The organism is uncultured Psychrosphaera sp., from assembly GCF_947500655.1.
Taxonomy (GTDB): Bacteria; Pseudomonadota; Gammaproteobacteria; order Enterobacterales; family Alteromonadaceae; genus Psychrosphaera.
The window spans coordinates 1-57671 of the sequence record NZ_CANMSK010000010.1; the positions used below are offsets into that span (position 1 = coordinate 1).

52 protein-coding genes, 11 tRNA genes and 1 riboswitch (1 of these 64 running past the window's edge) are annotated in these 57671 nt (G+C 36.6%); of the genes, 24 read left to right on the forward strand and 39 right to left on the reverse strand.

Annotation, left to right across the window (positions count from 1 at the left end; all coding sequences use genetic code 11):
• Window positions 1-253: 253 nt before the first annotated feature.
• Entirely contained in the window at window positions 254-1282 is a 1029-nt protein-coding gene (locus tag Q0940_RS09760; RefSeq protein ID WP_299267672.1) for a 2-hydroxyacid dehydrogenase, read from the forward strand.
• A 554-nt stretch (window positions 1283-1836) separates the two neighbouring features.
• Here Q0940_RS09760 and Q0940_RS09765 read toward each other — a convergent pair.
• The 19 genes from Q0940_RS09765 to megL form a co-directional block, all read right to left on the reverse strand.
• On the reverse strand, window positions 1837-3012 hold the full coding sequence (locus tag Q0940_RS09765) for a succinylglutamate desuccinylase/aspartoacylase family protein (RefSeq protein ID WP_299267675.1): 1176 nt from the start codon (window positions 3010-3012) through the stop codon (window positions 1837-1839).
• Window positions 3013-3066: 54 nt separating this feature from the next.
• Window positions 3067-4443 (reverse strand): lysine-sensitive aspartokinase 3, encoded by a 1377-nt coding sequence (lysC, locus tag Q0940_RS09770; RefSeq protein WP_299267678.1) that lies wholly within the window; start codon window positions 4441-4443, stop codon window positions 3067-3069.
• 105 nt (window positions 4444-4548) lie between these two features.
• Window positions 4549-4756: riboswitch (Lysine riboswitch) on the reverse strand.
• A gap of 197 nt (window positions 4757-4953) precedes the next feature.
• Window positions 4954-5205 carry a hypothetical protein gene (locus tag Q0940_RS09775; protein WP_299267681.1) on the reverse strand — a complete coding sequence of 84 codons (252 nt, stop codon included), beginning with the start codon at window positions 5203-5205 and terminating at the stop codon, window positions 4954-4956.
• A 99-nt stretch (window positions 5206-5304) separates the two neighbouring features.
• Window positions 5305-6027 (reverse strand): YebC/PmpR family DNA-binding transcriptional regulator, encoded by a 723-nt coding sequence (locus Q0940_RS09780; RefSeq protein ID WP_299267684.1) that lies wholly within the window; start codon window positions 6025-6027, stop codon window positions 5305-5307.
• A gap of 166 nt (window positions 6028-6193) precedes the next feature.
• Window positions 6194-6421, reverse strand: coding sequence for an RNA-binding S4 domain-containing protein (locus Q0940_RS09785; protein WP_299267687.1), 228 nt, complete (start codon window positions 6419-6421; stop codon window positions 6194-6196).
• Between the two features lie 223 nt (window positions 6422-6644).
• Window positions 6645-6720: transfer RNA gene (locus Q0940_RS09790), tRNA-Gly, on the reverse strand.
• 55 nt (window positions 6721-6775) lie between these two features.
• Window positions 6776-6862: transfer RNA gene (locus Q0940_RS09795), tRNA-Leu, on the reverse strand.
• Window positions 6863-6916: 54 nt separating this feature from the next.
• Window positions 6917-6992, reverse strand: a tRNA-Gly gene (locus Q0940_RS09800).
• A gap of 50 nt (window positions 6993-7042) precedes the next feature.
• A tRNA-Gly gene (locus Q0940_RS09805) sits at window positions 7043-7118 on the reverse strand.
• A gap of 4 nt (window positions 7119-7122) precedes the next feature.
• Window positions 7123-7209: transfer RNA gene (locus tag Q0940_RS09810), tRNA-Leu, on the reverse strand.
• A gap of 26 nt (window positions 7210-7235) precedes the next feature.
• Window positions 7236-7309, reverse strand: a tRNA-Cys gene (locus Q0940_RS09815).
• A 50-nt stretch (window positions 7310-7359) separates the two neighbouring features.
• Window positions 7360-7435: transfer RNA gene (locus Q0940_RS09820), tRNA-Gly, on the reverse strand.
• Window positions 7436-7570: 135 nt separating this feature from the next.
• Window positions 7571-8164, reverse strand: coding sequence for a CDP-diacylglycerol--glycerol-3-phosphate 3-phosphatidyltransferase (pgsA, locus tag Q0940_RS09825; protein WP_299267690.1), 594 nt, complete (start codon window positions 8162-8164; stop codon window positions 7571-7573).
• 56 nt (window positions 8165-8220) lie between these two features.
• A complete protein-coding gene (gene uvrC, locus Q0940_RS09830; protein WP_299267693.1) occupies window positions 8221-10053 on the reverse strand; it encodes an excinuclease ABC subunit UvrC in 1833 nt (610 codons plus the stop codon).
• A gap of 18 nt (window positions 10054-10071) precedes the next feature.
• Window positions 10072-10719: a UvrY/SirA/GacA family response regulator transcription factor gene (gene uvrY / locus Q0940_RS09835; RefSeq protein ID WP_299267695.1), complete on the reverse strand. Its 648-nt coding sequence runs from the start codon at window positions 10717-10719 to the stop codon at window positions 10072-10074.
• An 87-nt stretch (window positions 10720-10806) separates the two neighbouring features.
• The gene (maiA, locus tag Q0940_RS09840) at window positions 10807-11448 is read right to left on the reverse strand and encodes a maleylacetoacetate isomerase (protein WP_299267697.1); all 642 of its coding nucleotides are present in this window, start codon (window positions 11446-11448) and stop codon (window positions 10807-10809) included.
• Between the two features lie 3 nt (window positions 11449-11451).
• Window positions 11452-13017, reverse strand: coding sequence for a transcriptional regulator TyrR (gene tyrR / locus Q0940_RS09845; RefSeq protein WP_299267699.1), 1566 nt, complete (start codon window positions 13015-13017; stop codon window positions 11452-11454).
• Between the two features lie 158 nt (window positions 13018-13175).
• Window positions 13176-13970 carry a phenylalanine 4-monooxygenase gene (phhA, locus tag Q0940_RS09850; RefSeq protein WP_299267701.1) on the reverse strand — a complete coding sequence of 265 codons (795 nt, stop codon included), beginning with the start codon at window positions 13968-13970 and terminating at the stop codon, window positions 13176-13178.
• A 3-nt stretch (window positions 13971-13973) separates the two neighbouring features.
• Window positions 13974-15185, reverse strand: coding sequence for a methionine gamma-lyase (megL, locus tag Q0940_RS09855; protein ID WP_299268009.1), 1212 nt, complete (start codon window positions 15183-15185; stop codon window positions 13974-13976).
• 559 nt (window positions 15186-15744) lie between these two features.
• Between megL and Q0940_RS09860 the strand changes: the two genes are divergently transcribed.
• Window positions 15745-18300, forward strand: a complete 2556-nt coding sequence (locus tag Q0940_RS09860) for a zinc-dependent metalloprotease (RefSeq protein ID WP_299267702.1) — start codon at window positions 15745-15747, stop codon at window positions 18298-18300.
• A 396-nt stretch (window positions 18301-18696) separates the two neighbouring features.
• Window positions 18697-19968: an SPOR domain-containing protein gene (locus Q0940_RS09865; RefSeq protein ID WP_299267704.1), complete on the forward strand. Its 1272-nt coding sequence runs from the start codon at window positions 18697-18699 to the stop codon at window positions 19966-19968.
• A 584-nt stretch (window positions 19969-20552) separates the two neighbouring features.
• Here Q0940_RS09865 and Q0940_RS09870 read toward each other — a convergent pair.
• The 5 genes from Q0940_RS09870 to pspA all read right to left on the reverse strand — a co-directional run bounded on the left by Q0940_RS09870 (window position 20553) and on the right by pspA (window position 23342).
• Complete coding sequence (locus Q0940_RS09870; RefSeq protein ID WP_299267707.1) at window positions 20553-20825, reverse strand: hypothetical protein; 273 nt, start codon at window positions 20823-20825, stop codon at window positions 20553-20555.
• Between the two features lie 119 nt (window positions 20826-20944).
• A complete protein-coding gene (locus tag Q0940_RS09875) occupies window positions 20945-21499 on the reverse strand; it encodes a hypothetical protein (protein WP_299267710.1) in 555 nt (184 codons plus the stop codon).
• Window positions 21500-21947: 448 nt separating this feature from the next.
• Window positions 21948-22388 carry an envelope stress response membrane protein PspC gene (gene pspC, locus Q0940_RS09880; protein WP_299267713.1) on the reverse strand — a complete coding sequence of 147 codons (441 nt, stop codon included), beginning with the start codon at window positions 22386-22388 and terminating at the stop codon, window positions 21948-21950.
• Window positions 22389-22397: 9 nt separating this feature from the next.
• A complete protein-coding gene (pspB, locus tag Q0940_RS09885; protein WP_299267716.1) occupies window positions 22398-22634 on the reverse strand; it encodes an envelope stress response membrane protein PspB in 237 nt (78 codons plus the stop codon).
• Window positions 22635-22661: 27 nt separating this feature from the next.
• Window positions 22662-23342 carry a phage shock protein PspA gene (gene pspA, locus Q0940_RS09890; protein WP_299267718.1) on the reverse strand — a complete coding sequence of 227 codons (681 nt, stop codon included), beginning with the start codon at window positions 23340-23342 and terminating at the stop codon, window positions 22662-22664.
• Between the two features lie 199 nt (window positions 23343-23541).
• Here pspA and pspF point away from each other — a divergent pair, with 199 nt between their 5' ends.
• From pspF to Q0940_RS09920, 6 genes are read left to right on the forward strand one after another with little or no spacing between them, the layout of a single operon-like run.
• Window positions 23542-24639 (forward strand): phage shock protein operon transcriptional activator, encoded by a 1098-nt coding sequence (gene pspF / locus Q0940_RS09895; protein ID WP_299267720.1) that lies wholly within the window; start codon window positions 23542-23544, stop codon window positions 24637-24639.
• On the forward strand, window positions 24626-26272 hold the full coding sequence (locus Q0940_RS09900; protein WP_299267723.1) for an ABC transporter substrate-binding protein: 1647 nt from the start codon (window positions 24626-24628) through the stop codon (window positions 26270-26272). Before pspF ends, Q0940_RS09900 begins: the two co-directional genes overlap by 14 nt.
• Entirely contained in the window at window positions 26272-27303 is a 1032-nt protein-coding gene (locus Q0940_RS09905) for an ABC transporter permease (protein ID WP_299267726.1), read from the forward strand. The genes Q0940_RS09900 and Q0940_RS09905 overlap by 1 nt, the downstream gene beginning before the upstream one ends.
• Window positions 27290-28183, forward strand: a complete 894-nt coding sequence (locus Q0940_RS09910; RefSeq protein WP_299267728.1) for an ABC transporter permease subunit — start codon at window positions 27290-27292, stop codon at window positions 28181-28183. The genes Q0940_RS09905 and Q0940_RS09910 overlap by 14 nt, the downstream gene beginning before the upstream one ends.
• A gap of 7 nt (window positions 28184-28190) precedes the next feature.
• On the forward strand, window positions 28191-29207 hold the full coding sequence (locus tag Q0940_RS09915; protein WP_299267731.1) for an oligopeptide/dipeptide ABC transporter ATP-binding protein: 1017 nt from the start codon (window positions 28191-28193) through the stop codon (window positions 29205-29207).
• A complete protein-coding gene (locus Q0940_RS09920; protein ID WP_299267734.1) occupies window positions 29204-29974 on the forward strand; it encodes an ATP-binding cassette domain-containing protein in 771 nt (256 codons plus the stop codon). The genes Q0940_RS09915 and Q0940_RS09920 overlap by 4 nt, the downstream gene beginning before the upstream one ends.
• 166 nt (window positions 29975-30140) lie before the next feature.
• Here Q0940_RS09920 and Q0940_RS09925 read toward each other — a convergent pair whose 3' ends face one another.
• Window positions 30141-31364 (reverse strand): DcaP family trimeric outer membrane transporter, encoded by a 1224-nt coding sequence (locus tag Q0940_RS09925; RefSeq protein WP_299267738.1) that lies wholly within the window; start codon window positions 31362-31364, stop codon window positions 30141-30143.
• A 109-nt stretch (window positions 31365-31473) separates the two neighbouring features.
• A complete protein-coding gene (locus tag Q0940_RS09930) occupies window positions 31474-33132 on the reverse strand; it encodes a methyl-accepting chemotaxis protein (RefSeq protein WP_299267741.1) in 1659 nt (552 codons plus the stop codon).
• A gap of 356 nt (window positions 33133-33488) precedes the next feature.
• Here Q0940_RS09930 and Q0940_RS09935 point away from each other — a divergent pair, with 356 nt between their 5' ends.
• The 5 genes from Q0940_RS09935 (at window position 33489) to Q0940_RS09955 (ending at window position 35290) form a co-directional block, all read left to right on the forward strand.
• Window positions 33489-34715, forward strand: coding sequence for an HDOD domain-containing protein (locus tag Q0940_RS09935; RefSeq protein ID WP_299267744.1), 1227 nt, complete (start codon window positions 33489-33491; stop codon window positions 34713-34715).
• 177 nt (window positions 34716-34892) lie between these two features.
• Window positions 34893-34969: transfer RNA gene (locus tag Q0940_RS09940), tRNA-Met, on the forward strand.
• Between the two features lie 39 nt (window positions 34970-35008).
• Window positions 35009-35093, forward strand: a tRNA-Leu gene (locus tag Q0940_RS09945).
• Window positions 35094-35131: 38 nt separating this feature from the next.
• Window positions 35132-35206 (forward strand) — tRNA-Gln (locus tag Q0940_RS09950).
• A gap of 9 nt (window positions 35207-35215) precedes the next feature.
• Window positions 35216-35290: transfer RNA gene (locus Q0940_RS09955), tRNA-Gln, on the forward strand.
• 153 nt (window positions 35291-35443) lie between these two features.
• Here Q0940_RS09955 and Q0940_RS09960 read toward each other — a convergent pair.
• On the reverse strand, window positions 35444-36664 hold the full coding sequence (locus tag Q0940_RS09960; RefSeq protein ID WP_299267747.1) for an FAD-dependent oxidoreductase: 1221 nt from the start codon (window positions 36662-36664) through the stop codon (window positions 35444-35446).
• Window positions 36665-36904: 240 nt separating this feature from the next.
• Between Q0940_RS09960 and miaB the strand changes: the two genes are divergently transcribed.
• The 6 genes from miaB (at window position 36905) to Q0940_RS09990 (ending at window position 43811) form a co-directional block, all read left to right on the forward strand.
• Window positions 36905-38335: a tRNA (N6-isopentenyl adenosine(37)-C2)-methylthiotransferase MiaB gene (gene miaB / locus Q0940_RS09965; RefSeq protein WP_299267751.1), complete on the forward strand. Its 1431-nt coding sequence runs from the start codon at window positions 36905-36907 to the stop codon at window positions 38333-38335.
• A gap of 30 nt (window positions 38336-38365) precedes the next feature.
• Complete coding sequence (locus Q0940_RS09970) at window positions 38366-39475, forward strand: PhoH family protein (protein WP_299267754.1); 1110 nt, start codon at window positions 38366-38368, stop codon at window positions 39473-39475.
• Entirely contained in the window at window positions 39468-39932 is a 465-nt protein-coding gene (gene ybeY, locus Q0940_RS09975; RefSeq protein ID WP_299267757.1) for an rRNA maturation RNase YbeY, read from the forward strand. The genes Q0940_RS09970 and ybeY overlap by 8 nt, the downstream gene beginning before the upstream one ends.
• Window positions 39933-40002: 70 nt before the next feature.
• The gene (locus Q0940_RS09980) at window positions 40003-40878 is read left to right on the forward strand and encodes a transporter associated domain-containing protein (protein WP_299267760.1); all 876 of its coding nucleotides are present in this window, start codon (window positions 40003-40005) and stop codon (window positions 40876-40878) included.
• A gap of 47 nt (window positions 40879-40925) precedes the next feature.
• The gene (gene lnt / locus Q0940_RS09985) at window positions 40926-42533 is read left to right on the forward strand and encodes an apolipoprotein N-acyltransferase (protein WP_299267762.1); all 1608 of its coding nucleotides are present in this window, start codon (window positions 40926-40928) and stop codon (window positions 42531-42533) included.
• 225 nt (window positions 42534-42758) lie between these two features.
• A complete protein-coding gene (locus Q0940_RS09990; RefSeq protein WP_299267764.1) occupies window positions 42759-43811 on the forward strand; it encodes an aldo/keto reductase in 1053 nt (350 codons plus the stop codon).
• A gap of 119 nt (window positions 43812-43930) precedes the next feature.
• Here the strand turns inward: Q0940_RS09990 and Q0940_RS09995 are convergent, their stop codons facing one another.
• From Q0940_RS09995 to Q0940_RS10020, 6 genes are all read right to left on the reverse strand, one after another.
• On the reverse strand, window positions 43931-44311 hold the full coding sequence (locus Q0940_RS09995; protein WP_299267766.1) for a hypothetical protein: 381 nt from the start codon (window positions 44309-44311) through the stop codon (window positions 43931-43933).
• Between the two features lie 74 nt (window positions 44312-44385).
• Window positions 44386-44625 (reverse strand): PspC domain-containing protein, encoded by a 240-nt coding sequence (locus Q0940_RS10000; RefSeq protein WP_299267769.1) that lies wholly within the window; start codon window positions 44623-44625, stop codon window positions 44386-44388.
• A gap of 212 nt (window positions 44626-44837) precedes the next feature.
• Window positions 44838-45185, reverse strand: a complete 348-nt coding sequence (locus tag Q0940_RS10005) for a HopJ type III effector protein (RefSeq protein ID WP_299267771.1) — start codon at window positions 45183-45185, stop codon at window positions 44838-44840.
• Window positions 45186-45193: 8 nt separating this feature from the next.
• Window positions 45194-45859: a DsbA family oxidoreductase gene (locus Q0940_RS10010; protein WP_299267774.1), complete on the reverse strand. Its 666-nt coding sequence runs from the start codon at window positions 45857-45859 to the stop codon at window positions 45194-45196.
• Window position 45860: 1 nt separating this feature from the next.
• A complete protein-coding gene (locus tag Q0940_RS10015; RefSeq protein WP_299267778.1) occupies window positions 45861-46793 on the reverse strand; it encodes a M14 family metallocarboxypeptidase in 933 nt (310 codons plus the stop codon).
• A gap of 135 nt (window positions 46794-46928) precedes the next feature.
• The gene (locus Q0940_RS10020) at window positions 46929-47141 is read right to left on the reverse strand and encodes a cold-shock protein (protein WP_105052973.1); all 213 of its coding nucleotides are present in this window, start codon (window positions 47139-47141) and stop codon (window positions 46929-46931) included.
• Between the two features lie 321 nt (window positions 47142-47462).
• On the opposite strand from Q0940_RS10020, the gene Q0940_RS10025 reads away from it, so the two are divergent.
• A complete protein-coding gene (locus Q0940_RS10025) occupies window positions 47463-47657 on the forward strand; it encodes a YwbE family protein (protein WP_299267787.1) in 195 nt (64 codons plus the stop codon).
• A gap of 4 nt (window positions 47658-47661) precedes the next feature.
• On the opposite strand, the gene Q0940_RS10030 is transcribed toward Q0940_RS10025, so the two are convergent.
• Window positions 47662-48399: a dienelactone hydrolase family protein gene (locus Q0940_RS10030; protein ID WP_299267789.1), complete on the reverse strand. Its 738-nt coding sequence runs from the start codon at window positions 48397-48399 to the stop codon at window positions 47662-47664.
• A 147-nt stretch (window positions 48400-48546) separates the two neighbouring features.
• On the opposite strand from Q0940_RS10030, the gene Q0940_RS10035 reads away from it, so the two are divergent.
• Window positions 48547-49323, forward strand: a complete 777-nt coding sequence (locus Q0940_RS10035; protein ID WP_299267792.1) for a S1/P1 nuclease — start codon at window positions 48547-48549, stop codon at window positions 49321-49323.
• A 113-nt stretch (window positions 49324-49436) separates the two neighbouring features.
• Here the strand turns inward: Q0940_RS10035 and Q0940_RS10040 are convergent, their stop codons facing one another.
• Together Q0940_RS10040 and Q0940_RS10045 are read right to left on the reverse strand one after the other, a co-directional pair.
• A complete protein-coding gene (locus Q0940_RS10040; RefSeq protein ID WP_299268012.1) occupies window positions 49437-49802 on the reverse strand; it encodes a diacylglycerol kinase in 366 nt (121 codons plus the stop codon).
• 41 nt (window positions 49803-49843) lie between these two features.
• Window positions 49844-51106 carry a DEAD/DEAH box helicase gene (locus Q0940_RS10045; protein ID WP_299267795.1) on the reverse strand — a complete coding sequence of 421 codons (1263 nt, stop codon included), beginning with the start codon at window positions 51104-51106 and terminating at the stop codon, window positions 49844-49846.
• Window positions 51107-51357: 251 nt separating this feature from the next.
• On the opposite strand from Q0940_RS10045, the gene raiA reads away from it, so the two are divergent.
• A complete protein-coding gene (gene raiA / locus Q0940_RS10050) occupies window positions 51358-51720 on the forward strand; it encodes a ribosome-associated translation inhibitor RaiA (protein WP_299267797.1) in 363 nt (120 codons plus the stop codon).
• 131 nt (window positions 51721-51851) lie between these two features.
• Entirely contained in the window at window positions 51852-54143 is a 2292-nt protein-coding gene (locus Q0940_RS10055; protein WP_299267800.1) for a GGDEF domain-containing phosphodiesterase, read from the forward strand.
• 79 nt (window positions 54144-54222) lie between these two features.
• Here Q0940_RS10055 and Q0940_RS10060 read toward each other — a convergent pair whose 3' ends face one another.
• From Q0940_RS10060 to yeiP, 3 genes are all read right to left on the reverse strand, one after another.
• Complete coding sequence (locus Q0940_RS10060; protein ID WP_299267802.1) at window positions 54223-55503, reverse strand: DEAD/DEAH box helicase; 1281 nt, start codon at window positions 55501-55503, stop codon at window positions 54223-54225.
• 159 nt (window positions 55504-55662) lie between these two features.
• The gene (locus Q0940_RS10065) at window positions 55663-57270 is read right to left on the reverse strand and encodes a GMC family oxidoreductase N-terminal domain-containing protein (protein WP_299267805.1); all 1608 of its coding nucleotides are present in this window, start codon (window positions 57268-57270) and stop codon (window positions 55663-55665) included.
• A gap of 184 nt (window positions 57271-57454) precedes the next feature.
• Window positions 57455-57671 carry the 3' portion of an elongation factor P-like protein YeiP gene (gene yeiP / locus Q0940_RS10070; RefSeq protein WP_299267807.1) on the reverse strand. The gene runs 359 nt beyond the window's last position, so 217 of the gene's 576 nt are visible here — the last part of the coding sequence; its start codon lies off the right edge, out of view; the stop codon is at window positions 57455-57457.

The following is a 57671-nucleotide window of genomic DNA, read 5'->3' on the forward strand; positions in this document are numbered from 1 at the left end:
CTTTTGCTTTTGCTTTTGCTTTTGCTTTTGCTTTTGCTTTTGCTTTTGCTTTTGCTTTTGCTTTTGCTTTTGCTTTTGCTTTTATTTCCGATTCAAAAATCTGTATTAATTTTTTATAAAACAATCTTTTTCTCATCTAGTTAGTAACTAAAACAATTAACTCCCATACCATTGATTTAAATCTAATCACTGGCAACAAAATAAAATACACTAACTATATAAAGTTAAAAACAAAACGGATGATGTGTTAATTATGAAAGCAGCAACTATAAAAACAAAAATTATAAACCCCATCACCTTAGCGGTATTTAGTACCAAGAGTTACGACAAAAGCAGTTTATCTTCGTCAGTGACAGATAACATAGCCATTACGTTTTTTGAAAGCCGTTTGACCTTAGATACGGCAAAACTTGCAGCGGGTTTTGATGCTATTTGTGTGTTTGTTAATGATGAGCTTAACCGTGACGTATTAACGGAATTAAAATCAATTGGCGTTAAGTACATAATGTTGCGCTGCGCTGGGTTTAATAACTTAGATTTAGCCGCTTGTAAGGAGTTGGGATTACGTTGTGCTCGTGTGCCCTCTTACAGTCCTGAAGCCGTTGCTGAACATACGGTTGCACTTATGATGACGCTTAATCGACGAGTGCATAAAGCGTATAACAGAACCAAAGAAGGTAATTTTAGTTTATCTGGCCTAATGGGTTTTAACATTTATGGTAAAACCGTAGGCATTATTGGCACCGGAAATATTGGTCTTGCCACCGCAAGAATAATGAAAGGCTTTGGCGCTCACGTTATTTCATACGACCCGTTTGAAAATAACCAAATGGCAGAATCTATTGGCTTTGAATACACTGAACTTAATACCCTATTAACTACATCCGACATCGTTAGTTTGCATTGTCCATTAACTAAAGAATCTCATCACCTTCTAAATGATGACTCTATCTCTACAATGAAAACTGGCGTGATGATCATTAATACTAGCCGAGGCGGACTTGTTGATACTCAGAGCCTGATCACAAATTTAAAATCAGGACAAATTGGTAACTTAGCGCTAGATGTATATGAGCAAGAGAGTGAGTTGTTTTTTGAAGATCATTCCAGTTCAATAATCCAAGATGATGTTTTACAACGTTTACTGAGCTTTCCAAACGTTATAATCACAGGACACCAAGGCTTTTTCACCGCTGAAGCGTTAGAGCAAATAGCAGTAACCACCATTAATAACCTTAACCTTTTTGCTGAAGGTAAGCTCAATAACAATGAGTTAAAATAAAAGAGTTTGAGCTAGGTTCAGCGGTGTTATTGACGCTTTAAAGACTAACTCGCGAGCTATGATTTACATAGTTCTTAAACTAGCCTTTATAATTTAAACTTTTGAATTTAACTTTTCAAGTGAATTACGAGGCCACCCACTTTAATTATAAGCTAAACTAAATTCGATTAGAGCAAGCTAATCGTTTTTTGGTTTTCTTTTGCTCTGGCTTTGCTTTTTCTTCCGCTTCAAAATATCTGTATTTAATATAACTTTTCTCAAATCAAGCGGGCATGGATGCCCATTGAGGAAAGGTTATCAGGGACGATTTTCTTTCCGTATTTGACGAGTAAAGTTATATTTAATACAAAGTGTATATTTTAGTACGGACGGCCTTTTTCGGTTACATTTTTGGGCTGTTGCAAAAAGGTAACTTGCCGAGGGGCGAAATAAGATCTATTGGATAAAACAGAGTTAGAGTTAAGAAAATATAATTATCTACAACTTAGCCTTTAGAGCTCTTGATCTAAAAAATAAAAACAAGCATGCGCCTTTTTGCTAAAAATAAGGCTAATCTAATTAACTGCAATTTTAAATAATTGAGTACCCACTTGTACGGCTGCGGAAGGATAATGCAGAATAATGGTGCCAGAACTTGGCGCTTTTACATCAACAATTGCATGCTTGGTGTCAAACTCTAACGAGTTTAATACTCTTGCGATCACTTGTCCTTTATTCACTTTATCGCCTGGTTTGGCTAAGTATTCAACCATTCCTGCATGTCTAGAAAATAGCGTTTTATAGTTTTTTAATAAAGTGGTTGTTATCTCAACAGGGGCAACACCAGTAAAGCCATCAATTAAGTTATTTTTTTGTAAATAATTTAATATTCCGGCGCTGTCTTCTTGAGCTTGAGTTAAGCAAATATTTTCTTGCGAGCCTAACTCCACAGTAAAAGCGCTAACTTCGTAGTTAATTGTCACGCCTTGTTTTGCCATTAATTCAGACAAATAGACCCAAGGCATAAAACTAGCTTCATCTAATGCGCCAGCAAATTGAGCTGGAATGGATAGAATATTTTCTATATTAAAGTCTTGCGCAGATGTTGCTAAGAACTCAGGACTGTATATATGCCGAGTAGAAGATGGTCCAGTATGTAAGTCCAATACTAAATCCGCATCAACAGCGAACTCTTGTAGCGTGGTATTTAAAAACTGAGCCGTGTTTACCCCCCAATCTTTATCTAATTTACTGGTTAAGCTTTGTTTTAAAAATGATTTAAAATCTGTAATTAGCTCAGATTCATCGTCATTTTTAAGTTTTTGTATTTGTTCAGCGGTAAGTAAAGCAACAAACTGCTCTATATCTTGAGGGTTGTAGTGATAAAAGCGATTCCAATTGTTGCCTGTGGTGGCGTCATACCGGCCTTGTAGATATTCCCCAGCACGTTGAGTACGACCAAACGGATTACAGTTTGGCACTAGGATAAACTCGGCGTTTAATGTTAAGTGTTTTAATTGTTCAATTAAACGAAAGATCACCGCACTACCCTGCATTTCAGCAGCGTGTACGGCACTTTGAATATAGACTTTTTTTAGATGTGTCTGGGAAGATGACTTAGTCGCATTCTTTGTTTCAATAGCCTGTTTTTCAACGACCTTTTTATCAAAAATGCGATAAACGGGAATGCCAATCTCTTGACCGGCAATATCCTGATTTAATGTGACTAAATCTTTTTCAACAACAAGCATAATGTTTCCTTACTTACAGTCACTATATAACTAGAAATTAAATGAATTTAAAGTTTAAACTGCAAACAAGTCGTCGTGGATTTGACGAACTATGTCCTTGGCGTTGTCTTGTTTCACTAGGAAGCAAACATTATGCTCACTTGCGCCATGACAAATCAAACGTAGTTGGTCATCTTCAAGCGAGGCAAAAATTCGTCCAGCTCCGCCTTGCTTACCATCGTTATGCTCAACATGATTACCAACAACTGCAATTAATGCTAAATCAGACTCAACATGAACGTCACAGAATGAATTTAAATCTTTTACACAAGCAGCCACTAAACCGGCAATTGGCGTATTAGCTGGGTTATCTATTGTCAAAGCAACGGATATTTCTGACGTGGTGATTAAATCAACCGACAATTTATGTTTTGCTAAAATAGCAAATACACGGGCTAAGAACCCCGTTGCATGCAGCATTTCAGGACTTTTCACGGTTAATAAGGTTTGTTCGTTTCTAAGTGCAACTGCTCTATAAGCTGGGCGAAAATCTACTTCTTTTGAAATCCAAGTGCCGCCAGCCTCAGGTTCTAAACTAGAGCCTACAAACACTTTAACGCCACTTCTTATTGCAGGAATTAGTGTTGCTGGGTGTAAGATTTTAGCGCCAAAAGTCGCCATTTCAGCAGCTTCATCAAAACTAATCTCTTTAATTGGGCGAGCCTTATCTGTAATACGAGGATCAGTTGTATAAATGCCCGTTACGTCTGTCCAAATTTGTAATGCAAATGCATCAACTGCTTCAGCAAATAGTGCAGCACTGTAATCTGAACCACCACGACCTAATGTTGTGGTATTACCAAAGTTATCTTGGCCAATAAAGCCTTGTGTAATAACGACTTTAGTTTTTAAAAGAGGTTTCAATAATGAACTAGCTTGTTTTCTTGTAGGCTCTAATTGAGGTTCAGCCTTAGAAAAAGAAGAATCAGTTTTTAATACCTGACGGCCATCAAATGCAACTGCACTCGCTTGACCTGAAACTTTATTGATCACTTCAGCAAACAACACACTGGACATCCGCTCACCAAATGAAAGCAACTCGTCTTTTAACTTAGTAGAGGTGATTAACAGTGGATGTAATGCAATTTCAGCTAACTGTTCTATTAACTGGCTAATAACATCTTGTGCTTTTACTGGACGACCAAGGTCATTTAAAATTGAATTTTGAATATTGCGAATTTGTTGTAATACGCTTTCTTTTTCGTTTGAACTTAAAACTTCATTACCTAATTTAACTAACAAATTAGTAACACCAGCAGAAGCCGAAACAACAACTAAGCGAATATCAGGATTATTTAGGATGATTTGGGCACAACGGCTCATTGCTTCAAAGTTAGCAACGCTGGTACCACCAAATTTGGCAACGATTGTAGAATTATTTATTGAAGACATTTAAGTCATTCCTTAATATTTTTTGAGTAACTATTAAGGGGAACACGGCATACATAGGACTGACTTATACTCTATCTAATTAGATAAATGAAAAAGAAAACTTTACATGCCAGAAGCTCTCCACCTTAGTAACATACATTTAAAAATGCGGGTTATTAAATCTTAGGTGACAACTGTAGGGATTCAGCCCAAACAGTCGGAAAGTTTAATTCTCAAATTTAAACCTTCCTCGGCGTTAGCTCCCATCATTGACCGTCTTAGAAATTTGAGTTTCTCGGATCAACTACCTGACTAACGCTCCTCTTCCGGTGCAGTTCAATTTATGAACTGCGGCTATATTATTAATATATAAAACAATGTTTATAAAATATAGCTTTGTAATAACTTACGTTAATTATTACGGACGCTATTAAACTAGAAATTAGAGTAATAAGTCAATAAATCATTTTATATAAAGCAAAAAAATTAACTTATATCTTATAACCAGTAAAAACACACATACTGTACGCTCTATTTGACCAATACTTTACCGCCGACAATCTTAATTGCTGGCACGCCACGTATCATGGTTTCGCGACCAAACTGGCTTTCACAATTAGGACAAACACCTAACGTTTCAGTGTAGTTTTTAGTGATCCGTTCAATAAAGCATTTTATCAAAGAGCCATTCCCGCCCTTTTTATATTGCAGTAACTTGTGTCTACATTTATTACAAAATACAGTCACTGATTTTGTTGGTGCTTTAGATCTTGGCTTAGCCATGATATCTGCCCATTATCATCATAAAAAAGACATAAAAAAACCGATGCTGTGGCATCGGTTTTTCATTCTATTAATCAAAATTACCTTGGTAATTAAGTATTAATCTTCAAATTCAGCGTTATGATAAACTTCTTGTACGTCTTCACAGTCGTTAAGCATGTCCATGAATTTTTCAAATACCACAACATCATCACCGGTAAGTGTTGTCATTGTTGTTGGAAGCCAAGAAATATCTTCTACGTCAAACTCAATACCTTCATATTCAGCTTGAAGTGCTGTTTTAACATTGTAGAACTCAGTATGAGGTGCATAAACAGAAACCTTACCATCTTCTACTTCAACGTCTGTAACATCAACGTCAGCCATCATTAGCGCTTCTAACACGGCTTCATCGTCGTCACCGTCAAATACAAACACAGCTAAATGATCAAACATGTGAGCCGCAGAGCCTTGGGCACCAATTTTAGAATTTGTTTTTGTAAAACAATTACGAACTTCCATAATTGTACGATTGTTGTTGTCTGTTAAACAATCAACAATAACCATACAGCTGCCAGGTCCAAAACCTTCATAACGCGCTGGTGAATAATCTTCACCGCCGCCGCCTGCTGCTTTATCTAATGCATTTTTGATAACATGAGCAGGTACTTGATCTTTTTTTGCACGGTCCATCAAGCTACGTAATGCTAGGTTACCGTCTGGATCACTACCACCGTTTTTAGCAACAACGTAAATTTCTTTACCATATTTAGAATATACTTTTGTTTTTGCATTAGCCGTTTTGGCCATTGAATCTTTACGGTTTTGGTATGCTCTGCCCATCTTAATCTCTTCTTTAATGTATTAACTTAAAAACATCAGTGATAAACACATAGGTCACTGATACTTTCTATAAAATAATAGGCCGTTAAATTAATCTATTTTGACAAAAATTTAAATCGAAAAATGTCATTATTTTAATATATGGCTTATTTAACAAGGGGGTGTCTTATTCTTGTGCAACTACAATCTTATATTGTTCGCCCGCAAGAGTAACTATATCGCCGTCTCTTACTTTTTTGCGCGTTTGTACTACTACTTTGCCATTTAAACGAACTTGTCCGTCTGCAATAACAAGTTTGGCATGACCGCCACTTTCAACTAAATTTTCAAATTTAAGAAATTTGTTTAGTTCTATATATTCAGTTGTGATCTCAACTAAGTTAATTTGGCTCATTAGGATTCCGTGAAACGTAATTTAGGTAATCGGCTTTGATTATACCAAGTGTATGTCCAAAGCTATCTAGGCAGACATTATACAGATATAACAATTTTGTTTTTGATTTATTCTGAGAATTTATTAGGCTATTTGAAAATAAAGCAGTAATTTAAGCTAAAACTGATATTGATATTGATATTGATATTTTATAGATGATATTAGAAAAGATTATATGAAATTTTGGAGCGAGTAACGAGGCTCGAACTCGTGACCTATACCTTGGCAAGGTATCGCTCTACCAGCTGAGCTATACTCGCATCACATATTAATAACTACTGGCGTGTTGTTATTAAATTTTATTCTCCTGAAAAATGGTGCCCGGAGACGGACTTGAACCGTCACGCCCTGTTGAGCGAGGGATTTTAAATCCCTTGTGTCTACCGATTCCACCACCCGGGCTAGCAGGAAGTTTTTTATAGTTGGTATCGTTGAACCAACTTTCCAATTAAAAATTGGAGCGAGTAACGAGGCTCGAACTCGTGACCTATACCTTGGCAAGGTATCGCTCTACCAGCTGAGCTATACTCGCAATTATGCATGTTACTGTGTTCTCAAGTTTGACCAATTCCAAATAAAATTTGGAGCGAGTAACGAGGCTCGAACTCGTGACCTATACCTTGGCAAGGTATCGCTCTACCAGCTGAGCTATACTCGCAAATTGGTGCCCGGAGACGGACTTGAACCGTCACGCCCTGTTGAGCGAGGGATTTTAAATCCCTTGTGTCTACCGATTCCACCACCCGGGCAAACACATTTGTACTACCAGAAATCTTGGAGGCGGGTCCCGGAGTCGAACCGAGGTCCACGGATTTGCAATCCGCTGCATAGCCACTCTGCCAACCCGCCTTACTTGATGCTCTACAAAGTAGCCATACCTTATAAAACAATCAAAAATTTGGAGCGAGTAACGAGGCTCGAACTCGTGACCTATACCTTGGCAAGGTATCGCTCTACCAGCTGAGCTATACTCGCAAATCTTGATTTCTGTTTGTCCTCTCAGACAACGAGGGGCATTCTACCTTTCTACCTTTGGGAGTCAACATGAAATTTAAATAAAAATGACATTTTCATACTGTTTGATGATTTTTTAGCTCTTAAGCTCAAAAATCAGTCTTTTTTCCCAGAGATATATGGCCAAGCTGCTTTAAAATAAATTAATAATGACCAAATTGTCAATGCAGTGGCTAAATATAAGAACACATAAGTTGCAACATCCAACATTGGACCTAGTAACCAGCCTTCAAATACCCAATATTCATTTGGACGCCATAATAATCCCATTAACGCTAACATTTGAACTGCAGTTTTATATTTGCCAACAGTACTAACCGCAACACCCGCCCTATTTCCCATTTCTGCCATCCATTCACGCAATGCAGAAACAGCTAATTCTCTACCAACAATAATAATGGCAGGAATAGTAACCCAAGGATTTGAATAATCATCGACAACAACAATAAATGCCACCGCTACCATAACTTTATCAGCCACAGGGTCAAAGAAAGCGCCAAAAGGAGTTGATTGGTCTAACTTGCGAGCTAAATAACCATCTAACGCGTCCGTTATTGATGCAACCCAAAATACAGCAAAAGTAACAAAATACTTCCAAGGATATATTTCTACTGGTAAATAATAGAAATAAACCATAACTGGTATTAAAAAGATCCGAAATGAAGTGAGTATGTTGGGAATATTCCACATAGGTTAAAAACTACTTATTTTATTATTTTGAATGTACATAAAAGGATGATGCCTATTTAATCTTTATCATGCAAGAAAGCATGTATTTCTATTGCTAATTGTTTACTAATTCCTGAAACTTTAGCAATCTGCTCAGATTTTGCGGCTTTAAGTCCTTGCAAGCCTCCAAAGTTTTTTAATAACATTTGACGACGTTTAGCACCAATTCCCGGAATATCTTGTAATACTGATGTAGTTTTTGCTTTTCCGCGCTTAGCTCTGTGTCCTGTAATTGCAAATCTGTGTGATTCATCACGAATAAATTGGATTAGATGTAATGCCGGAGAAGACTTTGGCATGTGAACTTCAATTTCACCGCCATTCATAAATAAAGTTTCCAAGCCGGGTTTTCTGCCCTCGCCTTTAGCAATACCTACAATGACTGGTGCTTTTTCTAATGGCCAATCAGCAAAAAAAGCTTCTGCTTTATTAAGTTGCCCTTTACCACCGTCAATAAACAAGATATCTGGTACTTTATTTACGTCTGTCACTTTTGCATAACGTTTATCTAATGCAAATGCCATTGCACCGTAATCATCGCCACCTTTGACTCCCTTAACGTTATAACGTCGGTATTCTGATTTAACAGGCCCTTCTGGACCAAATACCACACAAGATGCGATTGGATACTCGCCAAAGGTATGACTGATATCAAAACATTCCATGCGTTCAATTTTAGGCAGCTTTAAAAACTCTGACAGCTCTTTGTATTTTGAGCTCATAGCTCTGCCATCGGCTAACTTTGTAGCTAAATCTATATCTGCATTTTTTTGTGCTAATTGGTAATACTTATGTTTTTCACCACGCTGCGCGGTTACTAACTCCACTTTACTACCACGTACTAATTCTATCGCTTGGGCTAATTCTGGCAGGTTCTCTGTTAATTCCGGCACCACTATCGTTTTAGGAATATTTTGTCCGCCAATGGCATTTAAATAAAACTGCATAATGAACGAGGATATTATTTCACTAGGTTCAGAATTTGTTGGCACTTTAGGTGAATAGTTTTTACTGCCCAATACTTTTTGATCGCGTATATACAAGACATGAACAGAAGCCAAACCTTTATTACTGGAAAATGCTAGAACGTCTATTTCTTCTATATTACCGCTTACATTTTGCTGCTCGGTCACTTTTTGCAGTGTAGAGATTTGATCTCGATATAAGGCTGCATTTTCAAAATTTAATTGTTCGCTTGCCCGTTCCATATTGCCTATTAGATGATTGATCACATCTTGGCTTTTCCCAGACAAAAATTGTTTTACCAGATTAACTTGCTCATTGTAGTCTTCATCCGACACGTAACCTTCAATACACGGTGCTGAGCACCTTTTTAACTGATGTTGTAAGCAAGGCCTTGACCGAGCTTTATAAAAGGTATCTTCACATTGTCTAACTGGAAATACCTTTTGCATAATACGAAGACTTTCCCAAACTGCTCCGGCACTTGGAAACGGGCCAAAGTACTCACCTTTGTGACGTTTAGCGCCTCGGTGCATTGCAATTCTTGGGTGCCGGTGATCAGTCACTAAAATATATGGGTAGGACTTATCATCTCTTAATAAAATATTATATTTAGGTTGGAATTCTTTTATTAAGTTATTTTCAAGTATTAGCGCTTCCGTTTCTGAGCCTGTCACGGTTATTTCAATTGTGACTATTTGGGCGACTAATGCTTTGGTTTTAGTACTGTTAACTTCTTTTCTAAAATAGCTGGATAATCTGTTTTTTAGATTTTTAGCTTTGCCCACGTAAATAACTGTATTTGAGTCATCATACATACGATATACGCCGGGCTTAGACGTTACAGATTTTAAAAAGGATTGGTGATCAAAAGATGGAGTATTCATTTTATATTAATGGACAAGTTATAGCTTATCCATATCTAACATTCCGTACCGAATTGCCATATGAGTCAATTCAACATCATTACTAATGTTTAGTTTTTCAAACATGCGATATCGATAACTATTTATGGTTTTTGAGCTTAAACTTAATTGTTCAGCTATGCTTTGCACTTTTTCGCCTTTAGTGATCATTAGCATAATTTGTAGTTCACGCTCTGATAAAGACTCAAAAGGTTTGTCGTCTTTAACTCCATTAAATTGATTTAACGCAATTTGCTGAGCGATATCTGGTGCTATATATCGTTGACCTACATTAACGGCTTTAATTGCTGAGATCATCTCATCAGGACCGGTCATTTTAGTTAAAAAACCATGAGCGCCTATTTGCATAACTTTAGATGGAAAAGGGTCTTCGGCATGAACAGTCAAAATAATAATTTTGATATCTGGGCAGTAACGTAATATTTTCTTAGTGGCTTCTAATCCACCAATCCCCGGCATGTTCATGTCCATCAAAACGACGTCTGGTTCATTGGCTCGGCAAAATTGGAATGCAGCTTCACCAGTCGACTCTTCGCCAACGACTTTTAAACCACGAACATCATCGACTATGCGTTTAATGCCTGTTCTGACTAATTCGTGATCGTCTACTAATAAAACGTTGATCAATTAAGAAACTCCAAACCTATTTATCAAACGAAAGTAACATAATAATGTTACGCCGGAAATCTGTTTTTATGACTATAACTTTTTGCGTTAACTGACTGCATCATATTGATTTTCTGGTGCAGCATCAATAAATGCTGGTAATGAACGACAATGTTTTACAATTTTGACAATTTGCGGGTAAGACGTCATGTCTAATTTAAAGCGTTCTGCATTATAAACTTGTGGCACTAAACATATATCAGCCCATGTTGGGCTATCTCCAAAACAGAAAGGCCCAGAGGTTTTATCTAAGCTTTTTTCTAAGCTAGCAAAACCTATCCTCATCCAATGTAACATCCAATCAACTTTACCCTGTTCATCTCGCTGTAATTCAGCGGCCAGATGCTGCAAAACTCGTAAATTATTGAGCGGATGAATATCACATGCGATATCAAGTGCCATAGCACGACATAACATTTGTTGCTCTAAAGGCTTTGGTAATAATGCAACTTCTGGGTATTTTTGTTCCAAATACTCAAGTATTGCCATAGATTGGCTTAACGTAAAATCACCATCCACTAAGGTTGGCACTAATTCATTTGGGTTTAATGCTTGATAGTCTGGGCTGTGCTGCTCTCCGCCATTTTTAACTAAATGTACAGACTCATGTTCACAACTTAATTGCTTTAAATTAAGTGCAATTCTTACTCTGTAAGCGGCAGATGAGCGCCAATAGCCAAATAACGTCATACGTTAGACTTTTATGCTTTTTTTATTGATGTCGTATTCACGCAACTTGTTCGCGATTGCCGTATGGCTTAAACCTAATTTTTTAGCTAACAATCTTGAACTTGGATACGCTGGATATAATTTACGTAATAAGCCTGCTTCAAAGCGTTTAACAGCTTGATCTAATGAGCCTTCAAACTCTTTTTCTAAATAACCAAATTCATTAGTATAAGTTGGCAGTTCTAGTGTTTCTTTTTCAATAATGTCAGTATCTAATAAACTTATCGCTCGATAAATAGCGTTCTCAATTTGTCGAGTATTACCCGGCCACGGATAGTTTTGAATATAATCACTGCAGTTTTTAGATATCGTCGGTGCAGGTTTGCCTAATTCATTAGAAAAACGCTGCACAAAATGTTGTGCCAGTGGCAATATATCTTGTTTACGGTCTCGCAAAGGTGGAATTTGAATACTTAATACGTTAAGTCTGTAATATAAATCTTCTCTAAACAGTCCTTCATGTACCATATTTGCTAAGTCTTTTTGCGTGGCACAAATAACTCTAACATCAACGTGTACTTCATTTTCATCTGCGACCCGGCGGAATGTACCATTTTGTAAAAAGCGAATAAGTTTAGTTTGTAATTCGGTAGACATCTCACCGACTTCATCCAAAAATACCGTACCGCCAGCAGCTAGTTCAAAAATACCTCGTTTGCCCACTTCGTCAGCACCTGGGTAAGCATTAGGGCCGTAACCAAACAACTCACTTTCAGCTACGTTATCAGGTAAAGATGCGCAGCTTAATGCTAGGAATGAATGCTCTGAACGATCGCTTGCGTCATGACAGGCCCGAGCAATCAGTTCTTTGCCTGTGCCAGTTTCACCTTGGATAAGTATTGGCGCATCCAGTTGAGACATTTTTTTTGCTTCGCGGATAACGCGTCGCATACTGGTACTATTAGCTAATATATTTACAAAAGACTCGTTATTATCATCTCTAAAAGCATTAATTTGTTGACCTAAACGGGTATGCGATTTTAAATTAACAACCGCCCCCATTAGCTGAACCATGCCTTCTTCATCGGTAATATTAATCGGTAATACATCAGTAACAAATTCTTCATTATTACCGGTCAGCTTCAGTGTTTGCGCTAAAACTTCTTCACCTTCTAACCATTTAACAAAGTTAAAACCTTTTAACAAGCTTTGTAATGGCTGGCCTATAACTTCATCTTCACTTCTAGCTAAGTCAACTAACGCCGCTTGATTAGCAGTTAATATATTGCCTTTATTATCGATTGAAATAACACCATCTGGCAGAATTCTTAATAAAGTTACCAATTCATTATGTTCACGTTCGTAAGGCAAAAACTTTGTTGTTTTAACATCTGTGACACCATCGATACGTCTTATCGCAACCATAACCCGCTGAAATGATTCAAATTCAATTTGAGGAAAGGCGACATATAAACAACGAGAATTTTTATCAAATTCAATACCTTTTAAATCGATATCATATTCAACCAAATTATTTAATACTTCTTTGGCTAGACCGATACGGTCTTCGCAAGCTATTTGTAAACGCATATTTCGTCAATGCCCTTAATTGAAATTCAAAGTTAAACGCGAAAGATTGTAAACCTAAATGAACGGAATTGGCAGCTATTAAATTTAGAATTACTAAACAAATAATTTCAATAAAACAAATACCTTACTTTGTTGAAATTAGATCAATTAATTTATTGTTAAGCTGCATTTTTGGGTGGAAATCTTGGTGGAAACAGACCTAATTCCATAGCTTCTTTAACGAGCGCCATTAAGTCTGACTTTGACAACTCCATTAAATCGTCAATATTCTCAATCGTATAATACAAAGGTTGCATAATATCGATACGGTAAGGAGTTCTAAAAACATCGAGTAAATCCAGCCTATCTCGGCTCAGAACGTCCGAACCCAAAGCATACTCTGTCTCGCCAGGTGAAGATAAAATACCGCCACCGTAGATTCTAAGTTGGTCGCCCTTTTTCATTAAACCAAATTCTACCGTAAACCAATACAAACGAGCTAAATACACACGTTCTTCTTTGGTTGCAGCTAACCCTAATTGCCCGTACTTGTGAGTGAACTCAGAAAATGCAGGATTGGTTAACATGGCACAATGGCCAAAGATCTCGTGGAATATATCCGGCTCTTGCAAGTAATCGAACTCTTCACGGGTACGAATAAAGGTAGCGACTGGAAATTTCTTTTCAGCCAGCAATTTGAAAAATGATTCAAAGTTAATTAATGCAGGAACTTCAGCACATTGCCAGCCCGTTGTTTCCAATAAAACTTTGCTTACTTCGTGTAACTGCGGAATTCTATCCAGTGGTAAATTAAGCTTGTCTAAGCCAACAAAAAACTCATCGCAAGCTTTGCCTTTAATACACTCAAGCTGACGTTCAACAAGCTCTTGCCAAATACTATTTTCCTCGTCACTCCAATCAATATTGCCATTTTCGTCGGACTGTCTTGAGGTGTAACTTGATGATTTACTCATTACTTAAGCCTTACTTGTTACGTTTTCAATGTGTGCAAACGCTTGAGCTAAGTCAGCAATAATGTCGTCAGTGTGTTCTAGGCCAATAGAGACTCGAATAAGTCCGTCACTGATGCCAGCAGCCAAACGCTCTTCTTGTGTGTATGGCGAGTGTGTCATTGAAGCCGGATGCTGAATTAATGACTCTGCATCGCCAAGACTTACCGCCAATGAGAATAACTGCATTGAATTAATAAACTTACGTCCCGTATCTAAATTCCCTTTTAATTCAAAACCAATCACACCACCTGCGCCACGCATTTGGCTGTTTAGGAATTTATGACCTTGATGGCTTGGTAATCCAGGATAAAACACTTCTTTAACCATAGGGTGTTGGTGCAAATATTCCGCAACGGTTTGTGCACTTTTACAATGTCTTTCCATACGAATAGATAAGGTTTTTAGTCCTCTTAAAATCAACCACGCATCGTGCGGACTAATTGTCCCGCCAATGTCTTTTAGAATGGTAGATTTGATAACAGCTATATTTTCTTTTGACGACACAATAATACCAGCGACTACATCACCGTGACCGTTTAAGAACTTAGTGGCGCTGTGAATAATAATGTCGATACCAAAATCCACTGGCGTCTGCAGTATTGGAGACAAAAATGTATTATCAACAACTGACAAGATATTATGTTGTTGGCAAAAATCACCAATCATTTGTAAGTCCAACACCACTAAATTTGGATTAATTGGGGTTTCTGCAAACAGTAATTTGGTATTGGGTTTTAATGCAGCCGTTAACGCCTCTTTGTTTGCCATATCAACAAAGGTGACATCAATGCCAAACTTTTTAAATTGATGACTAAATAAAGCAAATGAACAGCCGTAAATAGCATGAGAGACAATCACATGGTCGCCAGCTTCAACAAAGCTTAATACCGCGCCAGATACAGCAGCCATACCCGTTGCTGTTGCTGCGGCGTCTTCCATTTTTTCTAACGCCGCCACTTTCAATTCAAGTTCGCGGGTGGTTGGATTACCTAAACGAGTATAAATATAACCTTCTTCTTCACCAGCAAAACGAGCTGCGCCCTGCTCTGCACTGTCAAATACAAAAGTTGACGTTTGATACAAAGGCGTAGTTAACGCACCTTTATGATCGCCCTTGCTTTTTCCAGCATGAATACAAAGTGTTTCTTGATTTAGTGCTTTATTATTATTTTTAATACTCATTCCAATACTCATTTAATACTATATTAGGGTCGTTGTTATTCATTAAATATTTATAAAATGAACAGATAACGTTATGGCTTGTATTATTCAGACCGCACTTTGCATAATTTTCTTTAGAGTTAATAATCTAAAGACACTATTAAGTTATTTTAATTCGTAAATATTTTTATACATCAAGGATGTATTGTTGGTTTTGTTGGTCGGGCTTGAGGTGTGATATTGATGTTTTAGGGAGCAATTTTAAGGGGGTTAGTTTAAGCGACATAAGTAAGCATTAAGTTAAACGACCGTTAGCGTTTAAAATTGTATTTGCTGATCTTGGTTAGAAATTATAATTTCTACACCTAAGTCATTTAGTTCATCAGCAAAGGCGTTAGCAAATATTTTACCTAACAGTGCCAAACATTTTGAATTAGAGGATATTTTTATATGTAATTATGTAACTAATTTGAGACGACTGCATTAAACATTGGGACGACTGAATTAAACATTGATATAGCAATACTATAGAATGTATTTTTGAACTTACAGACCAAGGCTTAAAAATAATTTTATGACGTTATTTAAAAAATCACTGCTGTTATTTAGCATTGCCAACTTAACAACATTTGCAAACGCAACTGTGTTACAAGAAACTCAGTTACTTGTTCAGCCTTCTCAAGTTGCCCTATCGCAAGAGAAACTTGATGCAGCAACAAAAGATAAAAAGTCTGAAAAGAAAGCAAAATCAGCGGATAAAAAAGACGCGAAAGATGACGCTAAGAAAGATAAAAAGAAAAAAGAAAAATTCAAACCTTATAAAGATATTGTCACAGACAAAGCAATAACATCCAAAGGCGTATTTACCACTCATCTTGTAGATAACAAAGTCTATTTTGAAATCCCTGCCGATCAATTTGGCCGTGAATTTGTTTGGCAAGTTAAAACATCTGGTACACAAGCTGGTAAAGGTGTGATTAGCGCAGATATTGGTCGTCAGTACGTTATATTTGAACGCCATGGTGATTATGTTTTATTACGTAACCGTAATTACTCTGTAGTAGCAGAAGATGGTTCAAGGGAATCATTGGTTGTTAAGAAAGCCTCAATTGACGGCGTAATTGCAAAATTCCCTATTACGACGTTTTCAACAGACAAAGCAAAGTCACCAGTAATCGACATCACTAAAGTGTATATGGGTGGCAGTAAAGAATTATTCCCAGATCCAAGAAATCCTAAAGCCGATAAGTTAAAACTTAATGATAAAACGGCATTGATCACCAAAGTTAAAGCGTTTGAAAAAAATATTGAAACAACAATATTGGCGCAATTTAATGGTAAAAAAGGAAATGAGACCAAAGAAATACGCCATTCTATTTTTGCATTACCAGACACACCAATGAAACCGCGTTTTTATGATAAACGTGTTGGTTATTTCTCAGCTAATTATTCAGACTACAGCTCAAATAAAAACAAATTAGATAAATTTAGTTTTATTAAACGCTGGCGCTTAGAAAAGAAAAATCCTGAGTTAGAAGTTAGTGAGCCTAAACAACCTATCGTTTGGTATATCGACAGAGGAACACCGCAAAAATTCGTAGAAGCGGTACGTGAAGGTATTGAATTTTGGCAACCAGCTTTTGAAGCGGCTGGCTTCAAAAATGCCATCATAGCTAAAATGGCACCGAGCGTAGAAGAAAATCCTGATTGGGATGCTGAAGATGCGCGTTACTCTGTTGTTCGTTGGGTTCCGTCAGGTATACCTAATGCAAATGGGCCACATGTAGCCGACCCTCGTTCAGGCGAAATCATCGAAGCGGATGTACGCATGTACCATAATGTTATCAAGTTACTTGAAGGCTGGTACTTTGCACAAGCAGGTGCAACCGACCCTAGAGCTAAAAAACTTCCTTTACCTAATGATGTAATGAGTGACTTAGTGCGCTTTGTAGTTGCCCATGAAGTTGGCCACTCAACAGGTTTACACCATAACTTTATTGGTAATAACTCTTATACTATTGAGCAATTGAGAGATCCTGAGTTTGTAAAAGAATTTGGTGTATCAGCCTCTATTATGGATTACGCTCGCTTTAACTATGTAATGCAGCCAGAAGACGGTGTATCACCAATTGATTATCACCCAGGTCCATACGACAAGTTTGTTATTGAATGGGGCTACAAAGAATTCAAAGGTGACCTTTCACCTAAAGAAGAAGCTCTTTTACTAAATAAAATTGCTGACCGCCAGTTAGATGATAAGCGATTACGTTGGGATGCATACTCAAAAGGAAGCAGATTGGACCCTCGTATTCTTACGGAAGCAATCGGTGATGATCCTGTAGAAGCAACTCGTTTAGGCCAGAAAAACAAACAACGTATTTTAGCGAATTTAATCGAAGCAACCAGCTTTGAACCTTCAAAGGGTTATGATGAATTAGATGAAGCTTACAAAACATTAGTTCAACAACATGCACGCGAACTTGGTCACGTAGCTAAAGCAGTTGGCGGTGTTATGTACAAGAATGAATTAACACAGCATCATCATGATAAAGACATCTTTGTCCCGTATCCAAAAGATAAACAAGAACGTGCAGTCGACTTCTTAATAGATAATGGTGTTGATTTACCAGCTTTTTGGAATGATAAACAGATCTTTAAACGCATCGGTTATGACAAGTTTGAAGAATATGGCAATAACATAATTAGACAAGCAGTTGGCGGCCCACTTGCGGCTCATCGTTTAGATTCACTAATTAAATTGCAAGCTGGTGGTCATGACGTGATGAATCCGGTAAAAACAATAAATAAGTTTGTTGATGCTATTTACGGTGATATTAAAGACCGTAGGCCTAAAGCGGATCAATATAGAGTCATGTTGCAAGATTACTTTGTAACTAAGTTGCTTAAAGATATGGCACCTGTGAAGCCTACACCAAACCGTGGACGCAACCGGGCACCAAAACTTTCAGCTAGTTTTATCGCGATGACTCGCGGTATTGCAAATGACCTAAAAGTTAAACTGCAAGCCGCTGCAAATAAACACGATGGTAACTTAAATGGCTACCGTTATGCAGGCCTTGCTGCGAAGTTAGCTGAAGGTTTAGAGCCAAAATTAACCATGAATAAATAAACCAATTACTTTCCTTAACTCATTGATTAAATGAACTTAAGGTGAGCTAGGTTTGTAGAAATACAGATACGGTTATTAAAAAATGAAAGCGAGTACCATGAAAATGGCACTTGCTTTTTTGTTGGCAATTTATTCAACACTCGTGTAGATCTCTCGAGCAGAGATATCACCGAAACTGGGATGTTTTATCAGATGTTCAGACAACAAAAATTAAAATTTAAGTCTGTTCAATAAAAGAGCTACGGGTACCCCTTACTCCTATAAAAATGACAGATAGTTACTTTTTCTGAAATATTTTATTAATCTTTTGGTTATACTGAAGAAAATACGTTTTTTGTCGATAATATCTACTACGCTATAAATAAATTTATAGATACTTCTAATTTAAGGATCACTATGCCAAGTATAAGGCCTACTTTATTAACACTATTATCTTCAATGTTACTGCTACTAACTGCTTTTCATGCCATTTCATCTGAAGAAAATATAAGTGCCATTGAAAAGCAAAGTACTTCCAACAATACTAAAATTATAAAGCCACTTACAGCTTCTGGGGAGCCGTTGATAAAAAGTAAAGTTAGTTTTGGTCTCACTACACTTTTCTCTGATGACGGTACCGTTGCAGGATCACGAGTTAGTTGGGATTATAAACCTGATACTAATGATGGATTTATCATGAATCTAGAATTAGAGTCCTTATCTAAATCCGGCCATTTAAAAAGCTTGGGGGTTGATGATAGCTTAAAAAACTTACGTTTCTCTTCTGGTTATCAATTTGAATTAAGTGATAACTTTAGTATTACACCAGCTTTAGGTATGACGATAAATACAAATATGAATGACATAAGCTCTGAAACATTCCATAAAGGAGATGCTCAAGCTAGAGCGAGTGTAAAACTAGCTTACCGCATATCCAATTCTTTTAGTGTTGCACTTGAAAGCGAATTTGGCTTTGACTCATCTGTCTTCAATGATACAAGTTCATACGGGATTGGTTTTAAATTCACTCCCCACTACATAATGCCTAAACTTGTTCTCCCTAAAAAAACACCAGCAATTTCATTACCTACACCGGATGTTGCTCCTATAGTTGATGTAGTTCCTACACCTGATGTAACTCCTGCTGCTGATTTAGCTCCTGCAGCCAGTACAGAAATAACAGAGTCTACAAGTACTAATTATAATGAACTGCCATTTACCATTCAAATTGCTGTATTTACAAATATTTCAGAAGCTAACGCTTATCTCAAAAACACCTTAATTATTCCTGAAGACGTTAGCATTCGTCAAACCAACGGTATTGTTAAACTGTATTATAAAGGCTTTGAAAGTGTAGCGTCGGCAAATGAAGCATTATCTGATTTGCAGTCAAAAGGCATAGCTGGCTTTGTAAATAATAGGCTTACGAAAGCGAGCGATGTTCAAGATATTATTGTTGGCCCATTTTATACGGTTCAGCTTGGAAGCTTTCTTAACATTAACTCTGCGACTCCTATAATTTCACAAATAGAAGAGTTAGAAAAAACAACATTTACTGAAAAATATGAAAACTTTATAAGACTTCATACTGGAAAATTTAATACTCAAGCTAAAGCTAAATCGGAAATGACCGCATTAAAAGGCTTTAATATTGATGGTTTTGTAATTAAAAAAAACAAGGCTCAATAAGTCATTAGGGCTTTAGGCTATGATTGGAGTAAATGAGATTTAAATTAAACATCATATTAATTCTGATAAACAAATATTGCTGTCCGTTTATCAGAATTTTTAATGATCAATTTATGCATGTGAAATAAACAAGAACAAGATTAGAGATTAATCCCTGACGAACCTCTCCTCAGAGAAGATCAAGCCAATGACAAATGGCTTCATTTGCCCTAACCCATTTTATTTTAAATAACGGTCAACTTAAGGTGGCTGGCCTTAGTGCCGTTAAAGTTAAACTGCAAGCAGCTGAAAAAAACACGATGGTAACTTAAATGGCTACCGTTATGCAGGTCTTGCTGCTAAGTTAGCAGAAGGTTTAGAGCCAAAGTTAACAGTGAACAAATAACTAGCCATTTAGATTAGCTCTAGTTAACCTATAAATATAGAACTCTGTTAATTTAAAGAATTAAAAAAAGCTCGTCATTCAATGTGAATGACGAGCTTTTTTTAAGTTTTATATATAACGCTCAATAGTGCTCAAAAATTGTTTACATCATCTTAAAATGAAGTGAATAACCCTGTTTGTTTTAGCCCCTGTTATATACCTACAACTTTTTTAATTTATCAGCTTCCATAGATAATTTTATTGACTTGTATACACAAAACAATGCCCATGGAATTGCTATCGCAAGTGACCCATTGACTATGTCAGCGTCTGCTAATAATGGATGTATCGATGCCGGATCATCATGACCAAACTTTGAAAAAAGAGCTAAAGCGATAACAATCATTGCTGGTGCGTCATATAACCCAAGATACATCAACTTCTTTTGAATAACTTTTAATCTATCATCAGCTTCTTGTTTTTCAATATTCATTTAAACTCCTTCCGTCTATAATTCGAAGTAACGCCCGCCTAATGCGCATTGCGCTGGCGGGCTTTTTGCGTTGTTTGCTAAAAGCGTGACTGCATCGCAATGTCGCTTTAAGGCGTTTGTTATGTGTTTTGTTCTGTTTCATACATTTTATTTATTCGTGGCTGAACAAACCAGATGCCCAAAGGGAAAAACCACATTAAGAAAAAAGTACCCGTAGAAGACTTATTAGAACCATTAACTTTATTTTCAAAAGTAACTAAGTTTTTACTTATAAAGTAAATGGAATAAAACATGAAATACATCGCAGCCATGTGGAGAATAAAAATGACTGGCGTAACTAATCCAAAGCTAGTGCCACTTGCTGAAGATATAAAAAATGCTTGGAATAACACCATATATACTGCACTGAACTTAATACCAAATTTGAACCTTGAAGCATTTGGCCTATCGCTTTCTGGAACAAGCTTATTTAACTCTGTACCAAGAGTCCAAAACCATAATATGTACAGAGCCATGAAAGCCAGCATGAGCAATGGCATAACTGTGAACATTACTTGATTATTTACATCGGAAGATGAAATTAAGGCATCCATTAGTAGAGATTGAAATCCAAATGGCAAAAGAACAATCAGTAGAAAGACTTGCCACGACTTCCATGTTAGAAAAAACTTCATTGATACTCCTTAAACACATAACAATTTAATATCGACCCAATGGGTCGTTTTTCTACCGACCATTGGGTAGTTTTTCTGACTATAGTAGAAACACAACTACAACTTCATATAAACACAGTTAATTAAGGAGGGACAAATACTTTTCTCAAATCCAGCAAGCCTTAAAACTCGATTGAGGAAAGTTTTTCACATCATGGATGATGGGATGTCCTAAATACAGGGATGTATTATTGAGGACGCTCATCATGGATGATGGGATGTCCTAAATACAGGGGTGTATCATTGAGGACGCAATTCATGGATGATGGTATATCACGGCAACTGGGAAGTTTTATTATATGATCAGAAGGCAAAAATTTAGACCATTTTAAAAAAACTACAAGTAAAAATAACCTTACGCCCATAAAAAAATGACCATAAAGGTCATTTTTATTAAGGGGATTAAAAGTTAAAGCTTATTAATTTCACGAGTTAAGGTGTATTCATTGGAAGTGACATAACTTTCCATTTCCTGCACTCTATTCTCTATATTATCAAACTGACGAACGATATCTTTTAATGCTTGTCTAGCTGGTTCACCGGCTTGCCAAACTTTAGTTTTTACTTCAACGCTTTGATCTATATCTTTTTCGTTGCTGAAACGTCCCCAGTGACCTTTATTTCTGTTTTTATCATTATAAATATTGTTAGGTGTCTTTTTATCTAAAATAAACCAACCAACTATATATGCTAAAAAAAAGAAACCACCTGATAAAATCAAACCACTGAACCAAATAATACGAACTAACCAAACTTCCACATTAATATATTCTGCAACGCCGGCACATACACCGGCTATTTTTCCCTGTTCAGGTATTCTATTTAATTGTTTTTTTTCTGGTTTTGTCATTTTTATTCCTTAAGCTTTTGTGCGCCATTGTGGCGCCTCAGCATCTAAAATTGACTCTAATGTTTTAACTCTTTCACCTAAAACTTCAGCTTTGTGTGCCAAATTATTTAAACTGTCGATGTCTGAGTTAGTCAGTCCTTGACCAACTTGCCTTTGACTTCGGTAATGCATGATTAACCATACTGGCGCAACAAAGATCAAAAATATAATCATTGGTACAATTAAAATACCTGCAATGCCTTCCATTACATATCCCCTTTTAAATTTATTCTATTATTTTTCAGTATTTTTTGCTTTATTGGCATTTAACTTTGTTTTTAATGCTTCTAATTCGCTATCTACTTTGCTTGACGTTTCAAGCTCAGCAAACTCATCTGCAAGTGATTTGTTGCCTAAATCGTAAGACTCAACTTCAGCTTCTAAATTATCAATTTTACGTTCGTATTGCTCAAAGCGAGTCAATGCATCGTTAATTTTACCGCTGGTTAATTTAGACTTAACATCTAAACGTGAGCTGGCTGTTTTACCGCGCATTAGTATCGATTTTTGACGATTTTTAGCATCTTCAAGTTTGTTTTGAAGTTGACCAATCTCATCTTTCAATCTTGTTATTTGTTCATCTAGCGATGATAGGTCGTGCGCTAATTGCTCAACGTTCTCTTGGCTTTTTTGCTTTTCTGACAATGCTTGACGAGCTAAGTCTTCTCTATCTTTCGATAATGCTAACTCAGCTTTACTTTGCCAGTCGTCTGCTTCGGCTTGGAAACGGTCGATTTTTCTAACAATGTCCTTTTTGTCGGCCAATGTTCTAGCTGATGAAGAACGAACTTCGACTAACGTATCTTCCATTTCTTGAATAATCAAACGAACCATTTTTTCAGGATCTTCTGCTTTATCCAATAAAGAGTTTATATTTGCGTTAACGATGTCTGCAAAACGTGAAAATATACCCATAATTATTACCTCTTATTTTGAAATTTTATAAATTTACTTGCGTTCTAATCATGCTAGGTACATTCAGTTATCTTGCCACAATTTAAACTTTTACTAAGTTATTGTTTTAATACAATAATAAATAAATAAAATCAATCCTTTGCTTTGTTAGCAATATAAAATACACTATAAATTAGTCAATTTAACCAACAGTTGCACTATGAGACAATTTGGAAATAAAGATAATCTAATCGGTCAGGCTAATTCCTTTGTAGAAGTATTGGAAAAAGTGTCCTTATTAGCACCACTAAATAAGCCCGTTCTTATAATAGGTGAACGAGGTACCGGTAAAGAACTTATCGCCGCTCGTTTACATTACTTATCGCAACGTTGGGAACAGAACTACGTTACCTTAAATTGTGCTGCTTTAAATGAAAATTTATTGGAAAGTGAATTATTTGGTCACGAGTCTGGTTCATTTACTGGTGCAGGCAAACGCCATGAAGGCCGATTTGAACGTGCTAATAGTGGTACATTGTTTTTAGATGAGCTTGCTAATACTTCTGGTCTTGTACAAGAAAAACTCTTGCGTGTTATTGAATACGGTGAATTTGAACGTGTTGGTGGGACCAAAACCGTTAAAATAGATACCCGCTTAGTTTGTGCAACAAATGAAGACTTACCTGCACTTGCCGAATCTGGTGAATTTAGAGCGGATTTATTAGACCGTTTAGCATTTGATGTAATTACCCTTCCCCCGCTAAGAGAACGCCAGGAAGATATTTTGGTTCTTGCTGAGCACTTTGCTATTTCTATGGCAAAAGAACTTGAGTGGGAATTGTTTAGCGGCTTTTCCAGAAAAGCAAAAGAGCTCCTATTAGAATACAACTGGCCTGGTAATGTACGTGAGCTTAAAAATGTGGTTGAACGTAGTGTCTACCGTTCCGCTAACCCTCACGTTCCAGTACATGAAATTGTGTTAGATCCGTTTTCAAGTCCGTTCAGGCCAAAAGGCAGAACCAAAACTCAAGACCGCCAAGCAGCGCCTATAAGTGCACCTGTTATTAGTGCGTCAAACGAGTCATCACCTATAATAGAAAGCCAAGCAGCTTCCGCTAATGCTGAACAGCATAACTTTAACTTTCCACTGGACTTTAAACAAAGCAGTCAGGAGTTTGAAGTTAACTTAATCCAAACGGCGTTAGCCCATAGCCAATTTAATCAGAAAAAAACCGCGGATCAGCTTGGGGTAACCTATCATCAATTAAGAGGGTATTTGAAGAAATACAATTTGTTGGATAAAAATGCTGAAGAATAACCCAATTAAAAACATTGAGCATATTGCCCGCTACAGCATAGCTGCATTATTTTGTTTAACGCTTGCAGCATGTGGCAAAAACAACCAATCAGAGTTAGCGCAAAAAACATTACTCTACTGTAGTGAAGGCTCCCCTGAGACATTTAATCCGCAATTGGTGACGTCTGGCACAACCATAGATGCGGTTTCACAACAAGTATATAATAGACTCGTTAAGATAAATCCTAAAACAGGTCTAGTGATATCTGACTTGGCGCGTAAAGTTATTGTGTCAGAAGATGCCATGCGTTATCGATTTTATTTAAGGAAAGATGCCGAGTTTCATACTACGGAGTACTTTAAACCGACACGTTCCTTAACAAGTGAAGATGTTCTATTCTCTTTTTCTCGTATTTTACATTTGGATAATTCATTTAATGCGGTTGGCGGTGGCGATTACCCTTTTTTCAGTGGGATGGGTTTTAATACATTAATAGAGCAGATAATAGTTGTTGATGATTTAACCATTGAATTTAGATTATCCGAGCCACAAGCTTCATTCTTAGCCAATATGGCCACAGACTTTGCTGTTATTTTATCAGCTGAATATGCACAGCAACTGATTAAAGCTGATAAAAAAGAACAAATAGATCAACTTCCTATTGGTACAGGACCATTTAAATTTAGCCAATACAAACGCGATCATTATATACGTTATTATGCCCATAAAGACTACTGGGATGGCCCACCACAACTCGAGCAAGTGATATTTGATATTACTCCGAACAACTCAAATCGTGTGGCTAAGTTATTAACCGAAGAATGTGATGTCTTAGGGTACCCGAGTTCTGCCGATGTTGAGTTTTTAAAACAAAAACCTAATATAAAATTAAATCAAAGTGTTGCTATGAATGTCAGTTACTGGGCATTTAATACCAATGTACCTCCTTTCGATAATGCCAATGTTAGGAAAGCACTCTCTTATGTTGTTGATCGTCAAGCTATTATTGACGCCGTATATTTTAAACATGCAGAGCCTGCATCTACTTTATTACCACCTTCTAGCTGGGCTTATACAGAAGCAAATACCGAGGTTGAGCTGTCGTTAGAAAAAGCAAAAGCCTTGTTAAAACAAGAAGGTTTTGAAGATGGCTTTGAAATGGATATTTGGGCGATGCCAGTCCAACGTGTTTATAATCCTAACGCTTCTAAAATGGCAGAAATTCTACAACAAAACTTAGCCAAGATTGGAGTTACCGCGAATATTGTTACTTATAACTGGGGCACATTTAGAAAAAAATTAGCCCAGGGTGAGCATGACTCTGTACTCATTGGTTGGTCTGCTGATAATTCTGATCCTGATAATTTTTATCGCCCACTGTTAAGCTGTGCGGCCACCTTCTCAGGTTCAAATAGAACGGCTTGGTGTGATGAGGAGTATGACGAAAGTATTTATAATGCCCTAAGCTCAGCAGATCCTGTAGTAAGAAAGCAGTATTATGACCAAGCGGAACGACTTATTTTTGAAAACTCACCTTTGATCCCTATTGCACATGCCCTTAGATATCAAGTTCATCACAATTATATCAGTGATGTTGAGTTTAACCCATATGGTGGAATTGGCTTTTTCCAAACAAAGAAAGGTAAAAACTAATGTTAAATTATTTTTATCGTAAATTATCTTTACTATTTTTCATCACTTTTGGTGTGACTGTTTTTGTTTTTTCTCTAAATTATTTATTTCCCACTGACGTGTTATCAAACATGAGTGGTATTACCAATATAAATGAAATTGATTATGACGTAATAGCTCAAAAATATAACTTAAACGACTCTGTGTTCACCCAATACTTTGGATTTGTTGGCCGACTATTAGATGGCGATTGGGGGGTATCTTTTATCAATGGAACCAGTATTTTCAACCAAGTTTTTAGAGTGTTACCTGCAACAATTGAGCTTGCAATATATGCACTGCTTTACAGTTTTATTATTGCTATTCCATTAGGAATTTTAGCTTCATCTGACAAGCACCCTTGGTTAGATAAAAGTATATTAGCTTTATCTATAATAGGCTTTTCAATGCCAATATTTTGGTTAGCTTTATTATTGATTTTAATATTTTCAATCGGGCTTGGTTGGTTCCCGACATCTGGTCGCTTAAGTTTAATTTATAATATACCTAGCTCTAGTGGTTTTTTGTTCTTAGATATCCTTCGTTCAAACATTGATTATAAAAGTGAAGCTCTTGCTGATGCTTTTAAACATTTAGTTCTACCGACATTTGTATTAGCAGCCTATCCTACGACCGTTTTAATAAGAACAACGCGGCAATCAATGAAAGATGTTATGAATACAAGTTATGTAAAAGCTGCCAAAATAAAGGGATTAACCTCTGGACAACTGCTACGTCGACACGGTTTACGTAATGGTTTATTACCGGTAATTCAAATGTTAGGCATTCACTTTGGCACTGTAATTACCTTAGCTATAGTTACTGAAGTTATTTTTGCTTGGCCTGGAATAGGCTCTTGGTTAGTAGATGCAATACATCAACGAGACTATCCTGCAATTCAAGGTGGATTATTAGTTATTTCAGGTATGGTGTTTGTTGCCACTATCTTATTTGACCTCTTGTATATGATATTTGATCCACTTGCGAGGAGACATGGTCATGGTAAAATTTAGATTCTTTTCTTCGCCAAACAACTCAAGTCCATTTAAACAACTTTGGCGACTTTTCCAAAAAAATCACTTTGCGTTAGTTGCTAGTTGGGTGTTTGCCTTCATGATTTTAATGGCTATTTTAGGTCCCTTGCTAGCGCCTTATTCACCATACATGCAACAAGCTGATATGTTATTGGTTCCACCATCGTGGGATATGAGTGGTCATATACAATCTCCTTTTGGTACCGATGCTTTAGGACGAGATATACTGTCTCGTATTTTAGTGGGAATTAGCTATTCATTTGGTTTAGGCATTCTTGCGGTTATTGTGGCTCTGACTTTCGGTTTATTAATTGGTACGCTTGCCGGTTTTAGTAAAGGCATTAGAGCTAGCTTTTTAAATCATATATTAGACATTGCGCTGACAATGCCATCGTTACTGATTGCTGTGGTTATCGTAGCTATTTTAGGCCCTGGTATTGCCAATGCGTTTTGGGCTGTCGTATTAGCTATGTTGCCTCAATTTATCCACCACATAAGAACTGACGTGGCGGATATGTTAAATAAAGACTTTGTTATCGCTTATCGTCTCGATGGCGCGAACAGTTGGCAAGTTTTTCGCTTTGCTCTGCTACCTAATATGATTGAAAATATTGTTATTTTTTCTACTATGGCTATTTCATCTGCAGTTTTGGATATTGCCGTATTAGGATTTATTGGTATTGGTTCTCAATCTCCAGAGCCAGAACTCGGCACTATGATAGCCGATAGCTTAGGTGTATTTTACTTAAGTCCTTGGGCTGTAATGCTACCGGGTATTACCTTATTTTTATGTATACTATCTACAAATATCGTAGGTGATGGTTTACGTCACGCATTAAAAGAACGACGACTTCAATAGGTTAACTGTGCGATTACTAGATATAAGAAATTTAAACATTGAGTTGATCACCAATGATTCTACAATTAAAGCCGTTGAATCTGCCAACTTCTCTATGAAAATGGCCGAAGTCAGTGGATTAATTGGTGAGTCCGGCTCAGGCAAAAGTTTAGTTGCCAAAGCACTTGTTGGCATGCTGAATAACCGCTGGGAAGTTACTGCTGACCGTTTACATTTTATGGGACAAGATCTTAATAGAATGTCAGAGAGCAAACGTAGAAAAGTCATCAGCGATAATATTTCTATGATTTATCAAGAGCCTCGTCGCTGTCTTGATCCAACTTCAAATATCTTTTCTCAATTAGAAGAGTCTTTACCTGACTATGAGTTTTCCGGCTGGTTTGGAGCAAAAAAAGAGTTAAGACTTAAAAAGTGTATCAGACTGCTGCATAAAGTAGGTATTAAAGAACACGAAAAAGTATTCAATAGTTATCCTCACATGTTGTCTGAGGGTATTTGCCAAAAGATCATGATAGCTATGGCGATTGCGAAAGAACCTAAGCTTTTAATAGCGGATGAACCGACAACATCTTTGGAAGCCGATACTTCGTTAAAAGTAATTAAGCTGTTAAAAAGCCTAAACCAATTAAAAGAAATGGGGGTTATTTTTATTACCCATAACTTGTTTTCTATTACCAGTTGGGCTGATTCAATTAATGTGATGTATTGCGGACAATTAATTGAAAGTGGTTTAACCAAAAACATAATTAATTCACCAAAACACCCTTACACAAAAGCCCTGTTTGATAGTGAGCCCGATTTTAATTCTCGTGATGCAAACAATAAACAAAAATTGTATGCATTAAAGGGAACTATCCCAACATTACAGCATTTACCTATAGGTTGCCGTTTAGGCCCTCGATGCCCTAATGCACAAAGAGCGTGTGTAAAAATGCCAGAACAACAAAAAGTAAAAGGCCAATTTTTCCGTTGTCATTATCCGTTACAGCAAAAGCCATTAAATAATAATTGGAAAAAAGCATGAGTGTAGAATTCATTCGTATCAATGAGTTAACCAAATGTTATAAAGATAAAGCTCATTGGTTTAAAAAAGGTAAAGATGTCACCATTGGACCTGTTACTTTTGGCCTTAAAAAAGGTGAAACCCTAGCTATTGTTGGCGATGCAGGTTCGGGTAAAAGCACCATAGCTCGGTTATTAGCGGCTGCTGAAACGCCAGATTCTGGTTATTTAACTCATAATGGTGAAGTTGTAGATTGGTCTAATACTTCATTTTTCTGCAAAAACATTAGGTTAATATTTCAAGATGCACAAAAGTCGCTAAACCCTACAATTAAAATTGGGGAGCAATTAGAGCAACCATTGATTTTCAATACAAAACTTAATGCTGAAGAACGACAAGTTAAAATTTATTCATCATTACGTATGGTTGGCTTATTACCTGAGCATGCTGAATATTACCCGCATATGTTTTCTGGTGGACAAGCTCAAAGAATAGGTATTGCACGCGCGTTAATTTTAGATCCAGAAGTACTTATTATTGATGAGGCACTATCCCCTCTTGACCCATCATTACGAGCCCAAGTTATAAATTTATTACTTGAGTTGCAACAAAAACATCAATTAACTTATGTACTTATATCGCATCACATTAAATTGATTAAATATCTAAGCGATAGGATATTGATAATGGATAACGGCAAAATTGTTGAGCAAGGAGAACTTTCGTCTGTATTTTCTAATCCTACTCACGATAAAACTAAAAAATTACTTAATTCATTAGAAATGTAATTAACGTTATAAAAACCGTATGCAATTTATGCCTTTAAATAATATATTTATTTAAATATATCTTAACGACTATATATTTAGCCTAGTTATATTACACGCAAAAAAAAACTCCCCTTTTTATAAAAATAAAGAGGAGAGTTTATTACTTAACAAAGTATAACTATTATTAGAATGTCGCTTTGAATTTTCTTTTAAACGAAACCATTAAACGAGTTATATCACCTTCATCACCACTTTTAACTGATCGAGTCGCATAAGTAAAACCAGTACCAAATTCTAAACCTGGGGCTATCGTCCAAATAGCATTACCGTGAAGCGCTGTTAGTGTTTCTGTTACTGAGCCTACAACATAATCTGCCTCAACATCAACAGTGTGTCCGCCATAACCTAAGTTCAAACGAAGTTCTTTAGATGGTTTATATTGCACCATTGCATTTCCTCCCCAAGCAGTTTCGGTTTCTAACACACCATCAACAAATGTCGCACTTCTGAATTGATTGTTATATAGATAACGCCCTATACCATCTCCGCCATGAAGGTTAAATTTAATATTGAATGATGGCGATACAACATATTTGCCAGATAAACCAATCCCCCAACCGGTTGTGCTATCTGATTGTGCAGCATCAATTGCTGTAACATCAGTCGTATTGAGAGCTCCAGTTTCATCAACACCTAAAGAACGAAGTAACAAACTAGCTCGAATATGACTAGCACCCATTTTATTAAAATAAGTTGCTACCATATCTGGAATACCATCACTTTCATTAGCGTTTGAACCAGGAACTGGTGTTCCAGCATTATAATCCGTGTCAGGGTTTTCTAATGAAAATGAAAATGAATCCCCTTCACCTAATTGATACGAATATTTAACTTGAGCTTGGCGAACAAATCCACGACCTAAAGTGCTCGAAAATGTAATACCTTCTGGATAAGCTTTTAAATCTACAAAATTACTCCACGTTTGACCGACAGTCCAATTCCCCCAGGACATATATGCCTGACGTACCCTAAACTCATAAGAGTTAGATACGGTATCATCATCAGTGTCAGCACCACTGTCGATTCTACCTAAAAAATCGCCTTCAAAATACGTTTTGATAGTCCCACCTTCATAAGGTGTTGCAGAGCCAATGGAAAGTTTTGTACCGCGGGCATGAAATTTTGTACCTCCAACTTTATCACTATCACTACTATTTTCTAAAGGCACTGAACGAAAAGATAATAAATCGTAACCCCTTGGGCCTGTAGAGTTATTTGTTGAAGTATCAAAATAACCATCAAATTTAATTTCACCACCAATTGTGATTTTAGTTTCCTCAGCATTGACAATCTGACAAGCTAACGTTATTCCACTTAACAGAATTACTTTAATCGATAAAAATTTCATTTAAATCCCTTATACCATTGTAAAAATTATTTCATAACATGTGATAAAAAAGAAAAAGGCGTTATAAAACGCTCTCTTCCTAATAAAAACACTAACAACAACCTGCTATTTAAACAGTAAATCGTTCAACCAATTTAGCTAATTCAATAGCTCGAGTTTGTAAGCTTTTGCTTGCCTCATCATTAGCTTTTGCATAGCTATTTGATTCAATACTTTTATCCGATATCACAACAATTCGTTTAGAAATATCATTACCGACTTCACTTTGTTCTTTTGTGGCTGTAGCAATAAGAGAATTCATATCCAAAATGGTTTTCACTGAGGTGCTAATAGCTTGTAAGGAAGATTGAGCTTCATTTGCTTCCGTCACTGTTGCATTGCTTTTTTCTTGGCTACTATCCATCACTTTTACCGCTTCATCAGAAGCGGATTTGAGCATTTCAATCATCTCATTTATTTCAGCAGTACTACCTTGAGTACGGCTTGCTAATGTACGAACCTCATCAGCAACAACAGCAAATCCACGACCTTGCTCGCCAGCACGTGCAGCTTCAATTGCAGCATTCAAAGCAAGTAAGTTAGTTTGTTCAGCAATACTCTGAATGACTTCAATAGCTGATGATATATTTTTTACATCGTCTTCTAAACGAGATATTACTTTACTCGCTGTAGCTAGCTCTTTTGAAAGGGTCGTAACTGAGGTAACGGCTGTAGTTACAGTTGCAATAGCTTGCTCTGAACTGCTTTCAACCTCTAACGCAGATCTTACCGCTTCTGCTGCATTATTTGATATTTCGTGAGCAGTTGTGGTCATTTCAGTCATTGCAGTTGCAACTTGATCTGTCTCTTCATTTTGCTCTGCACTTAATCGACTGACAAGAGAAGCTCTCTCCGTCATCTGACGACTTTCAGTGGTGACATTATCAGTAACACTCTTAACATTACTGATCAACACATGGAGATTTTCAACAAATCGATTAAAATCCATACGCAGTTTTTCATAGTCAGGGACACTAAATTTTTCAATTCGCGCTGTTAAATCAGCTTCACCATTGGCAAATTTCTCTATAGAGTCACTGAACATATGAAGAGGTTTTGAAACGCTGCGGCTTATAAAGTAACTAAAAATGGCAACAACTATCATAATTAAAACACACAGAATTAGTGAATTCATCACGCCTTTCATCATAGATTCTTCACTTTGCTGTGTCATTACACTTGCCATATTATCAATGTCATCAATATAGAAACCGATACCGATCATAATATCCCAGTTACTTAAATAAGCAGACGCGCTTAGTTTAGGGAGTGGTATTTTAGTTCCTGGCTTAGGGAAGTGGTATGTAGTGAATTCACCAGATTTTGCATTTTTCAATAATTCTCTGACATGCTGTTTACCCACTGCATCTGTTGAATTCCAGAAGTTTTTGCCAACACCTGCATTGGTTTTAGAAAACAATCTTGTTCCTGTGCTGTCATAGCCAAAAAAGTAACCAAATTTACCAAATTGTAAACTTTGAGCTAAATGTATTGCATCTTCTCTTGTACCACCACTTTGCTCAAGTACTGTAAGTGCATCAACCGCAATTTCCACATAAGATTTAAGCTCTGCTTTTTTCATGTTCATAGCAGTGTCGTAGCTTAATGAAATTTGACTTTTACTTAATTTTTGTGACTCGAAATAGTTAAGTGTAAACGTGGAAAAGAAAATCAATAATATTGGAACAACTGTTAATATTGATAATCTTTGATGTATAGTTAACTTCATTGCACTCAACTCCGAGTTTTATTTGTTTTTACTTATATTTCGTATATAAATAAGCATTTAATTAAAACGACAATTAATTAATTGTAGACTAATAATTAATTAAAATAGCATTTACATAAAATTTCCCTAATTAGTTATCGTCTTATATTCAGGAAGCTTTACCTTTTATTTTAAAAGGTATTAATTGGGATTTTTATTTCATATTTAACCTAGATGCTTATAACCTCCAAATACTATTTTGAGTATTCAATGAGTTCTGAAGAATTGAATATTAAAAAAAGAGCCGTTATGTTAAAAATAGTAGATGATGTACTTTACTTTGTTAATTTATAATTAATATTTAGGAGTAGTTAACATTGAACGCCTATACAGCTCGTCAAGCAATTTATAATAGAAAAGAGAACGTAGTTGCTTACGAACTTTTATTTCGAGATAGTTTAACCAATGTATTTCCTAAAATAGAGTCAAACTCGGCCACATCTAAGTTGTTATTAGATAGCCATTTCAACCAAGGGTTAGAAAAAATAACCTCAGGTAAACCCGCTTTAATAAATTACCCAGAACAAGCTTTGCTTGATTTGATGCCAACTCTATTGCCGCCTAATAAAGCTATGATAGAAATTTTAGAGAGTGTTAGACCAACGGCAGCAGTTTATGAAGCTTGCCGTCAGTTATTTCATAAAGGCTATAGATTAGTCTTAGATGACTTTATCTATAGTGAAGATTGGGTGCCCTTTTTCAAATTGGTAAGACTGATTAAGTTTGATTTACAGCAAAGTACATTTTCAGAGATTGAAATTGTTTTAGAAAAGATCAGACCGTTTAAAAATTTGAAAATTTTAGCTGAGCGTGTTGAGACTCAAGAACAATACGACAAAGCGAAAGAAATGGGATTCGATTTTTTCCAAGGCTATTACTTTTGTACACCACAAATCGTTGAGCAAAAAGATATAAACTCAAATCAGAGTGTGGTTTTCGCTATGTACCAAGAAACGCTAAAGCTTGACGCCGATTACACTAAACTGTCTTCATTTTTTGAACGAGATACAGCATTAGCTTACAAGTTACTTAAATTTATCAACTCAGGCCTTTTCCCAGTAAGAAAACCGATATCATCATTAAAGCAAGCTTTGATTTACTTAGGCGCAGCTCAAGTTAAAAAGTTTGTTACCTTGATACTTACCGCTCACATTGCCGAAAATAAACGAGAAGAGCTGACTGAAATGTCGATAATAAGAGCTCGATTTTGCGAAAACATAGCATCTAATATTACACCACAGCTTTCCGATGAAGCCTTTATCTTAGGTTTATTTTCATTATTAGATGTTATTTTAGATCAACCCATGGCCGATTTAGTAAAAGAGCTACCGGTTACTGAAGATATAGCGGCTGCTTTAATAGGACACGATAATATATTAGGTAAAACATTTACACTTTCAAAAGCTTATGAAGCCGCTAATTGGGAGTCTGTACGTCAAATCAGTCTTGATTTAAATATAAACCCAGATTTATTACCCGAATATTATGTAGATGCTGTTGGTTGGGCAAAAATTTATGAAGAATCAAGTGACTCTCAAATTTAAATAAACTTTAATAGGCTCCTCAGCTCATTTTTTACCTAATATAGTTTCACTTTTTGACCTCACTGCACAAAATAAAAGCAAACACTCTATTTTTTGCATTTTTCTTTAAAAAGCAGTTGACGACACCTGCCGTCATCAGCATAATACGCGCCATCGCTTAAGGCGGTCTTTAAGAAAGGCTACGTAGCTCAGCTGGTTAGAGCACATCACTCATAATGATGGGGTCCCCTGTTCAAATCAGGGCGTAGCCACCAATTCTTAATTACCTTACCAACCTTTAGTGAGAAAGATTTGCGGGAGTGGCGGAATTGGTAGACGCGCTGGATTTAGGTTCCAGTATCTTAGGATGTGAGAGTTCAAGTCTCTCCTTCCGCACCATTATTAATATGTGAAACACATATTTAAAAAGTTTCAGTTGGGATATCGCCAAGCGGTAAGGCAGCGGGTTTTGATCTCGCCATTCCCAGGTTCAAATCCTGGTATCCCAGCCATCTCTTTATTGGGATATCGCCAAGCGGTAAGGCAGCGGGTTTTGATCTCGCCATTCCCAGGTTCAAATCCTGGTATCCCAGCCAAACAAAAGGCCTCGCATTTGCGAGGCCTTTTTTTTAACTATTTTTCGATTCGCCTTTAAATTAATCTTTTTTAATTAAAAACCAGACAAAAAAATAAGTATTTAACATTATTAAATACTTATCGATACCAATCTAATTTTCAATTTAAGCTATTCAGTACCCTACCGCTTTTTTAAGTACTTGTTTTTTAGCCCATTCAAATTTATTCGCTAGGTTTAATAAGCCAGTTCTGACTAATTTCATTGCCGTTTTATTATTTGAAAACAAACTATAAAAGCTATCCATCGCCGCAGACATAATTAATGATTCTGTTTTTCTAGTTTTTTCATACTTTGACAATGCTTGAAATAATGCAGCGCGCTCAGACATGTCGATTTCAGTCAATAGCTTAGATAACTCTTCAACATCTTTATATCCAATATTAACCCCTTGTCCCGCCAATGGGTTGATTGTATGAGCAGAATCACCAACTAATACAACTCGCCCCTTAACGTATTGGTTTGCTTGTCTACGTGTAAGCGGAAACGCAGCTTTTGCCACAACATCAAATTCACCAACCAAAGCAGGGAAACGATTTAATACTTGTGCTTTTAATTGTTCGTTAGTTAACGCAGATAATTTTTTTATTTCCTCTGCAGCGTCATACCAAATTAAAGCAGAGTAACCATCTTCTAGCGGTAAAAAAGCTTTAGGCCCAGACGGTTGAAATTCTTGCCAAGTAATATGCTGGGTAGGAAATTGTGTTTTGATGGTTAAGCTTAGACAGTGTTGTTGGTAATCCCAGCCTGTTGTACCTATATCACTCAAATTACGAACTTGACTAAATGCGCCGTCGGCACCAATTAATAACGAGCAGTTAATGGTATTAAAGTTGACATTAGTATTGTCATTATCCATATCCGATACAAACAATGTTGCATATTCGTTGGTTTGCTCAATTTTATTTATTTTACAGCCAGTCATTATCTCTGGGTTGTTTTGGCCTAACACGTTTATTTCATCAAAGGCGGCAAGCTGTAATGCTTCATTTCTGATCAAATGGCCTAAATGCTCAGTGCCAATATCTTCAGCCGAGAAGACTAACGGTTTATGGCGTTGTTCCCACGTGGCTAATTGATTGAACATACATTTAGAACTTTGATTTATATGCGGCCAAATACCCAATTCTGATAAGTATTTTTCGCTCGCCAAGTTAATTGCCGACACTCTTAGTGGAGTTTGTTGTAAGACAGTTGCATCTGGAATGGTTTTTTCTATAACTAAAACACGTTTTTGTTGTTTTGCTAATGCAACAGCTTGAGCTGCACCAACCATGCCCCCACCTACTATCACAACATCATAAAATTGTTGTTTTAAATCAGAGTCTTTAGTCAATGTAAACTACCTAAGAAAAATAAATATAACTATAAAAAGCGATTCATTATGCCAGAAATATAGGCAATTTAACCACTTGAATTCAAATAATAAATACCAAGTTTATAAGAGATCGAAAAAGTATTAAATAATACCCTTTCAGTTCAGTCCATTTACTTGTAAAATACGCGCCATTTTGGGGTTTCCCAACACGTTTTACGCGTATGCGTTTGTACAATAGAAGTAAGTATAGAGAAAACCATGACTAAAAAATTACATATTAAAACCTGGGGCTGCCAAATGAACGAGTATGACTCGCAAAAGATGGCCGATCTTTTGGATGACAGTCATGGTTACGAGTTTACCGATCAAGCTGAAGATGCCGACGTTATCCTCCTAAATACTTGCTCTATTCGTGAAAAAGCGCAAGAAAAAGTATTTCACCAGCTAGGGCGTTGGAAAAACTTAAAGAAAGACAAACCTAATTTAGTAATTGGTGTTGGTGGTTGTGTTGCTTCACAAGAAGGTCAACACATTCGCGAACGTGCACCATATGTTGATATGGTTTTTGGTCCACAAACATTACACCGTTTACCGGAAATGATTGATCAAGTTCAAAGCGGTAAAGGCGGTTCAGTTATCGATATCTCTTTTCCAGAGATTGAAAAGTTTGACCGTTTACCACAGCCAACATCTGATGGCCCAAGTGCATTTGTTTCTATCATGGAAGGTTGCAGTAAATATTGTACTTTCTGTGTAGTGCCTTACACCCGTGGTGAAGAAGTTTCACGACCAGTTGACGATGTATTATATGAAATTGCGCAACTTGCTGAGCAAGGCGTACGTGAAGTAAATCTATTAGGCCAAAATGTGAATGCATTCCGTGGCGATACTCATGACGGTGAAATTTGTCATTTTAGTGAACTATTAAGAATGGTTGCTGCGATTGATGGTATTGACCGTATTCGTTATACCACGTCGCACCCTGTTGAATTTACTGATGACATTATAGAAGCGTATCAAGACGTACCTGAATTAGTTGACCATTTACATTTGCCAGTACAGTCAGGCTCTGATCGTATTCTTACTCAAATGAAACGTGGCCATACGGCAATTGAATATAAGTCTCAAATTCGTAAATTACGTAAAGTTCGTCCAAACATTTCTATGTCTAGTGACTTCATCATTGGCTTCCCTGGTGAAACAGCTGACGATCATGCTAAAACAATGAAGTTAATTTCTGATATAGGCTTTGATCTCAGCTTTAGCTTTATCTACAGTGCCCGCCCTGGTACGCCAGCGGCAGATTTACCTGATGATGTGCAAGAGCCAGAAAAGAAAGAGCGTTTGCACGAGCTGCAAAACTTGATCACCCATCAAGCTCTGCAAATATCTCGTTCAATGTTAAACACTGAACAACGTATATTGGTTGAAGGCCCATCAATTAAAAACCCAATGGAACTACGTGGTCGTACGGAAAATAACCGAGTAGTTAACTTTGAAGGTCCTCATACGTTAATTGGTGGCTTTGCCGATGTTAAAGTTGTTGATGTTTACACCAACTCATTACGTGCTGAGTTTATTCGTGGCGAAGATGAAATGGGCTTACGTCAAGAAGTATCACCAGCTGAGATTTTGGCTAAACGTCTGGCTAATCAAGATGAACTTGGTGTAGCGACATTTACGCCTTAATTCTCGACAACACTATTTTAAGGATTGACCTTGTCTAACAAATTAACGACAACTGAAATATTTTTAGAGCCGGCTAACAAAGACAGATTAGCCTCGTTAATAGGCCCGTACGATGACAATTTAAAACATATTGAACGTCGTATGGGAGTTGAGATCACCTACCAAGGTAATCAATTTAAGATTGTGGGCAAACCTATAAATTCGGTTGCAGCGGCAGATGTTATTCGTTCTCTGTACGTTGATACGCAACCAGATCCTAAAATACCAAATCAAGTTAAAGCTAATGAGTTAATTCCAGATCAAGTGCATTTAGCCATTCAAGGCTCAAAGCTGCTTGACCAAAGTGACGAACAATTCAGTAATGATATTGTGGTGCGCACGCGCAAAGGTAATATCAAACCGCGCAATCCAAACCAACAAGACTATGTGGCCAATATCTTAAATAACGATATTGCCTTTGGTATTGGTCCTGCAGGTACAGGAAAAACCTATTTAGCGGTAGCTTGTGCGGTTGATGCATTGGAACGTCAAGAAGTTAAACGCATTATGTTAACGCGTCCGGCTGTTGAAGCGGGTGAAAAACTTGGTTTTTTACCAGGGGATTTAAGTCAAAAAATAGACCCTTATTTACGTCCATTATATGACGCCCTATTTGAAATGTTAGGTTTTGAAAAAGTAGAACGTTTAATTGAACGTAATGTTATTGAAGTCGCCCCACTTGCTTATATGCGTGGTAGAACATTAAACGACGCCTTTATTATTTTGGATGAAAGCCAAAATACTACGGTCGAACAAATGAAAATGTTTTTAACCCGTATTGGCTTTAATTCTAAAGCGGTTATTACAGGCGATATTACCCAAGTGGATTTACCTCGTGGTGCTCGTTCTGGTTTACGCCACAGCATTGAAGTATTAGCTGACATTGACGATATTAGTTTTAACTTTTTCCGTGCTGACGACATTGTACGTCATCCAGTTGTAGCCAAAGTAGTTATGGCCTATGAACGTCACGAAGAAGTATTAAGACGAGACAAAGCGATTAAAGAAGCTGCATATAAACAAGAAGCTGATAAGTTAAAAAGCGACATATCTGCTACAAACAACACAAGTCCAGAACAAGGCAACACGAGTAATGATTAAACTTGATTATCAAAATGCCAGTACTGAACAACAAATACCATCAGAAAAACAGTGTTTTGACTGGTTGCAGCAATTATTACCTGAGTTCCAAGAAGTTTCAGAATTAACTATCCGTATTGTTGACGAAAATGAAAGCCAAGCGCTTAATCATCAATATCGTGGTAAAGAAAAACCAACAAATGTATTATCATTTCCATCTGAAGTGCCGGCTTATATTACTGAGGAAATGGAGTTTCCATTACTCGGCGATTTAGTGATTTGTGCGCAAGTGGTTAATCGAGAATCTCAAGAGCAAAATAAAACATTTGACGCTCATTGGGCACACATGTTGCTACATGGATGCTTGCATTTATTGGGCTACGACCATATTGAAGATGAAGAAGCACAAGAGATGGAAGCTTTGGAAATAGAAATATTACAAAAAATGGGTTTCCCTAATCCCTATAACGATCAATAATCAAACATTGTGGTGTGAACAAATTTCAACCACTACTTATTTTTAGCAACACAGGAGCATTCTAAAAAGAATGAGCGACGACAGCCCCCATAGTAGCAACGGTTCATCAAGCAAAGGTTGGTTAGATAAAATTAGCCAAATATTTAATGATGAGCCACAGACTAAGGAAGATGTAGTAGATGTATTAGCCATCGCTGCACAAAACGACTTAATAGATCAGAACACTAAGAACATGATTGATGGTGTATTAGAGATTGCAGATCTTCGTATACGAGACATTATGATCCCACGTTCACAGATGATCACCTTAGATTTAACAGATGGTCCAGAAAAATTCATTCCAGCTATGATTGAATCTGGTCACTCTCGATTCCCTATCGTTGCCGAAGATAAAGATCACGTTGAAGGTATTTTATTAGCAAAAGATTTACTTAAATTGCTAATAGACCGAGACAAAGAAATTATCATCAAAGACTTATTACGTCCTATCGTTGTTGTTCCAGAAAGTAAACGTGTTGATAGTTTATTAAAAGAATTTAGACAAAACCGTTATCATATGGCGGTTGTTGTGGATGAATACGGTGGTGTTTCTGGTCTAGTAACCATTGAAGATATTCTTGAACTGATTGTTGGTGAAATTGAAGACGAATTTGATTTAGAAGAAAATCAAACCGATAACATACGTAAAGTCTCCAAACATGTATTTATGGTACAAGCGTTAACTGAGCTTGACGAATTTAATACATTTTTCAACAGTGAATATAACAAAGACGAAGCCGATACCATTGGCGGAATTGTGTTACATCAATTTGGTCACATGCCTGAAAAAGGTGAAGAAGTGGAAATTGATGGACTTATATTTAAGATCCATACTGCCGATACTCGTCGTATTCAGCAGATTACCGTGACCGTTCCAAAGTTTGATGAAGAAGGAAGTGAGTCATAAGCTTTTCAAATCAAATGATTGATACACTAAAAAAGGATTGGCGATTAATGATCCAATCCTTTTTTAATTCATCTAATCCAATATTCAGCGTCAGCTTACCTAATTTACTACTGTTCCTATTAGGTGGGTTATTAACGCTTAGTTATAGTCCGTTTCATATCTGGTTTATTCCGTTCATCACGTTTCCAGTATTGCTTATAGCAAGTTTAAATTCTCCAGATGCCAAGCAAGCTGCTAAATATGGTTTTGTTTTTGGTCTAGGTTGGTTTAGCTTTGGCCTAAGCTGGGTACATAATGCTATTTCTGATTTTGGTGGCCTTCCTCTAATATTTTCATTACTGCTTATGCTTATGCTGGCTTCTTACATGGCTGTATACCCTGCGTTAGTTAGCTGGTTATTCCATAAATCTCAGTCTAAGTTTAGCGTGCTTATTATTGCGCCTATTTGGCTTGCCGTTGAATACCTAAGATCAGTTATATTTACTGGATTTCCGTGGTTATCCATAGGTTACAGCCAATTAACCAGTAGTTTGTCCGGTTATGTGCCTATTGTTGGTGAATTTGGTTTACAAGTGATTGTGATGTTAGTTGTTTGCTTAATACTGATTTCGTTGCAACTAACGTCGTTCAAAATAAAATCTGAGGATCCGTCATCAAAACAATCTAAAGCTATAAGCAAGCCACAAACACTTGCTCTTTCAGCCATAGTAATTATTTTTATCTCTGGCCATTTGTTAACCTATTACCAATGGAATGAAAATAATAACAAACATGTTGATTTAGCATTAGTGCAAGGCAATATAACTCAAAGTATGAAATGGCAGCCTGAAAATGAAAGGCCAACCATGCTTAAGTATTATGAATTGAGCTCCCCACACTTTGATTCTTCAGACCTTATCATTTGGCCTGAGGCGGCAGTTCCCCGCATAGAGTCATCCGCCAACAGATTCTTAACTGACATAGATAAAAGAGCGCTAGATTCAAATACAGCGCTGATAACAGGCATAGTTGATTATCAAAAAGTGACAACATATGCGTTTAATAATGTTATTGCTCTAGGTAAAAAAAATACACAAGACACAATTGGCGATTACCAGTACTTAAACTCTAATCGATATAGTAAACATCATTTACTGCCATTTGGTGAGTTTGTCCCGTTTGAAAGCCTATTAAGAAAGCTAGCACCAATCTTTGACCTGCCCTTTTCTTCTTTTAACCGAGGCGATTATCAACAAGATAATTTAATTGCTAATGGATTTAATATAGCACCAGCCATTTGTTTTGAAATCGCCTTTCCAAAACAAATAAATGCGAACTTAACTAACGACACTGACTTTATACTGACATTAAGTAACGATGCTTGGTTTGGCGACTCACATGGTCCTTGGCAGCATTTAGAGATTGCTCAGATGCGAGCACTTGAGTTTGCTATGCCTGTGGTTAGAGTTACCAATAACGGCGTTACAGCGGTAATAGATGCACAAGGGAATATAGCATCATCAATAAAGCAAGATGTTGCGGATGTATTAACTTACAAATTGGCGTTATCTGAGTCTCATTCGTTTTATAAACGCTTTGGTAATTTAACCACGTTAGTATTTATTGTTTTACTCTGTGGATTTCTTATTATTAGCAGAAAGAAAAAGATATCCTAGCAATAAAATTGTTCGCTAAAATGACCGAAAAAAATGTGAAATAAAAAACAAAAAAAAACCCAACTCAAAGTTGGGTCAAAGGAATAACAATTACAACACTGAGCATCCTGCTCGGTTGATATGTATTATCCAGTAATTAATAGTTTAAGCGATAGGGGTTCCCCCTAAATTAACTTTTACCAATTAAACCGAAATCAAATAATAAATATTTAATGGATGGCACTTATGAAGTATTCAAAACTAGGTAGCAGTAATATTGATGTTTCTCGAGTATGTTTAGGCTCGATGACCTGGGGCTTACAAAATAACCAACAAGAAGCCAATCAACAAATAGACTTTGCTCTGGCAAAAGGCATTAACTTTATTGATACTGCCGAGGTATACCCAGTACCGCCATCTGGTGAAAAATACGGTGACACAGAACGTCATATCGGTAATTGGATAAGCGCTAATAAGCAAAAGCGTAACGATATTGTACTAGCGTCAAAAATAGCAGGGCCTGGATTACCTTATATCCGCGATGCTGGAAAGATCACGGGTGAAGCCGTGATCAAATCGGTTGACGCGTCACTTAAACGTCTACAAACAGATCACATAGATTTATACCAACTACATTGGCCAAATAGAACCTCTCCACACTTTGCAAAACATAGTCCAAATGATATTAACTTTACTAATGTGGACCGTAAGCAAGAGTCAGCAGAAATGTTAGAGATTTTACAAGCGATTAAACTGTGTGTTGATGCTGGTAAAATTCTTCACTGTGGTCTCTCTGACGATACCACTTGGGGTATAAATGAATACTTAAAACTCAGCGATAAACATTCGTTACCTAAAATGGTGTCTATCCAAAATGAGTTTAATTTATTGCACAATAAAGACTGGCCTTATTTAATTGAAAATTGTGTACATGAAGATATTGCATTTTTACCTTGGTCACCTCTTGCCGGTGGCATGTTATCTGGTAAGTATTTGAATGGGGCAAGACCTGAAGGCAGCCGCTGGACAATCTCACAAAGAAATGGCTTGTTTAGAAATACAGAACAAAGTGAATTAGCAATTAAAGAATATGAAAAAATTGCTAAAAATGCTGGCATAACCACAGCCCAACTAGCTCTTAAGTGGTGTGATAATGTAGATGGCGTCACTTCCACCATAATAGGTGCGACGAGTCTTGCACAGTTAGAAGAGAATATTAACGCTTTTGACTTAGAGTTATCGCCAGAGACTACTGATGCAGTGTCTAAGATATTAAAACTATACCCGGCACCGTTTTAGTCATATCGTGTAAATACATTAAGATGATATTTGGAGTGCTTTTGGTTAATTACGTGATTAATAACCATGTAATTAACAGAAAGCCTTTAAACTATTAACGCTAAATTTCGGATCCGCTATTAACTCACATTTTCCAATGATAATTTTTCAAACCATCTACGTGCGTCAGTTTCGTTGTCAAAGTATTCTATAAGTTGTATATCAGAGGTTCGAACTCTAGACTCACTGATATGTTTAAATAATGGAGAGGTACATATAATTGCTTTGGCTTTTAAATTCTGACTATCTAACCAAAGGTTGAATTGGCGGCCTTGTTCAAAACCATCTGGAGTACCACCTTCTACTGTTGATAAGTCAACCAAAATATAAAACGGTTGGTTATTCAATTCTTCAATTATGGCTCTGAGCTTTTTCGTTATCGTTCTAGTAATATCGAGATTAAATGAACCAAACATAGAAAGTTTAATTACTGCATCTTTTACTTCAATATCATATTTCATATTGTTAATTTACTTCTTACTTCAGCCTATCTTTTTTATTTTCTCAATTAAAGGGATTATTCTGCTCCAGTAAATTACTTTTTAGTTCTAAATTCACTATCAACTTGATACTTAACTTTAGATTTAGGCATAAAAAAGGCAATTAATACATATAAAAGAAAATTCATTATTAAACTACCGGTAACAAGATAAAAACTGACAAAGGTTAGCAATCTTATTACCCATACGTTAGTAGCAAAATAATTGGCAATACCATCACAAAACCCTAATAAAATTGGGTTGTGACCAATTGAAAATCGTTTTTTTCTTTCCACTTAACTCTCCTTGTTAAAACTTCATTAGTGCCATACATAGGCAACAAGTGTTAGGTTTATTATATAATTTACATAAATAACCTTTTACCACTGAGTTAGTATTGACGCTATCTTCCACAATAACAACATTTAAATACTTACTTTAGATAACATAACCGATGTTCAGAAAATGTTCACCTATATTTTTTTACTTTTAACTCAATTTAAATTAATTAATTCGCTGTCGTTAACACTTTGGAATCAAAATGAATACCGTTCCAACCTGTTTTTATAAAGTTTCGGATATTCCCATGATCACTTCCGTCTATATTAAGCAGTACATCGGTACGGTAATAATCACCAAAACATGCCAATGTTTGCGACTCATTTAATTTATGCAGTTGAGCAAAAGAAAATATTTTACAGGAACCTTCATTTGTCCCAGCTAGATTATTTACATCACCATTTTTAAAGTTAGCTGGTGTGTAATTGTAATTAGTATCAATTACTTGCATAACGTCATTAAAATCGATGGTGCTTGGTTCAGTATTTAATTTATCAAGTAATTGATCTAAATTCATAAGTTACTCTATTCTTGATCGGCTTGTTCTAAAGACGTGATTTGTTTTAGAATCGATGTGTAGTTCTCTGTTCCTTGTGCACCAGTCACTAAATGTTTTTGGTTAAATATCATAGCTGGTACGCCTGAAATACCTTGAGATGTCCAAAACTGCGCAATTTTATTCACTTCATCAGATACTGGTTCTGATTTTATAATTTGCATAGCTTCATCTTTATCTAAACCAACTGACTCAACAACATTCAGTAATTTCTCAGTGTCGCTTACATTAACGCCATCCGTGAAATAAGCAGAAAACAATGCAAGTTTAAGCTGGTGTTGCACACCTTTTTGTTCAGCCCAATGTAATAATTTATGAGCGTTAAACGTATTATAAATACGAGAGTCATCAGTGAAGTTAATGTCAAAACCTAGCGGCTTAGCTATGTCGACGATACGTTCTCTGGTGCTAACACTTTCTTCTACGCTAACACCGTATTTTTCAATAACGTGTTCTCTAAGTTCTTGCCCTTCAGGGCCCATCTGCGGGTTTAACTGAAACGGCTGCCAATGAATGTCAGCCTCTAACCCCGAGTCCGCTAGAGCTTGTTCTAACTGTTTAAAACCTATAATACACCAAGGGCAAACAACATCAGAGACAATATCAATGCGCAATTGTGGTTGAGAGTTAGTCATATTACTTTTTCCCTACTAAATAGTTTAATCCGCCAGTCACCGCAGCAACTTGAGCAATAATGCAATTTTCAGCATCCGACTTAGGACTGTCCGGGTATACTTCTGTGGTTGATACATATTCAGCGTCAGTAAAACCAGCGCACAAGCCTAGCTCTTTGGTTGGATAATTAATAACACCGAATTGAGCTAAGTCTGAACCAATCAGCTTGTTACTCTCATCCGCTGGTGCAATGTGTGTCACCTTAGAAACCGAATCGATAATAGCTTTTTGAAACTCTGGCTGAGGTTTTAATGAATCACCTACGCCGTAAAACCCATCTGGAATATTCCAAGATTTCTGTGGGATGGCATCTCTTGCGGCTAAAGCCGGTCTAAACTCAGAGTTGTCTGTATCTGTGGTTTCATGTAAATCAATGTGGGCTAATAACTCTATATTCAAGCCTAATACGTAGTCCATTATATTTTTTGATTCTTCAGCTGGGCCATCTTTATAAAACGAACGATTTGGATCAACCGCATTTGGATTCCAACGATTAATCGTTTCATACCCCCAAGGGCTAATGCATGGTGCTACTATAAAGTTAAAATGATCTGAGTATTTTACTAATTCCGTTTCTACAAAACGTAATGCGCCAAACACTCCACTGGTTTCGTAACCATGCACGCCACCGGTTACTAAAATCGTTGGTTTATCTTGTTGCCACTGTTTCGATCTGAATAACCACAACTCATAAGCCTCACTATCGTAAGACAATGCACCATAACGTTTCAGGTCAAGTAACTCAGATAAAGACTGATGGATGGATTTTATTTTAGAAACGACTTGGGATTGATATGAACGCTTTACGGTTTGGGCTTGAAACCAAGCTGACTTTTCTGCATTACCCCAAGGCTGGCCTGGAGTTCCAATTTTATAACTTTGTTCAGTCGTCATTAATGCCTCAGATATTCAAATGATAGGTGAATTGATAATTACAGATAGCAATTAGATTACGCATTGTAACAAAATGCAGGCACAAAAAAAGCCCGGTAAACCGAGCTTCTTATTATTTAATTAGTTGAGAACTAATTAATCAAGTACTACTACATTAGCAGCTTGAGGACCTTTTTGTCCGTCTTCAACTTCAAATTCAACACGTTGGCCGTCTTTTAAAGTTTTGAAACCTTCAGAAGCGATTGAACGGAAATGAACGAATACGTCTTTACCGCCTTCGTCTTGAGTTAAAAATCCGAAACCTTTCTCTTCGTTAAACCATTTAACAACGCCAGTAGTTTTTGACATGTTTGTAACCTTATAATATAAATTTTAATTACGATGAGTATTCACCGATTGAGCCTTTTAGATTTTACTTAATTGATTAGAGCTTATGATGAAATCTACAATCAAATAACAACGCACTGATTAAAATTTATATAACATAAAGCGGGTAACAAAATAATATAGCCTCTATAAGGCAAATGCATCATAGCATAACTTTCATCAACCACAAGCGCTTATTTTTTAACCAACCACATTTGCTGTAAATTTTATTTACAGCACGCGCCGCAAACACGCTATTATAGACGTAATTAATAATCATGATAAAAGATTAAGATATAAAATATGAGTGGAAATAACAGAGCAAATATACAAATTGGTTTAGAAGTTAACATTGTGCAAAAACAAGATCAACGCTCAGGTGAGTTAACAAAAGGGGTTGTAGATAAAATATTGACCAACAGCCCTAATCACCCACATGGAATTAAAGTGCGATTAGATAGCGGTGAAGTTGGTCGTGTAAAAGAGATCTTAAGCTAAAATATTAGCTTAAGTTGCGATGAAAAAATTCAACTACCATACCGTATACTCGTAGTGCTAATGCGGGATCATATCTATCGCCTTCATCACGCATAAATGCATGTTGGGCGTTAAATTCATGCCATGTAAATGAGTTTCCACTGGCAATCAAGTTCAAATGTATTTTCATACGCCCTTCATCTGGTACATGAGGGTCTTGTTTACCCCAGATCATTTGTAGTTCAGCTTTTATGTCTTTAGTTCGGGTAAAACTGTCATTACCTTTTTCACAAGGTAAGGTATCAGAATGGATATCTGTTGCATACAAACAACTTGCGGCTAATATGTTTTCATTTAACGCTGCACGATAAGCCAAATGGCCACCAATACAAACACCCATAGCTCCCATTCTACCGCTGCAATAAGACTGAGTTGCTACAAAGTCGACTAACGCTTGTGTGTCACTGTCATGATGTTCTAACGGTTTCGTCCATTTATCAGCATTGCCTTTGTCTTTACCTGCGTCGTCATAACCTAATACAGTGCCGATTGGATTAAGCTCATGAAACACTTCTGGTACTAACACCACAAAACCATGACCTGCCATTATTGCCGCACTTCTTTGTATTGGTGCGGTTAATTGAAATATTTCTGAGTAAAATATAATCGCAGGATAGGTGCCCTGTTCTTCTGGTTTATACACCTTAGTGCGCATTAAACCAGTTGGCGTTGGAATATCATGAAGCTGACTTGTGATGATCATATTGTTTTCTTTATTTTGAGGTGAACCTTTATGCTTGAGATAATAAAACACTCTGCATTAATAAACCATGTCTTAAACTTAACACTTGATACTGTTAAACTAAATTCATCATCACCTATTTGTTAAAAACTATTTAAGAGACTAACTATGAAAAAACTTTTAATTGCTTCCGCTTTATTAGTAGCGTGTTCGGTACAGCAAGTTCACGCTTGGGGCCAAACAGGTCACAGGATCACAGGCGCAATTGCTCAAATGTATTTAACTGCAGATGCAATGGCTGCAATTAAACTGTTATTACCAAATGAAAGTTTGGCTGAAGCCTCTACCTACCCAGATGAAATGCGTTCAAACCCTGACGCTTTCTGGCAAAAAGAAGCCGGAGCTTATCACTACGTAACGGTACCAGAAGGCAAGCATTACCATGAAGTTGACGCGCCAGACAAAGGCGATGCTTATACAGCGCTTGAGAAATTTTCAAAAATAGTTAAAGACAAAAGTGCCCCATTAAAAGAACGCCAAAAAGCGTTACGCTTTATTGTTCATATCATAGGTGATTTACACCAACCTCTGCATGCTGGTAACGGTACAGATAAAGGCGGTAACGATGTGAAGTTAGAGTTCTTCTGGGAAAAGTCTAACTTACATAGAGTGTGGGACTCAGGTTTAATCGACCAGCGTCAGCTTTCTTATAGTGAGTGGACACTATGGTTAAGTGAGAAAATTTCACCAGAGCAGGCTAAAGCTTGGACGACGACTGATCCATTAATTTATATTGAAGAAAGCGCTAAAATCCGTGATGGCATTTACCCAGAGGAAGAACGTGTAAGTTGGGATTATTTATACCAAAATATGCCTACGGTAAAACAACAGTTACAAAAAGGCGGTGTAAGAATCGCAGCCTATTTAAATGATTTATTTAAATAGTATGACTATGTCACTCTAAATAACTAATTTAGTTTTAGAACTGAATACTAATAAAAAAGGAAGCCGCTTACGAGCTTCCTTTTTTATTAGCCGTGTAACAATTAGATTAACAATCAAAGTAAAACTGCAATCCAAACTAATATCGCTATAAATAAACTTAGTCCCACAGCCGCAGATGCCAAGTCTTTTGCCAAACCAGATAATGGGTGAATATCTAGCCCTACTCTATCAACTACAGCCTCTATTGCGGTATTCAGTATTTCAGTAAATATCACAAATAAAATAGCTATAATTAAAATAATTTGTTCGCTAACACTTATGTTGAAAGCAAAACTTAGTGGAATAGCCATCACCAATAAAACAATCTCTTGACGAAATGCAGCTTCATTTTTCAATAACCAGTTAAGTGCTCGTGCTGTATTTTTAGCGGCACTAATAATTCTTTTTAAACCTTTTGGCTTATCATTTACGTCAAACATGTTATTCATTAATTATAATATCCAATGATTATTTAAATATATTATCTTTTAGCTTGAGAACGATTCCCCGTCCTTTTGCCGTTTGCTCTTTGCCCTGCTCTTTTTTTCTGAGCGCCTTTGGTATTCTTTCTATTGTTCACTGGCTTTTTGGTTAAGTCAGGTTCATAACCTGGTAACCATTGTTGTAATAAACGCGTATCTAAAATCGCTTCAACTTCATCTAATAAGTATTCCTCGCCAACACTTAATAGAGAAATCGCTAATCCTTGTTTACCCGCACGGCCAGTTCTGCCGATTCTATGGATATAATCCTCAGCTATATATGGCAGTTGATAATTGATCACATAGTTTAAGTCTTGTATATCAAGACCACGGGCCGCAACATCTGTAGCCACTAACGCTCTTATCTCACCGTTTTTAAACTGCTCTAATGCTCTTTCTCTTGCACCTTGAGACTTATCGCCATGAATCGATTCGGTTTTTACGCCGTCTTTCTTCATTTCTTTTGCCAGTTCATCGGCATCTTGTTTAGTGCGCGTGAATATTAATACTTGATGCCAGTTTTTTGAACCAATTAAATGGGATATTAACTCACGCTTTCTGTCGGCATCAATATTATAAACCACTTGTTCAACGGTCGCTGCTGCAGTATTACGCTGATCCGCTTCAATTAATATCGCATCATTTAACAAACGTTTACTTAAGGTAAATATCGACTCGTCAAATGTGGCAGAAAATAATAAAGTTTGTCTTGGGCTTGGCAATTTTTTCATTATGCGGCTAATTTCGTCTTTAAAACCCATATCCAACATACGATCGGCTTCATCAAAAACTACATATTCAATATGATCTAAGCTTATATTTTCGTTATATAAGTGGTCTAACAAACGCCCTGGCGTAGCAATAACAATATCAACACCTTGTTTTAACTCATCAACTTGGTTCTTAATACTCACGCCGCCATAAACTAATGCGCTTTTGATATTGGTATTTTGAGAGTAAGTGTTAAAACTTTTATGTACTTGCTGCGCTAATTCGCGTGTCGGCGTTAAAATTAACGCTTTAACTCGTTTATCTGTTTGTACTTGATACGTGTCATTTTCTTGTGAATTAATTAATTCATGTAGAATTGGCAAAGCAAAAGCAGCGGTTTTTCCAGTGCCTGTTTGCGCCCCAGCCATTACATCTTGACCCTTTAATATATGTGGTATGGCGGCAGATTGAATTTCTGTTGGGGTGTCATAACCTGCGTTATTCAACGCTTCTAATAAAAGGGTATGTAAACCTAAAGAGTCAAATGACATAGTGTGTAACGCTCATAATCTTAACAAAAAAAGATTTTAACAAATAAACGATGTGTTTTTCTGGTTAATTTATTTAATCAATAATAGCCATTGCAACTTGTTCATTTCGGGCTAATATAAGATTGTAAGCTTTAAAGCGTGTTTATATTTTTTATTAGACGAAAGTATTTATTGAACGAAAGTACAAGCTTTGAGTCATAGATTAAGCACGCCCTATTTTTCACAGTTACATTTTGTTATTAAGGTTGTTTATGAAAATTAATATTTCCGGTCACCATTTAACTATCAAAGATTCAATCAAAGAGCATACTTCAGAAAAACTTACAAAAATAAGCGAACACTTTCCCGATATCATCGCAGTAAATGTCATACTCTCTATAGACAATAAAAAAGTGGCTATGGTTGAAATGGACACTGTTTTCCACTCTCAGAAAATAACGATTAAAGAAACTAAAGACGACATGTTTCAAGCTGTCACTAGTGCAGTACAGAAACTTCATAGAGTATTAACTGATAAAAAAGGCATAGAACAAGCCAATCGAAGTGATCATGTTAATGAAGTTGAACCCGATCACACTCACGAACATATTCAGAATTTAAATCTATCTCAATAGATATCCCTCATTTATTATCATTTAATAAAACCAGTACTAGTACTGGTTTTATTTTAATTTCACTTACTGTGTAATTATTTTTCGTTTGCACGGTCTTATAGGTTAAGGTCTACTAAAATAGAGTTTAACTGATGGAAACGGCAAAATTGGAAATCAACAGTGCATCATTACAGCGTAATGCAAACCGTATATATGGCGTCGTTGTTGTGCTCGGAATTTTATTATCGGCCTATGTTTATTTATCAGCAGATAAAATTGAAAGCGGTACCTTACAATTAATTGAACACGAAATACCTATTTTTGGTCAACTTCAGCAACTCGACTCTGCACTAACTGAACAAGAATTATATTTGAATGAATATTACGCCAACCAAGATAGAGATTTATATTCTGTTGACTTCAAAAACACATCATTAAAAACAGAACAACTGTTAAAGCAACTTCTAGATTTCAATGTTGCACCGCAACAAATTACAGAATTAACCCAAGAACAAAATAAAATAATGGCGTTAGCTGTTAATTTTGATAGTAATATGCAATCTGATGTTTCTGGAAAATGGGATATAGCAAGAGAGCACTTAAGTATGTTTTCTATGTATCGCCAACAAACTAAACCGATTGTAAAAAGTATTGCCGCAGACACCGATGAACGGGTTATGCAGCAATATAAAGATACCAAACAAAACTTAAGCCAAACCTCTTCTATTGTACTAGCCTACAGCATTCTAATGCTTGTTCTCGCTACTTTCATTGGCCGCTATATTAAAAGCTTTATTTTGGTATCAGTAAAAAATAAACGTCTTGCATTATTCCCGCAACGAAACCCTAACCCTATTATAAGTTTAGATAAAAAAAATAACGTTAGCTTTGCCAATCCTGCGACAGATAAACTAGTTGCAACATTAGCCATAAGCAAAGAATTCCTTTATCAATCAATAATCGAACAAGCAAAACCAGTACAAGAGCAAATATTCCTTAGTAAACAAGTTCACGATAGATTTGAATTTTCAATTGGCAGTAAAACGTTGGATTGCGAAATACATTGGTTAAGTGACTTAGAAACTTGGGATTTACACTTGGCCGATGTCACGCAAAAGAAATTAGCAGAAGAGAAACTGAACTATCAAGCTTATCATGACCAAACTACCGGCTTGTTTAATAAAAATAAATTTTATGAAACGCTCAATTCACAGTGTGAGCAAGAAAAGCACTTTATTGCAGGTTCTTTTGAAATTAGAAATTACAGCAAGTTAGTCTCTCAATTAGGCATAGAACAGACTGAAAAGTTTGTAGTAGAAGTCACTGAATTGTTATGCCCGTTATTAGAAGAAATTATTGATGACTACCCATTTACTTTGTACCAAACCTCAGAAAAACAGTTCTCCATTATTATAGAAGCGGATTTTTGTACTGAACGCTTGCGTAAAATAGTGCATCAAATAGAAACCAAAATTGAAAGAGAAACCTTTTATAACGCCAAGCACATAGAGTTAGATTTTGGTTTTTGTTGTTTCCCTGAACATGCAAACAATAAAAGTAGCATTATGAAATGTTTAAACATTGCGCTTGATCATGCCATCGCGACGGAGCACTCCACGTTAGTGATTTATTCTCATTCACTAGGAGACTCTATTTCACAGGAACTCGCTCTTACAGAAAAATTACGTATTGCTATTAATAACAAAGAATTAGAGTTGTATTTTCAGCCACAACTTAATATTCAAAACAATACCATTGTTGGGTTAGAAACCTTAATTCGCTGGCCTACAGAGGACGGTTTTATTCCTCCAGTTGACTTTATTCCATTAGCTGAAAAGTCAGGCTTAATTATTCCGTTAGGTGAATGGATTGCAATTAATGCATGTAAACAAGCTAAGCACCTAATAGATAAAGGTTATAACGATATTGTGGTGGCAATCAACATCTCACCACAGCAGTTCCAACATCCAGACTTTTACAATATGATCGTTGGTGCTTTAGCCTTCACTAAGGTTCCAGCTCATAACATTGAATTAGAGATCACCGAAGGCGTGATCATGTACAACGAAGCCGACACTATTGATTTATTACATAAATTAAAAGCCGTTGGTCTTATGTTGTCGATTGATGATTTTGGAACGGGTTATTCTTCATTAAGTTATTTAAAACAATTCCCAATTGATAAATTAAAAATAGATCAGTCGTTCATCTTTAATATTAATACTGATGCTGCCGACAAAGCCATTGTAAATACGGTTGTAGATTTAGGTAAAAACTTAGGTCTTACCTTAATTGCTGAAGGTGTTGAAGAGGCAGAGCATTTAGATATTTTGAAGAAGATGGGTTGTCAGGAAATTCAAGGTTACTATTTCAGTCGCCCTCTTCCTGTACTTCAATTACATGAGTTTTTACAGAACAACCAAGACCAGAAAGAATTTGCATAAACCGATTGTAACGTCGTTACTAGATTTAACAATGGACTTTACCATTCGCTAAATCTAGTAAAACAAGCGTTAAGCTAACTTACTTGCTCGCTTTATTCTTTTTAACAACGCCGCCTAAACGCCCTTTTTTAAAGCGACCTACTCGTTCAATTTGAGTTTCAGTTACTTTATTCGCACGGGTTGGTCTTACTTGAGATTCAATATTTTTAAGTAATACACTTCTATTACTTACTTCATAACCCGGACGAGAAATACGTTTAATTTTAGTCCCTATTAAACGTTGTATTTTATCTACAATTTGCTCTTCTTCACGGCTAACAAAAGAAATAGCACGACCTTTATTGCCCGCACGACCTGTACGTCCAATTCTATGCACGTAATCTTCTGGTAAATACGGTAAGTTGAAGTTAACTACACAATCTAACCCTTGAATATCAATACCACGAGCCGCAACTTCAGTCGCAATAAGAACTTGAACCTTAGCAGATTTAAAATCTGATAATGCTCTACGTCTGGCACCTTGTTTAACATCACCGTGACAAATAGCTACCGGAATACGTTTACTTTGTAATGACGCTAATAATCTATCCGCTTGATCTTTAGTACTAGTGAAAACTAATACTTGGAACCAGTTAAACTCTTCTAATAAATCAATAAACAGATCAACTTTTTTACGTTCTTCCACTGGATACATAATATGATCAATGGTGTCTGCTGTTACGTTTTGCTTAGCAACACTTACTATTGTGTGATTGTTCAAAATCTTTTTGGCCAGCTCACTTACCGAATGAGATGTAGTAGCCGAAAACAATAATGTTTGGCGCGTTTTAGAAGTGAAGTTCATTAGCTTTTGCACGTCAGTAATAAAGCCCATATCAAGCATACGGTCAGCTTCATCTAATACCACAAACTCAACTTCTGAAAGGTCTACATTACAAACTTCAATATGTTCTAACAAACGTCCTGGTGTTGATATTAATACATCCACACCTTTTTTTAGTTTTGCAGCTTGGCCAGCCATTTTTCCGCCGCCATACAATGCAGTAACGTTAAATGGTAAAAACTGGGCGTAATTACCAATTGTCTCAGCTAACTGCTCAGCAAGCTCACGCGTTGGCGTTAGTATTAACGCTCTTGGTCTTTTAGAATCTGTTGTTCTTGGCTTATCAATTAGCTTTTGTAAAACGGGAATTGAAAACGCGGCTGTTTTACCTGTGCCTGTTTGCGCATTCGCTAAAATGTCTTTGCCTCTGCGAGCTGGCGTAATAGCTTGTTGCTGAATTGGTGTCATTTTACTGTAACCACACGCATCTATTGCCTGTTGCAATTCTGGGGCTAAATCTAAAGATGAAAAGTTCATGCTAATTGGTCCTAATGACTAAAATTGCAAAATAAATCTAATATTAATTGGATTAAATATATTATGCTGGGCTACAGATAAAAATTGATGGCGGAGTATACAGGAAAATCCCAAATAAGAGTTAATTGATTCACAATTCGAATAAAAAACATTCTATTATTACAACGAGCTCCAATCTTGTTTAATCCAATCACTCGCTCTTTCTGCAACCATAATAGTCGGAGCATTGGTGTTGCCTCCCATTAAGTTTGGAAAAATAGATGCATCTACAACTCTTAGTCCCTTAATACCGTGGACTTTAAGCGTGTTATCCACTACTGCTTCATCATCCGTCCCCATTTTACATGTGCCAACTGGATGATAAATGGTATCTGCTTTTTCTCTAATTTTTTCGATTAATGCTTCATCAGATAACTCATATTCATTACCCAAAGATGCCTTTCTAAATTTAGTGATTGGGCTTTGCTCCATGATCTCATTGGCCATACGTACACCTTTTAGCAAAGTCTTAATATCAGCCTCATCCGATAAAAAGTTAGGATCGATAAGTGGCGCATCAAGGGGATCACTTGAAGACAGTTTCACCGTACCTTTACTTTTGGGACGCAACACACAGGTATGATTACTATAACCATGGATTAACGATGAGCGTAAATTTCTAGCATGATCATCCACCACGGCCACTACAAAATGTAATTGAATATCAGGTCTCGCTAAACGTTTATCTGTCTTTAAAAAAGCGCCTGTTTCAGCAAAATTAGACGTTAGAATGCCTTCTCTATTAAACAAGTATTTAAAGATCTGGTTAGCAAAGTACAATACTCCTTTAAATGATAAACCAAATATTTTATGAGTATTGGCTTCATAGCTAGTGATAAAATCTAAATGATCTTCAAGATTTTTACCTACTCCAGCTAATTGATGTTTATGCTCTATGCCAAAGGGTTCTATGTCTTGTTTGTCACCAATCCCTGACAACATTAATAATTGCGGTGAGGTAAAAGTCCCAGCACTTAACAATACTTCTTTTTTTGCGCTAACAATTAACTTGTTATTGTTATGTAAAAGCTCAACACCTGTGCAGTGTTTATTATCCAGTTGCAATTTAGTTACTCGGGCATTAGTTAAAATGGTGAGGTTTTTACGTTCTCTAACTTCTGGAGTTAGATACGCTTTTGCTGCACTGCAACGTCGGCCATTCATTTGAGTGACTTGGTAACGACCAACACCTTCTTGCTCTTCTCCATTAAAGTCGTCATTAACTTTATATCCCAAGGCTTCACCGGCTTTTATAAATGCATTAGCAATAGGATGATTTGAGCGTGAATCGCTAACAAATAAAGGCCCTTTAGTACCATGCAATTCACCAGAGAAAGTTAAATTACGTTCAGCTTTTTTAAAGTACGGCAGTACATCTTCCCAGCCCCAACCTAGCGCCTTCCAATCGTCATAATCTTTAGGTACACCACGAGTATAAATCATCGCATTAATAGAGCTGGAGCCCCCTAATACTTTACCTCTAGGCTGGTAACCTTTACGGTTGTTTAACTGTTTTTGTTCAACCGTATTAAATGCCCAATTCTTATATTTTGTTGGCACGATTGATACAGCCGCTGCTGGGACATGAACGGCGGCTACATTTTTATCATCACTACCTGCTTCAATGAGCAACACATTATGATCTTCGACTTCTGATAGCCTAGTTGCCAGTACACAACCAGCAGAACCACCACCGACAACAATAAAGTCATATTCTGTATTTACCATTTTCTTCTCATAATGTGTTTAAAATAATGCTACTGGCAAACTACCCAAACATTTTAGGAGTTGCAACTTGTTATGCACTTTCACAGTTATAACAATTACCTGAATTAATATAAAAGTCATAAAAAAAGCAGACTTAATAAGTCTGCTTAGCTTTACTAACTAGAACTAACTAGATACTAAATTGTTATTTAGAATCAGCTCGGCCTAAGAATTTCTGTTCTGTCGTGCTAACTTTAATATTATCACCTGTAGAAATATGTTCAGGAACTTGAACAACCAAACCAGTTGATAAAGTTGCAGGCTTAGTTCTTGCCGTTGCAGAACCGCCTTTTAATGCAGGCGCGGTTTCTTCAATAACCAATTCAACGCTAGCTGGTAAATCAAGAGCAACTGGTGTGCCT

Bases quoted from the DNA above. Each gene is read 5' to 3' on its own strand.
- Q0940_RS09760 (WP_299267672.1), top strand. From the start codon at position 254: ATGAAAGCAGCAACTATAAAAACAAAAATTATAAACCCCATCACCTTA.
- Q0940_RS09765 (WP_299267675.1), bottom strand. From the start codon at position 3,012: ATGCTTGTTGTTGAAAAAGATTTAGTCACATTAAATCAGGATATTGCC.
- lysC (WP_299267678.1), bottom strand. From the start codon at position 4,443: ATGTCTTCAATAAATAATTCTACAATCGTTGCCAAATTTGGTGGTACC.
- Q0940_RS09775 (WP_299267681.1), bottom strand. From the start codon at position 5,205: ATGGCTAAGCCAAGATCTAAAGCACCAACAAAATCAGTGACTGTATTT.
- Q0940_RS09780 (WP_299267684.1), bottom strand. From the start codon at position 6,027: ATGGGCAGAGCATACCAAAACCGTAAAGATTCAATGGCCAAAACGGCT.
- Q0940_RS09785 (WP_299267687.1), bottom strand. From the start codon at position 6,421: ATGAGCCAAATTAACTTAGTTGAGATCACAACTGAATATATAGAACTA.
- pgsA (WP_299267690.1), bottom strand. From the start codon at position 8,164: ATGTGGAATATTCCCAACATACTCACTTCATTTCGGATCTTTTTAATA.
- uvrC (WP_299267693.1), bottom strand. From the start codon at position 10,053: ATGAATACTCCATCTTTTGATCACCAATCCTTTTTAAAATCTGTAACG.
- maiA (WP_299267697.1), bottom strand. From the start codon at position 11,448: ATGACGTTATTTGGCTATTGGCGCTCATCTGCCGCTTACAGAGTAAGA.
- tyrR (WP_299267699.1), bottom strand. From the start codon at position 13,017: ATGCGTTTACAAATAGCTTGCGAAGACCGTATCGGTCTAGCCAAAGAA.
- phhA (WP_299267701.1), bottom strand. From the start codon at position 13,970: ATGAGTAAATCATCAAGTTACACCTCAAGACAGTCCGACGAAAATGGC.
- Q0940_RS09860 (WP_299267702.1), top strand. From the start codon at position 15,745: ATGACGTTATTTAAAAAATCACTGCTGTTATTTAGCATTGCCAACTTA.
- Q0940_RS09865 (WP_299267704.1), top strand. From the start codon at position 18,697: ATGCCAAGTATAAGGCCTACTTTATTAACACTATTATCTTCAATGTTA.
- Q0940_RS09870 (WP_299267707.1), bottom strand. From the start codon at position 20,825: ATGAATATTGAAAAACAAGAAGCTGATGATAGATTAAAAGTTATTCAA.
- Q0940_RS09875 (WP_299267710.1), bottom strand. From the start codon at position 21,499: ATGAAGTTTTTTCTAACATGGAAGTCGTGGCAAGTCTTTCTACTGATT.
- pspC (WP_299267713.1), bottom strand. From the start codon at position 22,388: ATGACAAAACCAGAAAAAAAACAATTAAATAGAATACCTGAACAGGGA.
- pspB (WP_299267716.1), bottom strand. From the start codon at position 22,634: ATGGAAGGCATTGCAGGTATTTTAATTGTACCAATGATTATATTTTTG.
- pspA (WP_299267718.1), bottom strand. From the start codon at position 23,342: ATGGGTATATTTTCACGTTTTGCAGACATCGTTAACGCAAATATAAAC.
- pspF (WP_299267720.1), top strand. From the start codon at position 23,542: ATGAGACAATTTGGAAATAAAGATAATCTAATCGGTCAGGCTAATTCC.
- Q0940_RS09900 (WP_299267723.1), top strand. From the start codon at position 24,626: ATGCTGAAGAATAACCCAATTAAAAACATTGAGCATATTGCCCGCTAC.
- Q0940_RS09905 (WP_299267726.1), top strand. From the start codon at position 26,272: ATGTTAAATTATTTTTATCGTAAATTATCTTTACTATTTTTCATCACT.
- Q0940_RS09910 (WP_299267728.1), top strand. From the start codon at position 27,290: ATGGTAAAATTTAGATTCTTTTCTTCGCCAAACAACTCAAGTCCATTT.
- Q0940_RS09920 (WP_299267734.1), top strand. From the start codon at position 29,204: ATGAGTGTAGAATTCATTCGTATCAATGAGTTAACCAAATGTTATAAA.
- Q0940_RS09925 (WP_299267738.1), bottom strand. From the start codon at position 31,364: ATGAAATTTTTATCGATTAAAGTAATTCTGTTAAGTGGAATAACGTTA.
- Q0940_RS09930 (WP_299267741.1), bottom strand. From the start codon at position 33,132: ATGAAGTTAACTATACATCAAAGATTATCAATATTAACAGTTGTTCCA.
- miaB (WP_299267751.1), top strand. From the start codon at position 36,905: ATGACTAAAAAATTACATATTAAAACCTGGGGCTGCCAAATGAACGAG.
- ybeY (WP_299267757.1), top strand. From the start codon at position 39,468: ATGATTAAACTTGATTATCAAAATGCCAGTACTGAACAACAAATACCA.
- Q0940_RS09980 (WP_299267760.1), top strand. From the start codon at position 40,003: ATGAGCGACGACAGCCCCCATAGTAGCAACGGTTCATCAAGCAAAGGT.
- lnt (WP_299267762.1), top strand. From the start codon at position 40,926: ATGATCCAATCCTTTTTTAATTCATCTAATCCAATATTCAGCGTCAGC.
- Q0940_RS09990 (WP_299267764.1), top strand. From the start codon at position 42,759: ATGAAGTATTCAAAACTAGGTAGCAGTAATATTGATGTTTCTCGAGTA.
- Q0940_RS09995 (WP_299267766.1), bottom strand. From the start codon at position 44,311: ATGAAATATGATATTGAAGTAAAAGATGCAGTAATTAAACTTTCTATG.
- Q0940_RS10005 (WP_299267771.1), bottom strand. From the start codon at position 45,185: ATGAATTTAGATCAATTACTTGATAAATTAAATACTGAACCAAGCACC.
- Q0940_RS10010 (WP_299267774.1), bottom strand. From the start codon at position 45,859: ATGACTAACTCTCAACCACAATTGCGCATTGATATTGTCTCTGATGTT.
- Q0940_RS10015 (WP_299267778.1), bottom strand. From the start codon at position 46,793: ATGACGACTGAACAAAGTTATAAAATTGGAACTCCAGGCCAGCCTTGG.
- Q0940_RS10020 (WP_105052973.1), bottom strand. From the start codon at position 47,141: ATGTCAAAAACTACTGGCGTTGTTAAATGGTTTAACGAAGAGAAAGGT.
- Q0940_RS10025 (WP_299267787.1), top strand. From the start codon at position 47,463: ATGAGTGGAAATAACAGAGCAAATATACAAATTGGTTTAGAAGTTAAC.
- Q0940_RS10030 (WP_299267789.1), bottom strand. From the start codon at position 48,399: ATGATCATCACAAGTCAGCTTCATGATATTCCAACGCCAACTGGTTTA.
- Q0940_RS10035 (WP_299267792.1), top strand. From the start codon at position 48,547: ATGAAAAAACTTTTAATTGCTTCCGCTTTATTAGTAGCGTGTTCGGTA.
- Q0940_RS10040 (WP_299268012.1), bottom strand. From the start codon at position 49,802: ATGTTTGACGTAAATGATAAGCCAAAAGGTTTAAAAAGAATTATTAGT.
- Q0940_RS10045 (WP_299267795.1), bottom strand. From the start codon at position 51,106: ATGTCATTTGACTCTTTAGGTTTACATACCCTTTTATTAGAAGCGTTG.
- raiA (WP_299267797.1), top strand. From the start codon at position 51,358: ATGAAAATTAATATTTCCGGTCACCATTTAACTATCAAAGATTCAATC.
- Q0940_RS10055 (WP_299267800.1), top strand. From the start codon at position 51,852: ATGGAAACGGCAAAATTGGAAATCAACAGTGCATCATTACAGCGTAAT.
- Q0940_RS10060 (WP_299267802.1), bottom strand. From the start codon at position 55,503: ATGAACTTTTCATCTTTAGATTTAGCCCCAGAATTGCAACAGGCAATA.
- Q0940_RS10065 (WP_299267805.1), bottom strand. From the start codon at position 57,270: ATGGTAAATACAGAATATGACTTTATTGTTGTCGGTGGTGGTTCTGCT.